Raw genomic sequence first — 56,519 nt, 5'->3', positions numbered from 1 at the left:
CCTGCGTGCCTGCCAGTGGTTCGCCGCGCGCCAGGACTGGCCGGCGGCCATCGAGCACGCGCTGGAGGCCAGCCAGCCCGAAGTGGCCGTCAGCCTGCTGCAGCACTACGGCGTGCGCGAGCTGTTCATCGGGCGCAACGCCGCCTTGCTGCTGCGTCTGCACGCCGACGTGGGCGAAGACCTGCTGCGAATCTCGCCGCATTCCCTGCGGCTGCTGGCCGGCGCCCTGCTGTTCGCCGGGCGCCTGGATGAAGCGGCGCGCTGCATCGCCGAGCAGGGTCGCTTCCTGCCCCAGCCGGATGCCCGCCAACAGCGGCGCCTGGTGGCTTACTGGCAGGCGCAACACGGCCTGCTGGCGCACTTCCAGGGTGACGGGCCCAATGCCCGGCTGCACCTGGGTGAAGCCCTGGTCGGCCTTGATGAGGACGCCTGGGACCAGCGGCTGATCTGCTATTCCGCGCTCACCCAGCAGGCCCTGCTGGCTGGCGAACTGGACCAGGCCCAGTCCCTGAACCGCGAGGCCCTGGTGCTGGCACGCAGCCAGGGCTGTCTGCTGCTGGAAGCCTTCCTCGAACTCGACCACGCCCAGTTGCTGGAGCACCGGGGCGCGCTGCTGCGGGCCGATGCCGTGCTGGAGCGGGCGCAGACCTTTCTCATGGGGCAGGCGCTGGACGCCAGCCCGCTGCTGGGCCGCATCGCCTTGCGCCGGGGCCGCCTGGCCCTGCGCCAGGGCCAGGAGAACGCGGCCCGCCAGCACTACCAGTCCGGCCTGCGCGAGGCCCGTGCCTGCGAGGACTACCGGGCCCTCTACGGCTACCTCGGCCTGGCCGTGCTGGATGCCAACCAGCGCGCCTTCGACCAGGCCTTCGACCGCCTGCGCGAGGCCGAGCGCCTCATGCAGTTGCGGCACATTCCCGAGCGGGTCTACCGCGCCGTGTTGCTGCAGGTGAGCAGCAGGCTGCTGCTCATGCAGGGCCGCGCCGGCCAGGCCCGCCATGCCTTGCTGCGGGTGCTGCGGCACTTCCGGGGCGAACACGCCGTGCAGGCGCCGCCGGCGACCCTCGACCTGATCCCGCGCATCGAATGGCAACTGGCCCTGGCCGAGTTGTACGAAGGTGAAGTGTTCAACGCCCGGCAGCGGCTGCTCGGGCAGTTGCAGAAGGCGCGGGAGAAGGGGCTCCAGGCCCTGGAGGTGGAAGTCCACCTGGCCCTGGCGGAAACCGAATACCTCAGCGGCGAGGCCGGCACCGCCGCTGCCGTGTTGCGCAACGCCCTGGCCCTCGCCAGCCAGTTGAACCTGCAACAACCGGTGCGCGAACTGCGCCTGCGCCAGCCGGAGATGCTGCGTGAACTGGGGGTGGAGGAGGGCGAAGCATTGGACGAGGACAGCGGCCCGCTGAGCCCCCGCGAGCTGGAAGTGCTGGGGCTGATCGCCCAGGGCAGTTCCAACCAGGAAATCGCCGAGCGCCTGTTCATCTCCCTGCACACGGTGAAGACCCACGCCCGGCGCATCAACGGCAAGCTCGGGGTCAAGCGGCGTACCCAGGCGGTGGCCCACGCCAAGGCGCTGGGCCTGATGTAGCGGTCAGTGCAGCGGCGGCGGGGCACCCAGTTGTTCCAGGCGGCGGCTGAGCAGCAGCCGCTGGGTCGCGTCTTCGCACAGCAGCAGCGCCCGCTCCAGGTCGTAGCGTTCGGCCTGGGGGCACTCCAACTGCTTGTAGATGTCGGCCCGCGCCAGGTGGTCGATCAGGTTGGCCGGGCCCAGTTCCAGCACCCGCTCCGCATCCTTCAGCGCCTCCTCCACCTGCTCGGCCTGCAAATGCAGCAGGCGCAGGTTGCGGGACAGCCGCTGCAGTTGCTCCAGCGCCGAACAGGGGCGCATGTGCTCGGCCAGCAGCTCGGCTTTCGGCCCCAGGGTGCGCAGCAGCAGCTCGCGGCAATCCCGAGGGTAGAGGCGGCGGCCGGTGCACGGGTCCAGCAGGTGGTCGGCGGCGGGCACCCGCACCAGGAAGTGGCCGGGGAAATTCACCCCCGCCAGGGGAATCTCCAGGCGCGCCGCCAGTGCCTGGGCCACCAGGGCCAGCGACAGGGGCTGGCCCCGGCGCCGCACCAGCACCTGGTCGAGCAGCGCGGCGCGTGGCTGCAGCGGCTGGTCGTCTTCCTCGCAGAAGCCCAGCTCCGCCATCCGCCGCAGCAGCGGTTGCGCCAGGTCCGCCGGCGGCGCTTCGGGCAGCCCGGCGGCCACCTCCCGCAGCAGGTGGTCGAACACCCGCAGGGCGTCGGCCGGTGCCCGGCTCGGGTCATGCTCGGCGGCGATCCACAGGGCCGCCTCCAGCAGCGCCGGCGGGGTTTTCTGCACACAGTCCAGGCAGTGTTGTCGCGGGGTCATCGGGGCTCTCCGTGTCGCCTCTGCGGTTTGTAGCCGGACCGTCCGCCTTCGTCCAGTGGGTCGGCGGCCGGGTTCCGGTGGGCGGCCTATACTCCCTGGCAACCTCAGCAAGGGGCCCGCCATGTTCAACCAGATGGAAGGCGCTCGGCTCGAAGCGCTCCACCTCGCCCAGGACCCGGTCACCGGCCTGCGCGCGATCATCGCCATTCACGACACCCGCCTGGGGCCGGCCCTCGGCGGCTGCCGCTACCTCGCCTACCCCGACGACGACAGCGCGTTGCGCGACGCCATCCGCCTGGCCCAGGGCATGAGCTACAAGGCCGCACTGGCCGGGCTGCCCCACGGCGGCGGCAAGGCCGTGATCCTGCGGCCTGCCCACGTGCCCGATCGCGCTGCGCTGTTCGAAGCCTTCGGGCGCATGGTGGAGAGCCTCGGCGGTCGCTACATCACCGCCGTGGACAGCGGCACCTCCAGCCTCGACATGGACTGCGTCGCCCTGCACACCCGCCACGTCACCAGCACCCAGGCCGACGGCGACCCCTCGCCCTGCACCGCCCTGGGGGTGTTCGCCGGCATCCGCGCCAGTGCCCTGGCACGCCTGGGCAGCGACGACCTGGAGGGCCTGCGCATCGCCGTGCAGGGGCTCGGCAACGTCGGCTACGCCCTTGCCGAGCAACTGGCCGCAGCCGGCGCCGAGCTGCTGGTCAGCGACCTCGACCCCGGCCGCGTGCAACTGGCGGTGGAGCAGTTGGGCGCCCACCCGGTGGCCAGCGAAGCGCTGCTCACCACCCCCTGCGACATCCTCGCGCCCTGTGGCCTGGGCGGTGTGCTCAATACCCAGAGCGCCCCCCAGTTGCGCTGCGCCGTGGTGGCCGGGGCGGCGAACAACCAGTTGGCCAGCCCCGACATCGCCGACCTGCTGGAAGCGCGCGGCATCCTCTACGCGCCCGACTACGTGATCAATTCCGGAGGCCTGATCCACGTTGCCCTGCGTCACCGGGGCGACGACATGCCGGCCATCACCGCGCACCTGGCGCGGATCAGCCAGCGCCTGACCGACATCTACGCCCACGCCCAGGCCGACAAGCGCTCACCCGCGCGGGTCGCCGATGCGTTGGCCGAGCGCCTGCTCTACGGCTGAGCGGCGCCCACGCGGCCCGGCCGGGATCCAGACCGGGCCAGGTTCGGCGCCATGAGCGCCGTCATCCCTGCGCACCCACAAGGTGAGGAGGCGACATGCACACACGGATCGACCTGCCCCATACCCGCTACCTGGCGGCCGACGGGAGCCCCGTCGGCGACCTGCCGCCCTGGGCGGATGACTTCAACCTGCTGGCCCGGCTCTACCGGCGCATGCTGCTCACCCGCCTGTTCGACCAGAAGGCCGTGGCCCTGCAACGCACCGGCCGCATCGGCACCTACGCGCCCACCCTCGGGCAGGAGGCCATCGGCGTCGGCATCGGCGCGCGCATGCAGCCCGAGGACGTGCTGGTGCCCTACTACCGCGACACCGCCGTGCAACTGATGCGCGGCGTCGCCATGGAGGAAATCCTCCTCTACTGGGGCGGTGACGAGCGCGGCAGCGCCTACGCCGAGCCCGCCGCCGGGCAGGACTTCCCGCTCTGCGTGCCCATCGCCACCCAGGCCCTGCACGCCTGCGGGGTGGCCACCGCCTTCAAGATCCGTGGCGAGCACCGTGTCGCCGTCACCACCTGCGGCGACGGCGCCACCAGCAAGGGCGACTTCCTCGAAGCACTCAACGTCGCCGGCGCCTGGCAGTTGCCGGTGGTCTTCGTGGTCAACAACAACCAGTGGGCCATCTCCGTGCCCCGGCGCATCCAGTGCGGCGCGCCGACCCTGGCGCAGAAGGCCCTGGGCGCCGGCTTCCACGGCGAACAGGTGGACGGCAACGACATCCTCGCCGTCTACGACCGGGTCGGTGCAGCCATCGAACGCGCCCGCCAGGGCAAGGGGCCGACCCTGGTGGAATGCCTCAGCTACCGCCTGGGTGACCACACCACCGCCGACGACGCCACCCGCTACCGCAGCGCCGAGGAGGTGCACCAGGCCTGGGAAGAGGAGCCCATCAAGCGCCTGCGCGCCTACCTCGCCGCCAGCGGCGTATGGGACGAAGCCCGCGAGCAGGCGCTCATCACCGACTGCCAGCGCGAGGTGCAGGCCGCAGTGGAGCGCTTCGAGCACGCCGGCCACGAAGGCCCCGAAGCCGTGCTGGATCACGTCTATGCCCGCTGGCCGGCAGCCCTGGCCGACCAGCGCGACCTGGTGCTGGAGCGTGCCGCGCGCCGCGAGGAGAACCGCCATGACTGACACCCCCAAGCGCAGCCTGCTGGAAGCGGTGAACCTGGCCCTGCACCGCGCCATGGGCGAAGACGAGAACGTGGTGGTGCTGGGCGAGGACGTCGGCGTCAACGGCGGCGTGTTCCGCGCCACCCTCGGACTGCGCGATGCCTACGGTTTCAAGCGCGTCATCGACACGCCCCTGGCGGAAACCATGATCGCCGGGCTCAGCGTCGGCATGGCCGCCCAGGGCCTCAAACCGGTGATGGAGATCCAGTTCCTCGGCTTCATCTACGCCGCCATGGAGCACCTGGTGTCCCACGCCAGCCGCCTGCGCAACCGCACCCGTGGGCGCCTGTCCTGCCCACTGGTGGTGCGCAGCCCCATGGGCGCCGGCATCCGCGCGCCGGAGCACCACAGCGAAAGCACCGAGGCACTGTTCGCCCACCTGCCCGGCGTGCGCGTGGTGATCCCCTCGTCGCCGGCCCGCGCCTACGGCCTGCTGCTGGCCGCCATCGACGACCCGGACCCGGTGATCTTCCTCGAACCCACCCGGCTCTACCGGATGAACCCGCAACCCCTGGTGGACGACGGCCGGCGCCTGCCGCTGGACCGCTGCTTCACCCTGCGCGAGGGCAGCGACCTGACCCTGGTGACCTGGGGCGCCAGCGTGCTGGAAACCCTGGAGGCCGCCCGGCAACTGGAGGCGCGCGGCATCAGCGCCGAGGTGATCGACGTCGCCTGCGTCAAACCGCTGGACCTGGAGACCCTCGAAGCCTCGGTGCGCAAGACCGGCCGCTGCATCATCGTCCACGAGGCGCCGCGCAGTTGCGGGGTCGGCGCCGAGATCGCCGCCAGCCTCTACGAGCGTGTTATCACCGACCTGCAGGCCCCCATCCTGCGGGTCACCGCACCGGACATCCCGCCGCCGCTCTACCGACAGGAATCCCTCTACATCCCCGGTCCCGACGACATCCTCGCCGCGTGCGAGCACGTCCTCGACCCCGCCTGAGGAGACGACCATGAACTACTTCAAGCTGCCCGACCTCGGCGAAGGCCTGCAGGATGCCGAAATCGTCGAATGGCACATCAAGCCCGGCGACCGCGTGCACGCCGACCAACTGGTGGTCTCGGTGGAGACCGCCAAGGCCCTGGTGGACATCCCCGCCCCGCGCGACGGCGTGGTCGCCAAGCTGTTCGGCCAGGAGGGCGACATCCTCCACGTCGGCGAACCGCTGCTGGCTTACGAAGGCGCGGACCAGGACGCCGGCACCGTGGTCGGTCGCCTCGACGGCGGCGGCGAAAGCCATGCCGACCAGTTCTTCATCGGTGCCGCACCCTCCACCCAGGAACACCTCGCCCCCCGCGCCACCCCGGCCGTGCGCCAACTGGCCCGGCAACTGGGGGTGGAGCTGGTCGGCCTCGCCGGCAGCGGCGCCGACGGGCTGATCACCCGCGCTGACGTGGAGGCCGCCGCCCAGCATGCCCGCGACCGTTTCGGCGGCGACCGGCTGCGCGGCGTGCGCCGCAGCATGGCGATCAACATGGCGCGCTCCCACGCCGAGGTGGTGCCGGTGACCCTCTACGGCGACGCCGACCTGCACCGCTGGGCCCAGGCCCGCGACCCGCTGATCCGCATCGCCCAGGCCATCGCCGAAGCCTGCCGCGCCGAGCCGATCCTCAACAGTTGGTTCGACGGCCGCATGCTCGCCATCCGCCAGCACGAGCAACTGGACCTCGGCATCGCCGTGGACACCCCCGACGGGCTCTTCGTCCCCGTGCTGCGCAAGGTCGGCGAGCGCAGCGCCGAGGACCTGCGCGACGGCATCGCGCGGCTGCGCGCCGACGTCCAGGCACGCTCCATTCCTCCCCAGGAAATGATGGGCGCCACCCTCACCCTGTCCAACTTCGGCACCCTGTTCGGGCGTTACGCCAACCCGGTGGTGGTGCCGCCCCAGGTGGCCATCATCGGCGCCGGCGGCATCCGTGACGAAGTGGTGGCCTGGGAGGGCCAGCCGGCGGTCCATCCGGTGCTGCCGCTGTCGATCACCTTCGACCACCGAGCCGTCACCGGCGGCGAGGCGGCGCGCTTCTTCAAGGCCCTGGTGCAGGCGCTGGAACGGCCCTGATCGACCTTTGCGGGCCCCGTTATACGGGGCCTGCAGAGGTTTTCCACAGGGTGCCCTGGCGACCCTCGTGTCCCTGTTGCTCCCCATCCCCCGGGCGCTTGCGTCGGGTGGTGCGGAACGCCTGTCGGTCGACCATCAACAGCCATTCACAGTGGCTGGCGCTGGGCTATAACTCCCTATGCCCTGAGTCAACTATTCCTTTGCTTCGGAGAAGCCATGGACGTGCACGCTTCAGCTGTTCCGTTCGACCCGACGTCTTCCCTGCCCCAGGCCCGGTTGCATGCTGCGGACCAGTTGATGACCCGGCTGGAGCTTTCGGCCGATGGGCAGGTGCTGGACGCCAACCCCCGCTTCCTGGCCATGCTGGGTTATGAACTGGCCGACCTCCAGGGCCAGCACCACCGCATCCTGCTGCCCCCGGAAGACGCCGGTGCCCCTGCCTACGAGGCGTTCTGGGCGGACCTGCGCAAAGGCCAGGCCTGGGAGGGAGAGTTCCACTACCGCGACAGCCAGGGGCGCGATGTCTGGCTGCGCGGTGGCTGTTGCCCGTTGCTGGATGCCGAAGGGCACACCCAGCGCATCATCGAATACGCCATCGACCTGACCGAGCAGAAGCACCTCACCGCCAACTTCCAGGGCCAGCTCGATGCGCTGAGCCGGGTGATGGGCAAGGTGGAGTTCGCCCTGGACGGGACCATCCTCGACGCCAACCCGCGCTTCCTGGAAACGGTTGGTTACTCGTTGGAGGAGCTGAAGGGCCAGCACCACAGCCGCCTGGTGGACCCGGACTATGCCCAGTCCGCCGACTACCGCACCTTCTGGGACACCCTGCGGCGCGGCGAATACCTGGCCGGCGAGTTCTGCCGGGTGGCGAAGGACGGGCACGAAGTGTGGATCCAGGGCTCCTACAACCCGGTGCTGGACCTGGACCGCAAGCCCTGCAAGATCGTCAAGTTCGCCACCGACATCACCGCCCAGGTGGAGCAGAACCGCCAGCTCAAGCAGGCGATGGAGGAGGCCGAGGAGGCCGCCCGGGTGCGCGAGGAACTGCACAAGTCACTGCAGGAGATGTCCACCCCGGTCACCCCCATCTGGGACGGCATCCTCCTTCTGCCGCTGGTGGGCATCATCGACTCCATGCGCACCGCCGACGTGATGAACAAGTCGCTGACCAAGATCGCCGAGACCCGTGCCCGGGTGTTCGTGCTGGACATCGCCGGCGTCGCCACGGTGGACACCGGGGTCGCCAACCAACTGATCAAGATCACCAAGGCCACCCAGTTCATGGGCTGCGAGGCGATCATCTCCGGGGTGTCCCCGGCCATCGCCCGGACCATGGTGGAGCTGGGCGTCTCGGTGGGTGACATCCGCACCACCGCCACCCTGCGCGACGCCTTCGAAATCGCACTGAAGCGAGTCGGTTCCGCGCTCTAGGAGGCGGTCATGGAGTGGGAAAGCAACGACCTGGGCATCGCCGACGTCGCCGAGTGCATCGTCGTCAGCATGCGCCCGGACCTGGGCGACGAGGGTATGCAGCGGCTCACTCAGGTGCTGTCCCAGCGGCTGCTCACGGGGCGTCAGCACGCCGTGCTGCTGGACTTCTCGGCAGTCACCCTGCTGGATCACCACGAGTTCCGCGAGGTGCGCAAGCTGGCGGATGTGTGCCGCCTGCTCGGTGCCATCTGCCTGCTGGTGGGGTTGAACCCCGGCATCGCCGCGTTCCTCGCACTGGCCGACGCCGAACCCGGCCCGTTGCGCTGCTTCCTCGACATGGACACTGCGCTGGCCAATGCGCGCGACCGCCGTGAGGAGCCCTAGCATCATGCCCCACGAGCCGGAGGCCCGAGAGGTCCGCTATTCGCTGCGCCACGAAGTCGACCTGCACCTGGCAGTGATGTCCGTGCGCCGCCTGCCCTTTCTTGCCGGCCTGCCCGAGGTGGATCGCGCGATGCTTTCCACCGTGGTCTCCGAACTGGGCAGCAACATCCTCAAGTACGGCGTGAGGGGCGAGGTCACGTTGTCGCTGCACCAGGCCGAGGGGCGCCCCTGCATCGACATCGTCGCCTGCGACCAGGGCCCCGGCATCGCCGATGTGGCGCAGGCCGTGCAGGACCACTACAGCACCTCGGGCACCCTCGGGCTGGGGCTGCCCGGCGTCCGGCGGATGATGTCCGAACTGTCCATCAGCCTGCCGCCGGAGGGCGGCACCCGGGTGCAGGCACGCAAATGGCTGGGGCCGGCGCCGACGTCAGCGCGGCTGTCCGTGCCGAAGGCCGAGGCCGGCGGCCAGGGGCTGCGGCTGGCCTGGGCCAGCGAGAACCGCCCCTGCCAACCTGAGCGGGTTTCCGGCGACCTGGCCTTCGTCCGCCCGGTGCCGGGCGGGGTGCTGCTGGTGCTGATCGACGTGAGCGGTCATGGCACCTCGGCCCATCAACTGGCCCAGGCCCTGGAGGCGGTGTTGCAGCAGACACTGGAGCAGGAGCCGGCCCGCCTGCTGCAGGTGCTGCACCAGCATTGCATCGGCACCCGTGGCGCGGCAGCGGGGGTGGCGCTGGTCAACGGCGAGCGCGGCGAACTGAGCTACGCCGGCATCGGCAACACCCGCATCTGCCTGCGCGGGCGTGAAGCCTGGCGTGGCGTCTCCCGCGATGGGGTGCTCGGCGAGCGCTTTCCCACGCCCCTGCTGCAGCACCAGCCACTCGCCCCGGGAGACGTGGTGATGCTGTATTCCGACGGCATCAGCGAATCGCTCAATCTGCGCGACGGCCTGCTCGACCTGGGCGCCGATCCCGCCGTCCTGGCGCACCAGGTCATCACCCACAGCGGCCGCAGCACCGACGATGCGAGCTGCATCGTGCTGCGGGTGCACGCAGGCGAGGGCGGCTAGATGCGGCAGGCGATCGGCGACATCACCCTCAGCGGCCCCGGCGCTGCGCTGGCCGCCCGGCGCAAGGTAGCGCGGGTGCTCGAATGCATCGACACGACCGCCACCTTCATGGTTCCGCTGGCGAACACCACCTCCGAGCTGGTGCGCCAACTGGCTGCGTATCTTCCTGCCCTGCGCCTGCAGGTCTGGCTCGACGCAAAGCGCCGGGAGCTGCTGCTGGACCTGTCGGCGGACCAGCCGCTGCAGTATCACCTGCCCGAGGCGGTGTACGGGGGCGTCCGCCTGGACGTCCTGGCGGAGAACAACCTGGCCCTGTGCTGCCGCCTGCCCCGCTGGCCCGATGCCGAGCTGCAGCAGCGTATGCGCCAGCAGTTCGCCGAACCGACCCGGGACGAGCTGTTCGCCCTGATGCAGGCCAAGAATCGCGAGCTGGAGGAAGCCTACGTGCTGGCGGAGAGCGCCACCCACGCCAAGAGCGACTTCCTCGCCAACATGAGCCACGAGATCCGCACGCCGATGAACGCCATCCTCGGCATGGCCCACCTTGCGCTGCAGACCGAACTGGACCCGCAGCAGTTCGACTACCTCAGCAAGATCCAGCGCTCGGCCCAGCACCTGTTGGGGATCATCAACGACATCCTCGACTTCTCGAAGATCGAGGCCGGCAAGCTGGACCTGGAGCGCATCGAGTTCGACCTCGACCATGTGCTGGAGAACCTCGCCACCCTGGTGGGGGAGAAGGCCGAAGCCAAGGGCATCGAGCTGCTCTTCGAGATCGATCACCGCCTGGACACCCTGCTGCTGGGCGACCCGCTGCGTCTGGGGCAGATCCTGATCAACTACGCCAACAACGCGGTCAAGTTCACCGAACAGGGTGAGATCCTGGTCAAGATCAGTTGCCTGGAGACCTGGCCGGACGAAACCCTGCTGCACTTCTCCGTGCAGGACAGTGGCATCGGCATGAGCCCGGAGCAGCAGCAGTGGCTGTTCCAGTCCTTCCAGCAGGCCGACACCTCCATCACCCGCAAGTACGGCGGCACCGGGCTCGGCCTGGCCATCTCGCGGCGGTTGGCCGAGCTGATGGGCGGCGAGGTGGGGGTGCAGAGCGAGCTGGGCCACGGCAGCACCTTCTGGTTCACCGCCCGGTTCGGTAGGGGGCAGCGGCGTGCCCGTTATCTGCCGAGCCTGGACCTGCGCGGCCGGCGCATGCTGGTGGTGGACGACAGCGCCAGCGCCCGCAACATTCTCGCCACCCTGCTCGGCAGCATGACCTTCGTCGTGGACACCGCCGAGTCGGGCCAGCAGGCGCTGAACATGATCGCCGCTGCCGAACAGGCCGGGCGGCCCTACGCTGTGGTGCTGCTGGACTGGCGCATGCCGGGGCTGGATGGCATCGAAACCGGGCGCCGGCTGATCGCACGCGGGATGACAAGCCGGCCCTATCGCATCATGGTCACCGGCCATGGCCGCGAGGAGGTGTTCCGCCAGGCCGAGGGCGCCGGGTTCGACCGGGTGCTGGTCAAGCCGGTGTGTGCTTCTGTGCTGTTCGACACCCTCATCGGCCTGTTCGGCCAGCAGGCGACGGCGTTGCCCACCCGTAGCAGCGGGCCGCCGGTGCCTCAGTGCTTCGACGGCGCGCGGGTCCTCCTGGCCGAAGACAACGAGTTGAACCAGCAGGTGGCCAGGGAGCTGCTGCGCCTGGTGGGCATCGAGGTGGCGGTGGCGGACAACGGCGCCATCGCCGTGGACCTGGCTGCCCAGGAACCCTTCGACCTGATCCTGATGGACATGCAGATGCCGGTCATGGATGGGCTGGCCGCGACCCGCTGCCTGCGCGAGCGCGAACAGGACGGTGGGCGCATTCCGATCCTGGCGATGACCGCCAACGCCATGGCCGGCGACCGCGAGCGCTGCCTGGCCGCCGGCATGGACGACCACATCGCCAAGCCCATCGACCCCGAGAAGCTGTACGCCGCCCTGCTGCGCTGGCTGCCCGCCTTCGCCCACCAGGCCGAGCCGCCGAGCGAGACAGTGGCCCCGGTCCCGGCCTCGCCGGAACATGGGCTGGAGCCACTGCAGGCGCTGGGCCTGAACGCCGAGGTGGCGCTGCAGCGCCTGATGCACAACTGGCAGTGGTACGAAGACCTGCTGCGCAGCTTCGCCCGCCAGGGCAGCCAGCCCATGCAGAACCTGGTCGCCGCCCTGCAGGCCGGCCAGCGGGAGGAGGCGCACCGCCACGCCCACACCCTCAAGGGCATCGCCGCCACCCTGGGGGCCGAATCGCTACGGGCGCTTTCGGCCCGGCTCGAAAGTGCCCTGGCGGGCCAGGAGGAACTCGGCGGCCTGCTGCCCTTGGCCGAGGAGGGCGTGCAGGAGCAGCAGCGCCTGGCCGACGGGTTGCAGGCGCTCCTGCCGCCTGAGGCAACCGCCCCGCCCAGCGAGGCGCTGCCCGATATGCCCGGCCTGCTGGCCCGCCTGATGGCGCTGCTGGCCGAGGACGATGCCGATGCCGTGGCCCTGTTCCAGCAGCACCGGCCGTCGCTCGACGCCGCCCTGGGCGAAGCCGCGTCGGCCATCTCGGAGGCGATGACGCAGTTCCGCTTCCCCGATGCCCTGGCGCATCTGCATGAAGTCCGGGCCGCCCGGCCCGATCTGTTCAAAACGGAGTGAGGTGCTCTCGATGCTCAATCTCATGGATCCCGACAGCAAACCCACCCTGCTGGTGGTCGACGACACACCGGAGAACCTCTCGCTGCTCAGCGCCCTGCTGTCACCCCACTACCGGGTCAAGGTCGCCATCAATGGCCAGCGCGCCCTGGACATCCTCGCGTCGGGCACTCGCGTGGACCTCATCCTCCTCGACGTGGTGATGCCTGACATGGATGGCTACCAGGTGATGCAGACGCTGCAGGACATGCCCCAGGCACGCGGCGTGCCGGTGATCTTCCTCACTGCCCAGGTGGAGGAAAGCGCCGAGGCCCATGGGCTCGCCCTGGGCGCCGTGGACTACATCCACAAGCCCATCACCCCCGCCATCGTCCTCGCCCGGGTGCGCAACCACCTGGAGCTGAAGGCCGCGCGGGACCTGCTGTACAACCAGAACGCCTACCTCGAACAGGAAGTGGAGCGGCGCACCCGCGAGAACGAACTGATCCAGAACATCACCATCCACTCCCTCGCGTCCCTCGCCGAAACCCGCGACAACGAGACCGGCAACCACATCCTGCGCACCCAGCACTACGTGAAGCTGCTGGCAGAGGAACTGTCCGATCACCCGCGCTTCCAGGACGAGCTCACGCCCAAGACCATCGAACTGCTGTTCAAGTCCGCTCCCCTGCACGACATCGGCAAGGTCGGCGTGCCGGACCGGATTCTGCTCAAGCCCGGCAAGCTGGAGCCGGAAGAGTTCGCCCAGATGAAGAGCCACCCGGTCCTCGGCAAGGAAGCCATCGTCCACGCCGAGGACGCCCTGGGCGTGGAAGTGGAGTTCCTGCGCCTGGCCAAGGAGATTGCCTGCTACCACCACGAGAAGTGGGACGGCAGCGGTTACCCCCATGGCCTTGTTGGCGATGAGATTCCCCTGTCCGCCCGGCTGATGGCCCTGGCCGATGTGTACGACGCGCTCATCAGCAAGCGCTGCTACAAGGCCGCCATGCCCCATGACGAAGTCGTGCCGATCATCCTCGCGGGGCGGGGCAACCACTTCGACCCGGACATCACCGACGCCTTCGCCCGCATCCACCCCCAGTTCCAGGAGATCGCCCGGCGCTTCCATGACGACTAGGCCAGCGGCATGCCCGTAGCCCGGGCTTCAGCCCGGGAAGACCGAACGGTACGGGTCTCCCCGTGGGAGAGAATCCAATTGCGATCAGGCCCGGCGCCCGGGCTTTCGCGGTTGAAACCGCTCCCACAAGAAGCGCTATGCCTCTAACCCAGATGCACCAGGCTCGGCATGTCTTCCAATGGCACCCAGAGCTCGCCCTGCCAGTTCAGCATCACCACCCGCGTGCCCTGCCACCTCAGCAGCACCCGGCGTGGCGCGTTGCCGTCCGCCGCGTGGGCGTCGCGCAACGTAGGGATCACCTCGCGATTCAGCCAGCGCTCCAGGTGGGCGTTCTCCGGATGGCCGAAGCGCACCAGCGCCTTGTACAGGCCGGCTTCGCTGATCACATCCACCGGCTCTTCAAGGCTGCTGGAACAGGCAAGGAATACGCGCCGCGCATGGTCGCTGCCCACGCGGCGGTGCAAGGTCTGCGGATGCTGCATGCCCAGGAGACGGGCGAAATCCACCGCGACGAACCAGGGCTGGTTGTCCAGCATCAGCGCACGCAGCGGGCGGTTATGGCGGAGGAAGGTCAGGGCGGGATATGCATCGTGCATCGTGAAGCTCCATCTCTGGGGAAAGGAGCCGCCACTCTGTTTCGTCAATGTAAGGGTGGCGGACCACGTGGGGTTGACGAACCGGCGAGATGTAGACCGGCAGACCTTTCGGTCTCCCCACGCAGTCCGCCATAGAGCGATGTGAAAGTAATGGGCAAACGCATACTTCCACATGTGCCAGGGGCACGATGCGCCATCTCTTCAGGCCGTCAACGCCTGGTCACGGGATTGACCGCGACCGCCGGAGGATAGGGAGGGGGTATTGAGCGAACAATCGGCCCGCCTCGGGCATTGTCCTTTCCCGCTGTGGGAAAACGCCTCAAGTCGACCCGTATCGCCGAGCCGCCACTGCACACCATCCCGTAGGGTGGGCTTTAGCCCACGCGGTGCTCGGCAACTGCAAGGTGATTGCCAGGGCGAGGAAGCCGAAGAGAAAACCGGGGACGTAGAGGCGGGCAAGCAGGAATCGCATGGCGGAAGCTCCTTGGACGAGGGGCTTCCAGCGTGGCGGCAGGCGGTCACCGGGGCTTGAACAAACGGCGCAAGGTGCCGGCGCGAAATAAAAAAAGCCCGCCGGGGCAGCGGGCTCGGTGCAGGACGGGCATCGCCTGCAAGCGGGGGAATCGGTCACTGCGCCTCGGCGGACTCCAGTTCGGCCAGGGCGTCGGGTTGGTTCTTGAAGGCGCGGGCGAAGATGTCGCGGTTGCGGGCCATGTAGATGCCGAGGTCTTCGACCTGCTGCTCGCTGAGGGAGGGCACGGCCTTGTGCAGCACGCCGGCCAGGGACTCGGCCAGCTCCAGCATCTTGTCGTAACGATCCGCTTCGGCCTTATCCATGAACAGGCGCTCCGGATCGCGGCTGCTGCGGTACACCACTTCGACGGCCATTCATCACCTCTCACCTTTGCAAGCGTCAATATGGGAATACTGTATGCGCGTACAGTATTTGGGGCGTTACCTTTCGTCAACGATTTCTTTTCATAGCCCAGCCTTCGGCTTCGTGCTTGTCGACCTGCGACATCCTGTCCCGTGGCGCAACGTCGCACCTTGGCATCTCATCCGCTGCCGTGGCCTCGCTCGTGCATGGACGAATCGTCATGCACAGGTGCCACGCTAGGCCAACCAGACGTACCGGGGAGTAAAGACGTGAAGATCAAATGGGCGGAAACCTTGCGGGAGAACATGCACGGGCTGGCCGAGTCGCTGGGCAACCTGCTGGTGGAGGCGTTCCACTACCTGGCGCTGTTCGCCATCGGCGGGATCACCGCCTGGGCGGCGGTGGTGGCGTTCCTGGGGATGGTGGAGAAGGGGCACATCACGGTGGATGACATCCTGCTGCTGTTCATCTACCTGGAGCTGGGGGCGATGGTGGGGATCTACTTCAAGACCAACCACATGCCGGTGCGTTTCCTGATCTACGTGGCCATCACGGCGCTGACGCGCCTGCTGATCTCCGACGTTTCGCACCACAACCGGCCGGACGAGAGCCTGGTGTACGTCTGCGGTGCGATCCTGCTGCTGGCGCTGTCGATCCTGGTGGTGCGCTACGCCTCGTCGCGCTTCCCGGCGGTGGCCAGCGAAACCACCCACCCGCGCCGCAAGTTGCTGGATTCGCGGACCGTGGACGACGAGTCCTGACCTCAGTAACCCGCCCCCAGGCTGCTGCTGCCGGTGCCGCCCACCGGTGAGTGGGCCTGTGCTGGCAGGGGCTTGCCGCTGGTCATGGCGGTGAGCATTTCGCTGACGTTGCCGCCTTTTTCGATGGCGATGCCGAAGCGGATGCTCTCGATCACCCGCGCAAGGCGCTTCGGGTCGTTGCGCTGGGCGGGGCTGATCATCCGCCGTGCCACCACGCCCTTGTCGTCGGCGAGGGTCAGCATGATGTTGCCGTCGAGCCGTTCCAGGCTGAGGTTGACCCGGTAATCGGCCTGGAAGGCGTCGGTCAGGATCTGGAAGGGGTTGTACATGGTGAGCCACCTGGTTGATGCACTGGATCGATTGACTGGGGTGGCCGTTGCAAAGTTCGAACCGATTGGACGAATGGAACGTCGGTTTCGCCCCGCCTGCCGCAAACGGCAAACCTCGGGTCGCGCGGCCCGGCGGCACTTGCGCTGGGGAAGGGCGGCGTGACAGCATTCGCAACTGCAATTATTTCGCATTTGCGTTGGACGCCCGCCGAGGCCAGCCGTGTCGCTGCAACCTACCTCCCCCATCACCGAGCTCTATCGCGGTCATCACAGTTGGCTGCTGGGCTGGCTGCGGCAACGCCTCGGCTGTCCGCACAACGCCGCCGACCTGGCCCAGGACACCTTCGTGCGGGTGCTGCAACAGCGCGAGCCCCGCGAGGTCCGTGAACCGCGCGCGTTCCTCGCCACCATCGCCCGGGGCCTGCTGGTGGACCATTACCGCCGCGCCAGCCTGGAGCGCGCCTACCTGGAGGCACTGGCCAGCCTGCCCGAGCATGAGGCGCCTTCGCCCGAGTCCCGCGAGCTGATCCTGGAAACCCTGCTGGAGATCGACCGCCTGCTGGATGGCCTCAAGCCCCGCGTGCGCGAAGCCTTCCTGCTGTCCCAGCTCGATGGCCTGACCTACCCGCAGATCGCCGCGCGCCTGGGGCTGTCGGTGAGTTCCATCCAGCAGTACATGACCCAGGCCCTGACCCATTGCTACAAGGCGGTCTATTCATGAGCGCACTCGACCCCCAGGTGGTGGAGCAGGCCATCGCCTGGCGCGTGCGCCTGGCTTCCGGTACCTGTGCGGCCGAAGCCTTCACGGCCTGCCAGCAGTGGCGGAGCGCGCATCCCGAGCATGAGCTGGCCTGGCAGCGGCTGGAGGCCCTGGGTGGGCGCTTCGCCGGCATCCCCGCAGCCCTCGGCCACGCCGCGCTGGAGGGCGCCCGGCATGACCCGCAGCGCCGTCGGGCGCTCAAGGCCCTGGCGATCCTGCTGGCCGCTGGTGGCGCCGGCGTGCTGGGCGTGCAGGGGCCGTCCGCCTTCCAGCCCTGGCTGGCCAACCTGCGCACCGGCACCGGCGAGCGCCGTTCCGTGGGCCTGCCGGATGGTGGCCGGCTGCACCTGAACGCCGGCAGCGCCGTGGACATCGACTACGACGCCGACCGTCGCCTGCTGCGCCTGTACCAGGGCGAGATCCTCGTCGAGACCGCCACCGACCCCTCCCGCCGTCCGTTCCTGGTGGATACCGGCGCCGGCCTGCTGCGGGCCCTGGGCACCCGGTTCCTGGTGCGCCAGCGGCCGGACCGCATCCAGCTCGCCGTATACGCCGGCGCGGTCGAAGTCAGCCCCCGCGAAGGCGCTGCCCGGGTCCTGAAGGCGGGCTGGCAGAGCCAGTTCGACGCCCACGGCATGGCCGATCCCCAACGTGCCGAGGCGGACCGCGCCGGTTGGCTGGACGGCGTACTGGTGGCCAGCGACATGCGCCTGGACGAGTTCGTCGCCGAATTCGACCGCCAGCGCCACGGCGTGCTGCGCTGCGACCCGGCGGTGGCCGGGTTGCGCATCTCCGGGGTGTTTCCCCTGGACGACAGCGAGCGTGCCCTGGCTGCCGTGGCCCGCACCTTGCCGGTCCAGGTGGTGTACCGCACCCGCTGGTGGGTGACCCTGGCCCCTGCCAGCGCCTGAGTGCCTGGCTGGCTGAAAATAATTCTCATGAAGTTCTGCAGGTTTTCCGAACTCGTTCGGCCTCCCTTCGCATCCCCATTCTTCATGGCTTCGAAGGACCCAACATGGCCGTTCAACGTTCCCCGGAATCCCTTGCCCGCGCCGTGCGCGCGGCCCTGCTCAGCCTCAGCCTGCCGCTGGCGGCATTGCCCACCCTGGCGCTCGCTGCCCCGGTCGCCCAGGAGTACCGGGTCCCCGCCGGTTCGCTGGACAGCGCCCTCAATGCCTTCGCCCGCCAGGCCGGCGTACTGCTGAGCTTCGATCCGGCGCTGACCGCAGGCCGGCGCAGTTCTGGCCTGCAGGGGCGCTATCCGGTGGAGCAGGGCTTCGCCCAACTGCTGGCTGGCTCCGGCCTGCGTGCCCACCAGATGGCCGATGGCGGCTATCGCCTGGAGCCGGCCCCGTCCGGCGACGGGCAACTGGAGCTGGACAGCCTGAACATCACCGGCAGCCCGGTGGGCGACACCGCCGTCGGCCCGGTGGGCGGCTATGTGGCCAAACGCACCCGCAGCGGCACCAAGACCGACGCCTCGATCCTCGAAACCCCACAGTCCATCACCGTGATCAGCCGCGAGCAGATGCAGGCCCGCGGCGTCGCCACGGTGGAGGAGGCCCTGCGCTACAGCCCCAGCGTCAGCACCCCCTACGGCTACGACCCGCGCTACGACTGGATGAGCCTGCGCGGCTTCGACGCCAAGGGCTCCACCTACCGTGATGGCCTGATGCTCAACCGCAGCACCTACGGCCTGGCCCGCCCGGACGCCTACCTGCTGGAGCGCGTGGAAGTGCTGCGCGGCCCGGCTTCGGTGCTCTATGGCCAGAGCGAGCCCGGCGGCATCGTCAACCTGGTGAGCAAGCGCGCCCCGGACACCCCGCTGCACGAAGTGCGCGTGCGCGCCGGCAGTGATGACCTGGGCGAACTGGCCGGGGATTTCGGCGGCCCCCTCGATGACCAGGGCCAACTGCTCTACCGCGTCACCTTCCTCGGCAATGACGCCAATGGCCAGGTGGACAAGACCGGCAACCAGCGCCAGGCCCTGGCCCCGACCCTCACCTGGCGCCCCAGCGACGACACCGAGCTGACGCTGTTCGGCATGTACCAGAAGGACGAGGGCGACTTCGCCTTCAGCCGTCGCTTCTCCCCGGTGCTGATGAGCGCCTTCCGCCTGCCGGCCAACCGCGACGACGACTTCTACGAGGGGGAACCGGGCTTCAACCGCTTCTACCGCGCCTACACCTCCTTCGGCTACGAGCTGTCCCACCGCCTGAACGACAGTTGGACCCTGCGGCAGAACCTGCGCTACGAGCGGATGAACTTCGACTACCGCTACCTCAACACCAGCGGCGTCTCCTTCGCCGGCACCACCCTGTCGCGCACCGCCAACGACAAGGACGAGCAGTTCGACGGCTGGACGGTGGACAACCAGGCCCAGGTGAACTTCGACACCGGCCCGCTGGCCCATACCCTGCTGATGGGCCTGGACTGGCGCCGCGTCTCGGCCCACGAGATCAGCCGCTTCGGCAGCGCCCCCAGCCTGAACCTGCTCAACCCGGTGTATGGCCAGACGGTGCCGTGGCCGGCCAAGGATGCCGACAACGACATCACCCGGCGCCAGACCGGTTTCTACGCCCAGGACCAGATCGCCTTCGACGACCACTGGCACCTGCTGCTGGGGGGGCGCTACGACCTCGCCCGCAGCGAGACCGAGAGCCACCTCAACGGCTCGCGCACCAGCCGTGACGACGAAGCCTTCACAGGCCGTGTCGGCCTGGTCTACGTCGCCGACAACGGCCTGGCGCCCTATGTCAGCTACAGCGAATCCTTCAACCCCAGCACCTCCAGCGACCCGCTCAGCGGCCGGCCCTTCGACCCGGAAACCGGCAAGCAGTACGAGGTGGGCATCAAGTTCCAGCCCCAGGGCGCCCGCAGCTTCGTCAGCCTGGCGCTGTTCGACATCACCAAGCAGAACGTCGTCAGCACCAACCCCAACAACCCCAACGAGCGTCGCCAGGTCGGCGAGGTGCGCAGCAAGGGCCTGGAGATCGAGGCCCTGGCCAACCTGGCCGACGGCCTCGACCTGACCGCCAGCTACAGCCGCACCAATGCGCGCATCCAGAAGAGCGTCAACGCCTGGGAAGAGGGCGCGCGCCTGCAATTCGTGCCTCGCGAGCAGGCCGGCCTGTGGCTGGACTACACCCTCCAGGGCGGCCCCCTGGCGGGCTTCGGCGTCGGGGGTGGCGCACGCTACATCGGCGAGACCTCCTTCACCGGGCAGAACCCCTTCTTCGGGCTGTACGGCCCCCGCGTGCTCGAAGTGGAAACCGGTGGCTACACCCTGTTCGACGCCAGCATCCACTACCAGCTCGACGGCCTGCGCCTGGCCCTCAACGCCAGCAACCTCGCGGACAAGGAGTACGCCAGCTCCTGCGACGCCCAGGCCTGCTACTACGGCTACGGTCGCACCCTGACCGCCAGCGCCACCTACAACTGGTAACCCCATGAAAGGAACGACGTGAGCAACGCCACCCCCTCCACGCGCCGGGCCGTCGCCTCGCGCGTGCTGGCGGCAGTGGTCGGTGGATATGCGGTGGCCTACCTGGCCACCGCCTTCCTTACCGTCCACCTGCCGCTGGCCCGTGCCGACCGTGTCACCTTCGCCAGCCTGGGCTGCTTCGCGGTGTACACGGCGGCGATCCTCTATGCCTTTGGTGCCCGCTCGGCCTGGCGTGCCTGGCTGGTGCTGGCGGGTCTGGCCCTGCTGCTGGCCCTCGCGGCCTACCTGCCCGGTGACTACGGAGTGCGTCCATGAGCCTGCGACAATCCATGGCCGGCCTGCACACCTGGGGCGGCCTGCTGCCGTCCTGGCTGCTGTTCGTCATCCTCTTCGGCGGCAGCCTCGCCTGCTTCGACAAGGAGCTGGAGCGCTGGATGCGCCCCACCCTGCAGGTGCCGGGCGAACAGGCGCTCTCCCTCGACCGGGTGCGCGAACTGCTGCTGGCCCAGGCCCCTGATGCCCATGCCATCTGGATGCGCCCGCCGAGCGAGCGCGAGCCGTTCTGGTGGGCCGGCTACGAGCCGGCGGACGAAAGCGAGATCCGCCGCTTCGCCCTCGACCCGGCCACGGGCGAGGTGCTGCCGGACACCCTCGGCGGTCGCTTCTGGTTCACCCTGCACTACGACCTCCACGCCGGCATGGTCGGGCTGTACATCGTCGGCCTGGCCGGCCTGTTCATGCTGGTGGCGCTGGTCAGCGGCGTCATCATCCACCGGCGCTTCTTCAAGGACTTCTTCACCCTGCGGCCCAAGGCCAACGGCCAGCGCGCCTGGCTCGACGCCCACAACCTGTTCGGCGTGCTCGGGCTGCCGTTCCACCTGCTGATCGCCTACACCGGGCTGGTCATCTTCGTCGTCTACTACATGCCGGCCGGTATCCAGCGCGCCTATGGCGGCGACGCCAAGGCCTTCTTCGGTGACGTGCTGGGCCGCTACGAACGCGAAGCGGTGCAGCGCCCCGCCCCGCCGCCGGTATCCCTCGATGGCCTGCTGGCGGATGCGCGACAGCGCTGGGGCGGCGGCGAGCCGGGCTGGATCAGCGTCCACCACCCTGCTGACGAGGCCGCCGTGGTGGACATCCGCCGCAGCGATGCACGGCGGGTGGCGGGCTTCCAGTGGACCCTCTCCTACGACGCCGGCAGCGGCGAGCTGCTGCACGAGCAGAAGCCCTACCTGGCGGGTTATCGCAGCTACACCTGGCTCAGCAACCTGCACATGGCCCAGTTCGGCGGGCAGATCGTCCGCGCCCTGTACCTGCTGCTGGGGCTGATGGGCTGCGCCATGGTGGTGGGCGGCCTGCAGGTGTGGCTGGCCAAGCGCGAGGCACGCGGCAGCCGGGGCATCGGCCTGGTGCGCGCGCTGAACGGTGCGGTGATCGGCGGCCTGCCCATCGCCAGCCTGGCGCTGCTCTGCGGCAATCGCCTGATTCCTGCCGACCTGGCCGAGCGTGCCAGCGCGGAAGCCTGCGTCTTCGTCGGTGCCTGGCTGCTGGTAGCGGCCTGGGCGGTGCTGCGACGCAACAGCGGCCGGGTGGCGCGCGACCTGCTCGCCGTCTTCGCCCTGCTGGCCCTCGGGCTGCCGCTGCTCAATGCCTTCACCGGTGACCAGGCCAGCCTGCTGGCCAGCGTCGGCCGTGGCGACTGGGCGCTGGCGGGGATCGACCTGAGCCTGCTCGGCTGCGGGCTGCTCTGCGCGGCGCTGGCCTGGCGCCGCTCGCAACCCCGTGCCGTGCCCGCCCCCAGCGTGCGCCGCCAACTGGCAGAGGAGGGCGCCTGATGCTGCTGCTCGGATTCGCGTTCTGCTACCTGGCCATGACGGCGCTGAGCCTGGCCATGGCCCGCCACCACAAGGCGCTGTTCCAGGGGACGCTGTCCCAGGCACGGGCGCGCCTGCTGCGCGGCGTCGCGGTGCTCGCTTTCGGCGTCGGCCTGGCGTTGGCCGTGAGCGACCAGGGTGGCGAAATCGGCACCATCCTCTGGCTCTGCCAGGTGATGCTCGCCGGCCTGCTGGTGGTGGCCCTGCTGGCCTGGCGGGGTCGTTGGGTGCTGCCGGCAGCCGTCCTGCTGCCGTTGGGGAGTGGGGTGCTGGCGCTGCTTTGATGGGTGGGCCTGCGGCCCGCCGGGCGACTGAAGTCGCCCCTGCAGTGATGGCGCGGTGGGCAGATGCTTGGCCCACGCAGAGGTTGTCGCTGCGCGGGGGGATGGCGCTCTTTCCATCCACCAACGGTGTGGTCGGCGGCTCCGGCGGTGGGCTGAAGCAGAACGCCGCCCGGCCCACCCTACCGCCCCGTTACGGCTTTCCCCGGGGTGGTTTCAACCGCGATGGCGTTTGCAGCCGTAGCCCGGACTTCATTCCGGGGTTGCCGGGGGTCCGCTCCCGGGCTGAAGCCCGGGCTACGGTGCTGTGTGGCCGGCGGCTCCGGCGGTGAGCTGAAGCGGAACGCCGCCCGGCCCACCCTGCGGCCCCGGTACGGCTTTCCCCGGGGCGGTTTCAACCGCGAAATCTCCGTGCCACATCCATCGCGAATGAATCCGCCACGCCCGGCACATCGCGTCCCTGGGCGTAGGGAGGATGGCGCTCTTTCCATCCACCAAGGGCGTTCGCCGTGAGCCCACAGGGTGGGCCGATGAAGCGCGGTCCACCCTGTGCACCGAGGGGTGATGTAGCCCGGGCTTCAGCCCGGGGACGGGGCCAGGCGGCTCAGAACTCGATGCTGTAGCTCAGGCTGTAGGTGCGGCCACGGCCGTGGTAGTCGAACAGGTCGGCGGTGGCGGCGGTGCCGTAGAACACCTGTGCGCGCTGGCCCCAGACGGTGGTGTAGTCCTTGTCCAGCAGGTTCTGGATGCCGAAGTTCAGCGTGCCCACCGGCAGGGCCTGGCTGCCCAGCAGATCGAAGGTGGTGTAGCCGTCGATCCTGTGGTCGTTGCCGTCGAAGGTGCCATTGGCCAGGACGTTGCCGTCGTCGCTGAGGTTGAAGCTGCGCACGGCCTGCAGGCGCAGGCTGGTTTCGCCGTTCTGCCAGCCGGCGAAGGCGGTGAGCTTGGACGGGCTGGCGGCGGTGACGTCCTGCTTCTGCCAACGGTCCGCGATCTTCTGCTGGGAGCGGATGGCCAGGGCGCTGGCGCCGATCTGCCAGTTGTCGTCCAGCCAGTAGGTGGCCTGGCCTTCGAGGCCGTAGTTGCGCTTCTTGTTGCTCAGTTGCTCCACCAGCAGGGTGCTGCGGTTGTAGGTGATGCTCTTGTCCGACCAGGCGTAGAAGGCCGCCAGTTGGGCGTCCAGGCCATCGGCGTAATGGCGCCAGCCGAGTTCCACCTGCTTGGTCTTGATGCCGTCCAGGGCGGAGTCCTCGACGTTGACGTGGCGGCCCAGGCTCCAGTGGTTGCCCACCCGGGTGTAGCTGCCCTGGCCGTAGTACTTGGCCGGGTCGGGCAACTCGAAGCCCTCGGAGTAGTTGGCCCAGACCTGCTGCGCCTTGCTCAGCTTGTAGACGGCGCCGGCGTTGTAGAGGTCCACCTGGTAGTCCTTGGAACCGCCGGGCACGGCGTCGGCGCTGGTGCCGTTGCCCTTGCTGATCTGCACCTGCTGGGCGGCGGCGACGAAGGAGCCGACGTCGTTGCCGATGCGCTGGTGGCGCACGCCGGCGGACAGGGTCAGGTCGTCGGTGGCCTTCCAGCTGGCCTGGGCGAACAGCGACTTGCTGTCGGTGTCGATGCCCGGGTAGCGGCCGACGCGGGCGTACTCGTCGGCCACCAGCCCGCCGGTGTTGGCGGCGGTGTTGAGGTTGAACAGCGCCTGGTCGGAATCGAAGCTCTCCCACTCGAAGTCGGCGCCGTAGGTCAGGCTGACGCGGTCCCATTCCTTGACCAGCACGGACTTGAGGCCGAAGTAGTCGGTGTCCTGCTGCGAGGCGGAGTAGTAGGAGCGGTTGGTGTCGATGGCGCCGTTGGTGAAGGTGATGGAGGGGTAGGGCTGGAAGGCCATCTCCTCGCTGCGGTAGTAGGCCTGCAGGTAGAAGTCGTGGCCCAGCACCTCCGGCACGTGCCAGGTGGCGTTGAACTGCTGGCGCTCGGTGTGCGGTTCGCGGTCGAAGCTGGCGCCGCCTTCCACTTCGAAGGGCGTCTGGCCGCGCAGGCCCTGGAAGTTGCGCCCCAGGTTCACGCCCTTCTTGCCGTCGTAGCCGGAGTCGTACCACTGCATGCCCAGGTTCAGGGTCTGGCCGTTGGCGAAGGCGAAGTCCAGGCTGCCCATCACGTCCACCGCCTGGTTGTACTGCAGGTCGGTCTGGGTGATGTCGAGCATCACCTGGTCGCCGTTGCCGTCGTAGGCGGCGCCGTTCTTCTGGTAGGCCACCGAGACGCGGCCCTTGACCCGCTCGCTGCCGCCGCTGACCGACTGGGCCACGCGCCAGTCGTGGTCCTGGTGGGTCTCGAAGCCGCTGCGCACGCCGATTTCGCTGGTGAAGCGCGCCTCGCCCGCCTCGGCGCGCTTGGTGACGATGTTGATGATGCCGCCGGTGGCGCCGCCGCCGTACACGGCACTGGCGCCGGAGAGCACTTCGATGCGCTCGATGTTGAACGGGTCGATGGAGTCGAACTGGCGGCTGATGCCCCGGGAGCTGTTCAGCGACACGCCGTCGATCATCACCAGGGCGCTGCGGCCGCGCATGTTCTGGCCGTAGTTGGTGCGGCCCTGGGGGCCGATGTCCAGGCCCGGGATCAGTTGCCCGAGGGCTTCCTTGAGGGGCACGCCGCCCTTGGTCTGCTCCTGCAACTGGTGGCTGTCGATCACCCACACCGTGCCCGGCAGCTCGCTGATGCTCACCGGCGCGCGGGAGCCGATCACCACCTGGCGGTCGATCTCCAGGGCCAGGCTGTCGTCGGCATTGCGCAGGCTGAAGCCACCGTCGCCGGCTTCGGCGCGCAGGCCGCTGCCGGCGAGCAGGTGGTCGAGGCCCTCGGCCACGCCGAACTCGCCCTTCAGGCCCTGGGTGCTGCGGCCCTGGGTCATTTCCGGGCTGAAGGCCAGCAGCACGCCGGCTTCGCGGCCGAAGCGGTTGAGCGCGGGCTCCAGGGCGCCGGCCGGGATGTCGAAGGCCTGGCGCTGGTCGGCACCGATCACCGCATCCTGGGCGCTGGCGACGGCGGGCATCCCGGTGGCGGCCAGGCTCAGGCCCAGCAGCAGCGGTTGCAGGGCGCGGGCCAGGGGCGTGCGGGTGAAGCGGCGGAGGGTCGGGTCGGCGTTCATGGTGGCACTCGTCGAGAGAGGGAAAGGGGGTTCTGCCTTCCCTGTCACGCGAGGCCGGGAAAAAGGTTCAGGTCGGTGGAAATTTTTTCACAGGGCCGATGCGCGGCTCAGGAGGCGGCCCTGGGGTGCACGCTGATCCAGTAGCGGGTGACGCTGCGCACCTCCACCGGCAGGGTGCGCGGCAGCAGGGCGAGGATGCGGTCGGTGTGGTCCAGCGGGTAGGTGCCGGACAGGCGCAGGTCGGCGATGGCCGGGTCGCAGCCGATGCGCCCGTGGCGGTAGCGGCCGAGTTCGGCGAGGAAGTCGCCCAGGCGCATGGCACTGGCCACCAGCATGCCGTTGATCCAGGCCACGCTGTTCTCGTCCACCGCCTGGGCCGCCCCGCTGCCACGGGCGTCCAGGTCCAGGCGCTGGCCGGGATGCAACGCCAGGCGCTGGCCGTGGCTGAACACCTGGGCATCGCCGGCGAACAGGCTGACCTGGCTGCGGCTGTCCTGCAGGCGCACGGCGAGGCGACCGCCGTTGAGCAGGACCAGCCCCTGGGGCGTTTCCACCCGCAGCGGGCGAGCTTCGTCCACCGCGTCCACCAGCATCTCGCCCTGGTGCAGGTGCAGCAGGCGCTGGCGGGCGTCGAAGCGGATGTCCAGCGCGCTGTCGGTGTTCAGCGACAGGGTCGAGCCATCGTCCAGGGTCAGGTTGCGCCGCTCGCCCACGGCGGTGCTCTGGTCGGCGCGCAGGGCCAGTAGCGGCTCGCTGTCCCGCACCGCCAGGGCGCCGCCACCGGCGATCACCAGCAGGGTGAGCAGCTTCAGGGCGTCGCGACGGCCGCGCGAGGTGGGGGCATCCAGGGCGGCAAGGGCAGTGGGCGTGTTCAACCCGCGCAGGCCCTGGTTGACCGACTCGATGCGCTGCCAGGCGCGCTCGTGCTCCGGGTCGGCGGCGCGCCAGCGTTGCCAGTCCTCCTCGCGCTGGCGCGACGGCGTGCCGTCCTGCAGCTCCACCAGCCACTGCACGGCCTGGGCGGCGACGGCGGGGGCGATGCGTGGCTCGCCGCTCTTGCGCAGGGCCATCAGAGGCACTCCGCGAAGTAGCAGCGCTCGGCGGCCTTGGCCATGTAGCGCTTGACGCTGGAGAGGGAGAGGCCGAGCTGTTCGGCGATCTCGGCGTAGGTGCAGCCGTCCACCTGGGCCAGCAGGAAGACCTTCTTGGCTTGGGGCGGCAGGCCGTCGAGCAGGCGGTCCAGCTCCACCAGGGTCTCCAGGATGATGGCGCGGGCCTCCTCGCTGGGGGCCTCGTCCTCCGGCAGCGCGGCGAGGGCCAGCAGGTAGGCGCGCTCGATGTCCTGGCGGCGGTAGTGGTTGGCCAGCACGCGCTTGGCGAGGGTGGTGAGGAAGGCCCGGGGTTCGAGGATGCGGTGCGCCTCGCGCCCCAGCAGCACCTTGAGGAAGGTGTCCTGGGCCAGGTCGGCGGCACTCTGCGGGCAGCCGAGCTTGCGCTGCAGCCAGTGCCGGAGCCAGCCGTTGTGGTCCCTGTAGAGCTTGTGCAACGCCTGCTCGGGGGCTGCCGGGCTGTGGGTCAAGGAGGGCTCCGGGAAGGTTCGGAAAGGGATTAAATAGGAATGCTTCGCATTCTATTTGTGCCGAGGGGCCTTGCGCAATGCGCGGGGTCATCGGCGGTAAACCCCATCCTTCCAGAGGGTGTCGCGGAGCCTGCGTGGGAGCGGTTTCAACCGCGATGGCGCTTGCAGTCGTAGCCCGGACTTCAGTCCGGGTTGCCGGGGGGCCGGTCCCGGGCTGAAGCCCGGGCTACGGTGCTTTTCACGTCCACCGGCGGCGTTTACCCATCACACCGATGGTGGACCGGTGAAGCGTGGTCCACCCCTTGCACGGCAAGGGCTGTGGTGCCGGCCGTCGAGTTTTTTCGCGAATGAATTCGCGTCCACCGGGCCTGTTCCGCCGGTGTATTGCGCTATGTGTGGGAGCGGTTTCAATCGCGATGGAGTATGCAGCCGTAGCCCGGACTTCAGTCCGGGTTGCCGGGGGGCCGCTCCCGGGCTGAAGCCCGGGCTACGGTGCTTTTCACGTCCACCGGCGGCGTTTACCCATCACACCGATGGTGGACCGGTGAAGCGTGGTCCACCCTACGCACGGCAAGGGCTGCGGTGCCGGCCGTCGAGTTTTTTCGCGAATGAATTCGCGTCCACCGGGCCTGTTCCGCCGGTGTATTGCGCGTGTGTGGGAGCGGTTTCAACCGCGATGGCGCTTGCCGTTGTAGCCCGGACTTCAGTCCGGGGTTGCCGGGGAGCCGGTCCCGGGCTGAAGCCCGGGCTACGGGGATTCAGCTCATGGCCGCGCGGTATTCGCCCGGTGTGCCGCCGAGCGCGCGGCGGAAGCGGTTGCTGAAGTGGCTGGCGCTGGAGAAGCCGCAGGCGAGGGCGACCTCGCCCAGGGGCAGGGTGGTGTGGGCCAGCAGGTGGCGGGCGTGGGCCAGGCGGCGGGCGAGGACGTACTGGTGCGGCGGCAGGCCGAAGCTTTCGCGGAACATCCGCGCGAAGTGGTACTCCGAGAGCGCCGAGAAGGCCGCCAGTTCGCCCAGGCTCAACGGCTCGGCGAGGTGTTCCTCGATGTAGGCCATCAGCCGCTTGCGCAGGGCCGGGGCAAGGCCGCCCTTGAGCTGCGGGCCCTGGCGCAGCCCCACCTGGGTGAGCAGGGCGTGGTTGAGCATCTCGTGGGCGAGGCTGGTGGTGAGCAGGCGTTCGCCCGGTTCGTGCCAGTCCAGTTGGACCAGGCGCTGGAAGCGCATGACCTGCTCGGGGTCGTCGAGGAAGGTCGCTTCGCGCATCTCCAGCTCGCGGGGTTCGCGGTCCAGCAGGGTGACGGCGGCGTGGGCGAACTGCTCCGGCGGGATGTACAGGTGGGCGAGGCGGATCTCGCCGTTGACCACCCAGGACGAGTCGTGCCCCGCCGGCATGACGCACAGCTTGCCTGGGGCGCCTTTGGTGTCGGGGCGCTCGCGGCGGAAGGTGCCGGTGCCGCCGGCCAGGTAGCAGGACAGGGTGTGGTGGCTCGGCCCTTCGTAGTCGCGGGCGTCGTGGTGGTTGCTCCACTGCGCGGCGGCCAGGCCGTCGCCCAGCTCGGTGCAACGCTCCAGGCGGGCGTTGGGCGAACTGGCCATCGACTGGAAAACCTGATGCTGCAGCAGTGGCGACATGGACATAGCCTCCGTGGGACGAACGCCATGCTAGCGCGGGCGTGGCGTGCGAGGCAGCGGGGCGCGGTGGATAAGCGCAAGTTTTTGCAAGCCCGCCGACGGGCTGCGCGGGAGACTGACCCCTCGACGCACCGCCCGGAAGACCGCCATGAACCTCTCGCTGTACCTGCTCACCGTGCTCATCTGGGGCACCACCTGGATCGCCATCAAGCTGCAGATGGGCGAGGTGGCCATCCCCGTGTCCATCGCCTACCGCTTCGCCCTGGCCGCCGGGGGGCTGTTCGCCATCCTGTTGCTCAGCCGCCGCCTGCAGAAGCTCGACGGCCGCGCGCAGATGATCTGTCTGGCCCAGGGGCTTTGCCTGTTCTGCGTCAACTTCATGTGCTTCTACAGCGCCAGCCAGTGGATCCCCAGCGGGCTGATCGCCGTGGTGTTCTCCACCGCCACCTTGTGGAACGCGCTGAATGCGCGGGTGTTCTTCGGCCAGCGCATCGCCGCCAACGTGCTGGCCGGCGGTGCCTTGGGCCTGGCCGGGCTGGCGCTGCTGTTCTGGCCCGAGCTGGCCGGCCACCAGGCCAGCCGCGAAACCTGGCTGGGCCTCGGCCTGGCGCTGCTGGGCACGCTGTGCTTCTCCGCCGGCAACATGCTCTCCAGCCTGCAGCAGAAGGCCGGCTACCGGCCGCTGACCACCAACGCCTGGGGCATGTTCTACGGCGCCTCGCTGCTGGCCCTGTGGTGCCTGGCCAGCGGCACGCCCTTCGCCATGGAATGGAACACTCGCTATGTCGGCTCGCTGCTGTACCTGGCGATCCCCGGCTCGGTGATCGGCTTCACCGCCTACCTGACCCTGGTGGGGCGCATGGGGCCGGAGCGCGCGGCCTACTGCACGGTGCTGTTCCCGGTGGTGGCGCTGAACATCTCGGCCTTCGCCGAAGGCTATGCCTGGACCGCCCCGGCGCTGCTCGGCCTGGTGCTGGTGATGGCCGGCAACCTGCTGGTGTTCCGCAAGCCGAAAGCGCCGGTGGCCGCCGCGCCCCTGGGGAGCCGCGCATGAGCCAGCGCGTGGTCCGCAGCCGCGACTTCACCGCCGAGCGTGCCTGGGGCGCGCTGGACATCGCCAACCTCGACGGCACCACGGTGCGCCTGCACTGGACCGACCAGCCGTACATCTGGCACGTCAACGACGGCAGCGAAGTCTTCGTGGTGCTCGATGGCGAGGTGGAGATGCGCTACCGCGAGGGGGGCGAGGAACATGCGGTGCTGCTGGGCGTGGGCGACCTGTTCCATGCCGGCCCCGGTTGTGAGCACGTGGCCCACCCCCGTGGGGTGGCGCGCATTCTGGTGGTGGAGCGCGAGGGCAGCGTCTAGCGGCGCAGCGCCCGTGCCAGCACACCGGGTGTGTAGCCGTAGGCGCGGGTGAAATGGCGGTTGAGGTGGCTCTGGTCGGCGAAGCCGCAAGCCAGTGCCGCCTGCACCGGTGCTTCCCCCGCCAGCAGTTGGCGGTGGGCCTTCTGCAACTGGCGTTGCAGGCGATAGGCGTGGGGCGGCAGGGCGGTGACGGCCTTGAAGGCGCGCAGGAAGTGATGGGGGCTGACGCCGGCATCCCGCGCCAGCTCGCCGAGGCTGACCCCTTCCTCCGGCGCTTCGTCCAGGCGCTGGATGGCCCGGGCCACGGCGCCCGTGGGCAGGCGCGGCGGGGCGCCGCGACGTGCCTCCAGCAGCGCCCCCAGCACCTGCAGCAGCTCCTGCTCGGCCACCTCCCACCAGGGCTCGTCGGCCGGCCCGGTGAGGGCCGCGTGCAAGGTGAGGAAGGCCTGCCGCGTGGCGCTGCAGGGCAGCACCGGGTGGGCCAGCTCGACGCCGGGGCTCTGGTCGAGCAGCCCGGCCGCGCGGGCGATCAGGGCGCTGTCGAAATACAGCATGCGCCAACTGCGCGGGCCGTCCGCCACGGGGCGGCCGTCGTGCACTTCGTTGGGGTTCACCGAGATCAGGCTGCCCGGTTCGGCGCGCACCTCGCCGCGGCCGCTGGCGGAGTCCTGGGCGCCGTGGAGGATGACGCCGATGCCGAAGCCGTCGTGGCTGTGACGGCCGAAGGCGCGCCGCGAGGTGGCTTCCACGGCCAGCACGCCGGCCAGGCGGCTGGGCTGGATGTCGAAGGCTTCGGTGTGCGTCCCGCCGGCCATGTGCGGCTCCCCGGTCGTGTGCGAGGCCGCAGTATAGCCAGGGTGGGCACGGGCCCCGGCAGATCAATTTCGTTCAAGAATCGAGGCGGCGGATGGGCCTGAATGGGGCCTCGCAATCCAGCGAGAGGCTATTCGGGAGGTCGGGGTGTCGAGACGTGCGCAAGGCTATCTGCTGCTGTCACTGGCGATGATGACGGTGGGCACCACGGTCATCGCTTCCAAGGTCCTGGCGGGCAGCGTGCCGCCGTTCCAGGCCACGGCACTGCGCTTCGCCCTGGCCCTGCCGGTGCTGCTGTGGCTGCTGCGGCGCCAGGGTGCAGCGTGGCCGCGCCTGGGGGCGGGGGACCGCGTGTTGCTGGTGCTCCAGGCCGCCGCCGGCAGCGTGGGCTACACGGTGCTGCTGGTGATGGGCCTGGCCCACCTGCCGGCGGCGGATGCGGGGGTGATCATCGGCACCTTGCCGGCGGTGTCCGCACTGTTCTCGGTGCTGGTGCTGGGGGAGCGGCCGGGGCTGCGGCAGGTGGTCAGCGTGGCATTGGCGACCCTGGGGGTGATGGCGGTGGCCTGGAAGGCCAGCGGGCCGAGCAGCGGGTTCGGGATGCTCTGCGTGTTCGGTGCGGTGCTGTGCGAGAGCGCGTTCATCCTGCTCAACAAGCGCATGCGCCAGCCGCTGGGCGCGGTGCAGCAGGCGACGGCCATGGTCCTCCTTGGGCTGCTGGTGTCGGCGCCGGCGGCCTTGCTGGAGGGGCCGCTGGCCTGGCCTGCGCCGGCATCCCTGGGGGCGCTGGCGTGGTACGCCTGGGTGCCGACGGCGGCGGGTTTCCTGCTCTGGTATGCCGGCTCGTCGCGGGTCAGCGGCGGGGAGGCGGCCACTTTCACGGCGGTGGCCCCGCTCACAGCAGTGGCGCTGGCGGCCGTGTTGCTGGGGGAGCCGCTGGGGCTGTCCCAGGGGCTGGGTATTGGGGCGGTGGTCCTGGCGATCCTGGTGCTCGCCATGCCGTCACGCAGCACGGCCAGCCGCTAGCCCTCCGTGCTGCCAGTTCCGTAGCCCGGGCTTCAGCCCGGGAGCGGTGCCGGGTGTTCCCGGACTGAAGTCCGGGCTACGGTCGGGTGCTGGTCTTGCCATTGCCCGGCATGGCCAGCCGCTGGCCGCTGGCTTTGTCGGCCTTCTTCGCTTCGCACGGGCTCATTGCCGCGCCGGTGTCTTCGAGTTCCGTAGCCCGGGCTTCAGCCCGGGAGCGGTGCCGGGTGTTCCCGGACTGAAGTCCGGGCTACGGTCGGGTGCTGGTCTTGCCATTGCCCGGTACGGCCAGCCGCTGGCTGCTGGCTTTGTCGACCTTTTTCGCTTCGCACGGGCTCATTGCCGGGCGGGTGTCTTCGAGCCGATCAGGGCCTTAGGATGCGGTGAGCTCGGCGAACCGCATCACTGATTGGGATGCATGAGACCCCAGCGGCTTCCATTCGCGTGCCCAGGAATCTCGAAGCCCTTCGCCCGGAGCCGGTCACGATGGGCTTCGCACAGCTCAGCCCATCCTGCGGACGGAGCGGGGCCGTAGGATGCGGTGAGCTTGGCGAACCGCATCGCGGTGATGAGGACCGAGCGAGGCGCAACGCGGGTCAGCGGCGGTGCAGGAGGACGAGGCCGGCGAGGACGGGGTAGCAGAGGTAGTGCAGGACGAACAGGGCGATGGCCATGGGGCCGGGGGCGTTCTGCAGGGTCATCATGCCCAGCAGGCCGAGGTAGAGCACGCCGAGCAGGGCGCCGTAGCCGAGGACGATGCGCCAGGCTTCGCCCCGGGTCGGCGGGCGCTTGTGCAGCAGGCGGAAGGCGAGGGCGATGAGCAGGGCGGTGGCGCCGGCGATCACCAGGGTGGCCAGCAGCCCGCCGAGGTGCACCAGGCTGCGCAGGGCGAGGTTGAGCAGCATGGCCAGGGCCACGCCGCCGATCACGATGTAGCGCAGGGCCAGCGGGCGGGGCGCGTTCATGAGCGTTCCAGGGCCACGTTGAGGCCGAAGCGCTTCTTCAGCACCGCTTCCAGCAGGCCCTTGGGCACCAGGCTGGCCAGCAGCGGCAGGGCGCGGCTGCCGTTGCCCAGGCGCAGCAGGCGCGGGCGCGGGTGGCGCTGGATGGCGTTGAACAGGTCGCGGGCGAATTCGGTGGCGGGGGTGGGGTTGTCCTGGGAGGCGCGGGCCCGGGCGCGGATGCCCTCGCGCAGTGGCCACCAGGGCGAGCCTTCGGCGATCAGCGATTCGGCTTCGCGGCTGGCGTTGGCGCCGAAGCTGGAGGCAATGGCGCCGGGCTGCACTTCCATGACGTCGATGCCGAAGGGCGCCAGTTCCAGGCGCAGGGCGTCGGAGAGGGCGTGCACGGCGGCCTTGGAGGCGCAGTAGGCGCCGGCGAAGGGGGTGACCAGCACGCCGGAGACGCTGCCGATGTTGACCACCAGGCCACGGCTGGCGCGCAGCACGGGGAAGCAGGCACGGGTGAGGCCGACCAGGGAGAACACGTTGGTTTCGAACTGCCGGCGCAGGCCTTCGGTGCCGCCGTCCAGCAATGGGCCCATGGCGCCGTAGCCGGCGTTGTTGATGAGCACGTCGAGCCGCCCCGTTTCCTGCTGCAGGCGTTCACCCAGGCGCGCCACGGCGGCTTCGTCGTTGACGTCCAGTTGCACGCCGGTGAAGCCGGCGACGTTCAGGGCGTCCACGTCGTTGGCCTTGCGGGCGCAGGCCCAGACGTTGTAGCCGGCGGCCTTGAAGGCGTCGGCCAGGGCCCTGCCGATGCCGCTGGAGCAGCCGGTGATGAGGGCGACGGGTTGGCTCATTGCGAGTGTCCTTGTTGGTCTTGTTGTGATGGAACGTCGGTCAGTCGGCGAATCTGCCATGCAATCGTTCGGCGCGGAACTCCAGCGTGTCGGCGCGGTAGCCACGGCGCAGCGTCGGCAGCGCCAGGCAGTCCTGCCAGTCGGCACCGGCCTGCAGGCGCGGCGGGCCGAGGCTGCGCTCGGCCTCGTAGGGGGATTCGGCGAGGTTGAGGTCGTCGCCCGGGCGGTAGGCCTGCACGATCCAGGCGAGGTCCAGCAGGGTGCTGTTGCTGCCGTTGTGCACGCTGATCTTCAGCGGGCGGTCGGCGGGGCACTGGTCGGGCTGGTAGGTGAGGCGGACCTCGAGGCGGGCCAGTTGTTCGTTCACCTGGCGCTCTTCCCACAGCACCCAGGCGGCCATGAGGCCGATGACCAGCACCGCGGCCAGGGAGATGGGCAGCGCCTTGGTCGGGTGGCGGATGACCAGGATCAGCCAGGCGAAAAGGAGGATGGCGCCGATGAGCATGGGAAGGGCCCGTGACGGAAAGGCTGCAATGCTAGCGCAAACCGTGGGCCGGCAGGGGTAAAAGGCACGGGGCCGTTGGCCATTCCTGGCTCGGGCCCCGTGAGGCGGTGCGTGCGGCGGCACCTGCTGGCACAGGCGCCGGGAGCCTCCCGATGGGGGAGGGAGGCTCCGGGGTCGGCCCTTCAGCGCGCGGTGGTCACCTGGCTGAGGCGCACGCCGTTTTCACTGCGGCCGTAGACGTCTTCCAGGCGTTCGATGTCGTCCTCGCCCAGGTAGCTGCCGGACTGCACTTCGATGATCTCCAGGGGGATCTTGCCGGGGTTGCTCAGGCGGTGCACCGAGGTCATGGGGATGTAGGTCGACTGGTTCTCGGTGAGCAGGAAGGTCTTGTCATCACAGGTCACCTCGGCGGTGCCGGAGACGACGATCCAGTGCTCGGCACGGTGGTGGTGCATCTGCAGCGAGAGCTGGGCGCCGGGCTTGACGGTGATGTGCTTGACCTGGAAGCGGCCGCCCATGTCCACCGAGTCGTAGGAGCCCCAGGGGCGGTAAACGGCACAGTGGTTCTGGGTTTCCGTGCGGCCCTGGGCGTCGAGGTCGTTGACCAGCTTCTTGACGTCCTGCACGCGGTCGCGGTGGGCGATCATCATGGCGTCCTTGGTCTCGACCACGACGATGTCGTCCAGGCCGATCACCGACACCAGCTTGCCGTTGCCGTGCACCAGGCAGTTGCGGCTGTCGTGTACCACCACGTCGCCCTTGGTGACGTTGCCCTGAGGGTCCTTGTCGTGGACTTCCCAGATGGAGCTCCAACTGCCGACGTCGCTCCAGCCGGCGCAGAGCGGCACCACGCAGGCGCGGGCGGTCTTCTCCATCACCGCGTAGTCGATGGAGTTGTCCGGGCAGCAGGCGAAGGTGGCGGCGTCGATGGTGACGGTGGTGCCTTCGCGCTGGCTGCGTTCCAGGGCCAGCAGGCAGGTGTCGTAGATGTCCACGTCGTGGTGCTTGAGCTCGTCGAGGAAGCGGCTGGCGCGGAACAGGAACATGCCGCTGTTCCAGAAGTAGTCACCGGCCTCGACGTACTGCTGGGCGCGCTCGGCGTCGGGCTTCTCGACGAACCGGGCGACCCGGCTGATGCCCTCGGGCAGCTCGCCGCCGGCCTGGCCACGGATGTAGCCGTAGCCGGTCTCGGGGCGCAGCGCCGGCACGCCGAACAGCACCATCTCGCCCTTCTCGGCGGCGAGGGTGGCCAGGGTCAGGGCCTGCTGGAAGGCACGCTGGTCTTCCAGCACGTGGTCGGCGGGCATCACCAGCATCAGCTCGTCGCGGCCCTCGGCCAGCAGCTGCATGGCGGCGATGGCGACGGCGGGCGCGGTGTTGCGGCCGAAGGGTTCGAGCAGCATGGCCTGCGGGGTGACGCCGATGGCGTCGAGCTGCTCCTGGACGATGAAGCGATGGTCCTTGTTGGCCACCAGCACCGGGGCCTGCATGCCGTCGAAGGCCAGGCGCTGGAGGGTCTGCTGGAACAGGGTCTTCTCACCGGTCAGGGCGAGGAACTGCTTGGGGTACTGCTTGCGCGAAAGGGGCCAGAGCCGGGAGCCGCTACCGCCAGAAAGGATTACAGGGATCATGGTGTTTCTCCTGGGAACATTGATTAGTTGCTCATCACATCGATCACTGGTTTCTGTCTTGTAGTCCCACTGTCTCGTGCGGCGGGTACGAAGCGTGGTCCGGGGCCTGGGCCCCGGGCGGGGCGGATCAGGACTCGGCGGGGCGCTTGACCCAGACCGGGGAGAGCTTGCCACCGCTGCCGGTGACGTAGAGGCAGACCACCTCGCCGCGCTGCAGGGAGACCGGCTTGAGGTCGCTGACCTTGCGGTTGCCGTCGAACAGGGCCAGGCCCACCTTCACCGGGTTGATCTCGCGCTCGCCACGGCCCTGGGGCGCGACGTCCGCGACCACGGCGGTCTTGCCGTCGGCGGTCTTCAGGGTGAGCTTGGCGTCGGAGAGGTTCTGCACCCGCAGCAGGGCCTTCTGCTTGTTCTTGAAGGCCGGCTCTTCCACCAGCCTGGGCTCGGCGCCCGGCTGGCTGACCAGGGTGTAGTAGCGGTCGGACTCCAGTTTCACCGGGACGCTGGCGCTGCCCACCTGGGCGTTGTAGTTGCCGGCGGGCAGGAACTTGAAGTCGCTGGAGCCCAGCGGGGCGACGTCGTTCAGGGCGGCGTTGCCGACGCTGACGTCCAGTTCGCTGGCGCCGGCGTTGTAGGCGCGGACGAAGGCCGACCCCTTGGGGGCCTGCGGGCCGTAGAGGCCACCTTCGTCAGCCAGGGCGGAAAAGGCGCTGACGCCCAGGGCCAGGGCGCAGGCATACGACGTCCAGGTGCGTTGCTTCTGTCGGTTCATGGTGTTTCCTCCTTTGGTGCAGTGCGCATGGCGCTTGGGACCCGAAGGCCCGTTCGTTAATGGGTGGTGGCGACGCGCTCGCCGGGGGCGCCCTTGCGCAGCTGGGCGATCCACTGCGGGTCGAACTCGCTCAGGTCGTTGGGCATGGGCAGGTAGCGCTCGGGGAATTCCCAGATCACCAGCTCGGGGGCTGCGTCCTTCAGCTCGTCGCTCTTGAGGTACTTGAGCATCGGCAGGATCGGGCCGTGGCCGTCCTCGGCGTGGTTCACCAGGTCGCGCTGCAGGGACTGGCGCAGGGCGCCGGCGAAGTTCCAGTTGGGGTTGGCGCTGTAGCTGGTGCCCACCAGGGCCACCGGTACGTGGCTGTCGCCGAACAGGTCGCCGGATTCTTCCTCGGCTGCGGCGCGGGTTTCGCGCTTCTGCAGGGTGTCCGGGGCGGGCATCAGGTCGGCGAACAGCGGGTCGAGCGGCAGGAAGCGGGTCAGGTCGCCCTTGTAGTCCTCGTTCTTCACCGCTTCGGTGACGAAGGCCTGGTCGCTGCCGGAGAGGCTGACGCGCTCGCGCACCACCTGGCCCAGGCGCTGGGCCACCACTTCGGCGCCCTGGGGCGTCCAGTGGGTGTCGGTGCGCAGGAACACCTGGCCGTTGTCCTTGGCCTGTTCCAGCGGGCCGAGCAGGTCCGGGGCGATGATCCCGGCCTTGCGCACGGCGCCACGGAAGTGGGCGTAGAGGTCCCGGCGCAGGGCGGTGGGGCGGGCCTGGCCGACGTGCTCGGGGTAGAGCCGCGACTTGGACGGGACGATGGCCAGCACCAGCTTGATGCCCCGGCTGTCCAGTTCGTCGCGCACGCCCTGGATCAGCGCCAGGTTGTCGCGCAGGTGGCGCTCGCCGTCGGCCACCGGGTCGAACTCCTCGTCGGAGAACAGCCAGCCGTCCTGGCCGATCACCACGCCCTGGCGGCCTTCACCGAACAGGCCGTAGTCCACCAGGGCCCAGAGGTTGGTGCCGATCTGCTTGATGGGGAATTCGTCGTCGTAGTGCTTCTCGAAGGCATGGGCCAGCTTGCCGTTGAGCACGGTGGTTTCCCTGGCGACGCTGAAGCCGACGATGCCGCGCATGGACCACAGGCTCAGGGCCAGCAGCATGGCGGCGAAGGCGACGATGTAGAGGGTGTTTGCAGGTCTGCTCATGTGTGCGCTCCCTTCAGAACTGGAAGTAGAGGAAGGGGGAGAAGCTCTGCGCCGAGAGTTTCAGGATCGACGCGGCGAACAGCAGCAGCAGGGCGACACGGGTGGCCAGCACCGGCAGCTGGGTCATCCAGGTCTGTTGCCAGACCAGGGCGCCGCTGGGGGAGTAGGCGATGGCGGCCGGGTCGTCGGCGGCGGCCTGCGGGCTGCGCGGCTGGGCGGTGGCCGGGCCGTTGGCGTCGATGTGTTCGTCGGCACGGGCCTTGGGCGCGCCGGTCAGCGGCTTGGCGTGGAACTGGCGGATGCCGAACCAGGCCAGCACGGCATAGGCGAGCACCAGGGTGGCGATCTGCAGGCTGGTGAGCTGGGCGCGGTTGAGTTCGGACAGGCCCAGTTCGCCGAAGCTGAACATGGCGGCGTACATGCGCCAGGCGACGTCGAGGTTCTCGGCGCGGAAGATCACCCAGCCGATCACCACCAGCAGGAAGGCGAAGGCCCAGCGCAGCGGGTTGATCACCTTCGGCGCGGCGTCCACGCCCAGGGCGCGTTCGATGGCCAGCCAGGCGCCGTGCCAGGCGCCCCAGATGATGTAGGTGAAGTTGGCGCCGTGCCACAGGCCGCCCAGCAACATGGTGAGGAACAGATTGCGGTAGGTCTGGAAGGTGGTGCCGCGGTTGCCGCCCAGGCTGATGTACAGGTAGTCCCGCAGCCAGGTGGAGAGGCTGATGTGCCAGCGCCGCCAGAACTCGGTGATGGACTGGCTGATGTAGGGCTGGTTGAAGTTCTCCATGAAGCGGAAGCCCATCATCAGGCCCAGGCCGATGGCCATGTCGCTGTAGCCGGAAAAGTCGAAGTACAACTGCGCGGTGTAGGCCAGGGCGCCGAGCCAGGCGTCGCCCGTGGTGGGGTCGGAGAGGGCGAAGCAGTGGTCGGCGATGGGCGCGATGCTGTCGGCGATGAAGACCTTCTTGATGAAGCCCTGCATGAACCGGGTGCAGCCCTCGGCGAACTTGTCGAGGGTGTGGGTGCGGTGGTTGAACTGGTCCACCAGGTCGCGGAAGCGCAGCACGGGGCCGGCGATCAGGTGCGGGAAGATCGCCACGAAGGCGGCGAAGTCCACCAGGTTGCGGGTGGCCGGGGTGTCGCCCCGGTACACGTCGATGATGTAGCTGATGGATTCGAAGATGTAGAACGAGATCCCGATCGGCAACAGGATGTGGGTGATGACGAAGGGCTCCAGGCCGAACTGTGTGAAGATCGCGTTGAAGGTCTCCACGCCGAAGTTGGCGTACTTGAAATAGCCCAGCACGCACAGGTCCACCGCGACGCCGAGCAGCAGCCAGCGCTGCGCGGGCTTGGTGCGCACCCCGGCGGCGCCGATGCGCAGGCCGATCCAGTAGTTGAACACCGTGACGGCGGCGAACAGCGCCAGGAAGTCGATCCGCCACCAGGCGTAGAACACGTAGCTGGCGATGAGCAGGAGCAGGTTTCGATAGCGCGTCCCGACCAGGTAGTACAAGCCGAGGAAGATCGGCAGGAACAGGAACAGGAACACGTTGGAAGAAAAGACCATCCGAGTCTCTCCACTTGTACGTAACTTTCTGGGTCGCCGCCGGACCTCCGGCCCGGTGTGCGATCCGCCAGTCCCTCCCCAGGGTGTGGCGTTCAAATCCTTGCGCCGCCGCGTCTGCTGCGCGGTCGGTTGGTTCTTTCAGGCGCCTCCCCCGGGTGGGGGAGGGCACCGGATCAGCTGCCGCCCTCCTTCTTCGGGTGGAACACCTGGGTGATGTCGCCCCCCAGGCGGAAGGTCTTGTAGGGGGCCATGGAGTCCTTCCAGCGCAGGGTCTCGGGCTTGCAGCCGTAGAGGGCGCACCAGGGTTCGAGCCAGGCGAACTTGGCGCGCTTCTCCAGGTCCTCCATGTCCTGGTCCTTGCCGGTCCTGTCGTCGAAGGGTTCCTGGTCATCCACCCCGGCGATGACCTTTTCGCCGAGGCGGCGCAGGGCACCGTCGTTCTCGTTGCGCAGGTCCACGCCGTTGGCCTGGGCGAAGGCGGCGATCATGGCCAGCGGCGGCAGGCTGTAGTTGTGGTAGGCCAGGGCACGCTGCTCGCGCTTGAGTTCGTTGGGCAGGAAGCCGTCCTTGTCCACCTGGCTGGCGGCGACGCGGAACTGGGCGACGGACCAGTCGAAGAGGTCGCGGCGGTTGGTGGCGACGGCGGTGGCCATCACCGACCAGGCGGCCCAGTAGGCGTGGTTGTTGATCTTCTTCAGCGGCAGGCCGCTCCAGTCGTGCACCGTCTGGTCGGCCAGGCGCGAGAACCAGGATTCGATCTGCTGGCTCTGCCGGGTGTAGCCGGCCAGCGGGTGGGAGTTGGAGAACTTCAGCCGCAGGTAGGCCGAGGACAGGCTGCCCAGGGCCCATTTGCGGATGGACTTGCCGGTGTGGTTGTACTCGGTGCTCTGCAGGGCGTTGGCCTGGGCCCAACTGCCCATCCACTGCAGGGCGCATTCCAGTTGCGCGCGTTGCCCTTCGCGCATGTACGCCATGACCATCTTGTTGACCCCGCGCTCCATGCGGGTGATGTCGGCGGTGCTGTCGCGGAAGGCCCGTTCGGCCGTGGGGTTGAGGGTGGCGCGGGCGCGGTTGGAGCCCTCGTACTTGCTGCGGAACTCCAGCTTGCCGGTGTAGGGCGGCGGCGGGGCTTCGCAGCTTTCGGCCTTGCGCGCGTCGACGTCCACCGGGGTGTAGTAGCCCGGGGGGGGCACCAGGTCGCCGGCGTGGGCGAGGGGGCCGAGCAGGGCGCCGCCGAACAGGCAGGGGGCGAGCAACCGGAGTCGGGGTTTCATGATGACCTCCTTCCTCACTCGGCCTTGGCCGCGAGGTGTTCGCCCGAGTGGCCCGGGCGCTTGCACAGGGTCACGTCGACGCTGAGGTTCTCAGGCATCTCTTCGGGGCTGTGGATTTCCAGGGCGAGGACGTTGAGGTCCCGCCAGTCGGGGTCGTTGCGCAGTTCGAAGGCGTAGCGGCCGCCGGTGTCGACGCGGTCGCTCTGTTCGATCTTGAAGTTCTCGCGGCGGCCGTTGAGGTACCAGACGGTGGCCTTGGACTCGTGCACGGTCGGGTCGCTGAAGGTCAGGTCCACCTGGTAGTCGCCGCCACGGATGTCCTTGATCGGCTGGTTCTGGCCGTTGACGAAGACTTCGTTGGCGCCGGGCTTCATGCGCACCTTGCGCTGCATCACCGCCGGCTGGCCCTGGCAGCCGTTGTTCACCAGCGGCAGGGCCTGGCGGTAGAAGCTCTTCTGCGCCATGTCGTAGTGGGTGGCGAACTCCCAGATGATGATCTTCGGCGGGTGCTCGTGGAATTCCGCGCTGCTCATGTACTGCAGCAGGGCGCTGTCGAAGCCGCCGCCGCTGACCGCCATGTTGAGCACTTCGGCACCGCTGTGCTGCTGCAGGAAGCCGGCGAAGTTGTAGGCCGGGCCGCTGTTGCTGGTGCCCACCAGGACGATCTGCGGGTTGGATTCGTCGCCGAACAGGGCGTCGCCGCTGGCCCCCTCGCCCGAGGCTTCGGTTTCGTAGCGGTCGACGTACTGGGTGGCGTAGGTGGTGCCGCAGAGCTGGCCGGCGGTCTTGTGCAGGGTGCCGGCCTTGGGCAGCAGGCCGACGACCTTGCTGTCGAAAGTCTTTTTGGGGATCTCGTCGAAGCCGGGCATCCGCTTCAGCGTCTCGGCCACCAGTCTGGCGGTGCGGTCGGCGCCGGCCGGGGTCCAGTGGTGGTCGGCCTTGAAGTAGTAGTCGGTGTCCACGCCCTGCTCGTCGAACAGCGGCGAGAGGTCGGTGACCCAGATGCCGGTCTTGCGGAAGTCGTCCACGGCCTTGAGGTAGTTCTTCTTCGCCAGGTCGTAGTCGAAGCGGGCCTTCTCCGCTTCGGTGAGCTGTTCGCGGTTCACCAGGCCACGGGTCGGCTGGTAGACCACCATCAGCTCGACGCCCTTGGCCTTGAGTGCATCGCGCAGGCGCTTGAACTCGCTGTAGCCGAAGGCGCTGGTGCCGAAGTCGGTGCGCAAGTCGTAGCGGGTGCGGAACAGCCAGTCGCCACGGCCCTGGACCAGGGCGGTGAAGAAGCTCAGGTATTTGGTGGTGTACACGCTCGGGTCCTGGGCGACGGCGCACAGGGGGCCGGTACGCTGCACGCTGTATTCGGGCGCGGCCCAGGCCCCCTGGGACGCGGCCAGCAGGGCGGCGGCGAGGGTGGAGGGGGCGAGCCATTTCATGGGGTGTCTGTGCATGGTGGTGTGTGCCTCAATCCTGGAGTTCGGCCTGGCTTTCGACGGGGTCGATGAGCACCGCTTTGTTGCGGCGCACCATCAGGTCGAGGATTTCCTCCTGTTTCTCGCCCAGTACGCCGGCGAAGCTGATGCCGGTGGATTTGCTCGGGGCGAGCATTTCCACGCGGTACAGCTCCACGGAGAGGGGGGAGTCGATGGACAGGGGCGAGGAGCCGTTACCGGCGAGCTTGCCGCCGACCACGATCATCGAGACCTTGGTGTCGAAGGGGTCCAGCTCGATGTCGCGGTCGGTGTTGGACAGGTCCTTGATGTGCCCGTAGACGCCGGTCAGGCCGTTGGCCATGGACAGGTTCTCGTACAGGCGGATGTTCACGCTGTTGCGCAGGCGGATGCCGTGGCGCTGGTTGCCGACGATCCGGTTGCCCCACAGCAGGTTGTTGGAGCTCTCGTAGAGGGTGATGCCGTCGGAATGGTTCTGGTAGACCTCGTTGTAGGCCACCAGGTTGTTCACCGAGTTGCGGTCGATGACGATGCCCGAGAGTTTGTTGTCGTAGGTCTTGTTGTTGATGATCCAACTGTCGTCCACCTCGCGGGAGATGATGATGCCGTGCTTCTTCCGGGTGCCGTGGACGGTGTTTTCGGCGATGACCAGACCGTGGGAACGGTCGTGGGGGTCGATGCCGTAGACGATGTTGTCGCGGTAGGTGTTGCCCTTGATGACCACGTCGCGGGCTTCGTAGCAGTAGAAGCCGTACCAGTGGTCGACGAACTCCGAGTTCAGCAGCCAGCCGGTGGGTTCCGGGCGCTTGAGGCGCGCGTGCATGCCGGGGGTGTACTGGGTGATGGCGACGCCATAGGACTTGGAGTTGTCGTAGCCCAGGCTGGTGACGGTGCTGTCGGCGATGTACAGCTCGCTGCCGCCCCAGGAGACCAGGAACGGGCGGAACTCCGAGGGCGTGCGGAACCAGGCCGGGGTGTCGTCCTGCTCGCGCCAGGCCGTCAGCCTGGTGCCGGTGATGAACAGCTTGCCGTCGTTGACCAGGAATGCGCCGCGCTCCTGGGACAGGCGGAAATCATGGGTCTCTTCGCCGATGCGCAGGCTGGCGCCCTGGGCCACCACGACTGGCAAGCGGGCGATGTAGACGCCCGGTGCGGTTTCGGCGAACTGGCTGTCGGGCAGGGCCCTGGCCAGGTCGGCCGGGGTGACGAAGCCGCCTTCGATGAAGATCGCCTGGGGCATGCCGCGTTGGCGGCTGACCCAGTCGCGCATGCGCTCGTTGCCGCCGATGAAGTCCTTCAGGGCGTCCTGCTGGAGCATGCGCCGGACCACCACCTTGCCGGCGGTGCGGCGGTCCACCTTGGCTTCGATGGCTTGGCGGGTGTAGCCGGAGAGGTCGGGCAGCTCGGGCGGGTCCAGGTGCAACTGGTCCACCGGGGCGCTGGTGACGGTGTAGTTCTTGGTTTCCTTGAGGCCCTTGGCCGGCTCGGCCGCGTGCACCCACGGGGTGCTGGCCAGCAGCACGCCGAGCACCAGGCCGCTGAGCGGCCGGGGGGTTGCGAGAAGGTGGGGCATGGCTGTTCTCCCTGGGCTCGCTGGCATCAGAAGCGCCAGATGAAGTCGACGAAGGCGCGGTGCATGAGCGAGTCGGTGCCGCTGCCGTAGGCATCGCCCGGCTTGAACACGCCACCACGCAGGCGTACCAGGGCGGAGGCGTCGTCCAGGTGCTCGGCCATCCCGGCGGGCAGCAGGCCCTGGCGGAAGTAGCGGGTCACCACCAGGTCGACTTCCTGGCCGATGTCCTTCTCGCCGTCTTCCAGCGGGGCGGTGATGCCGGCCTGGCCGACGTCCTGGTTGTCGTCCACGCGCCAGAAGCGGTGGTAGACGAGGCTGGCGTCGTAGTCGTCGTGCAACTGCCAGGAGGCGAAGGCGGTGGCCACCTGCAGGTTGCTCAGCTCGCCACGGAAGGCTTCGCCGAAGCGGTGCATGCGGGCTTCGGTGCCGGTGAAGCTGGAGCGGTTGCTCTCCATGCCGGTCTGGCGGAACTGGCGGGAGCGGTCGTCGTCTCCGCCGCCGCTGCCACGGGCGTAGGCGCCGCCGACCTTCCATTGCTCGGAGAGGTTCCAGCGCAGGCCGAGGTCGACGCCCCAGGCGTTGACGTCGACGTTGCGCGAGCCGCTGGCGAGGCGCTGGTCGCCGATCACGCTCTGAGTCAGTTCGTCGGTGTCGCCGGTGAGCCAGGTGGCCTGGGCCCAGTAGTTCAGCGGGGCGGTGGAGCGCCGGTCGAAGAAGCCGCCGTCGGCGTTGATGCCGACCCAGGTGAGGTCGCCGGTGTAGCGCTTGTCCAGGGGCTCCACCACGTCGCCGGCGTCGGGCAGGCTGCCGGTGTCGCGGCTGTGGTGGAGCTTGAGGCCGACCCAGTGGCCCGGTGTCCACTGGGTGGCGATGTCGCCGAAGACGTGCTGGCGGTCCTTGTCTTCGGGGGCCAGTTCGTCGAGGTCGGTGCGGTATTCGCTGAAGCGTTCGGCGACGCCGACATGGGCGGTCAGCAGGGTGGTGTCGAAGCTCCAGCGCAGGGCTTCGATGTGGGTGTCCCACCAGGTGCCTTCGGCGCTGCGCACGCGCTGGCGGCCGAAGCGCAGGTGTTCGCCGGGGTAGGCGGTGAGGCCGCCGTAGTCGACCCAGAATTCGCGCAGGGCGAGGTAGCTCTTGTCCGGCTGGCGGCCGTCGTCGCGGGCGCCCTGTTCGCCGTCGGTGTCGCTGGATTGCAGGGTGTCGGTCTCGACGATGTCGGTGGCGCTGACGGCCTGGCCCATGGCGAAGGCGCTCCAGTCACCCCGTTCGGCGTAGACCCAGGGGCGCAGGTCGATACCCACGCCGCTGACGTCGCCGCCCTTCTGGGTGCCGAGGTCGCGGTCGTCCTCGGACTGGGCGGTGATCTTGATGTCGAGGCCGACGTTCTTGTCGCTCATCTGCACGGCGAAGGCGCTGCTGGTGGACAGAAGCGTGAGGCCCAGGCCGAGGCTGGCGGTCGTCCAGAGGTTGAATGTCATGTCGGTTCCTTCAAGGGGTCTGCATGGCCTGCATCTGCGTGGTGTCCTGCAGGGCGACGCCGCGGAACTGGCGCTCCTCGCGCAGGCGCTGTTCGGCGCGGGCGCGGTCGGTGGGGCTCAGTTGCTGTTCCACGCCCTGCGCCAGCTCGATGGCCTGCGGGGTGTTCTTGGGCAGGGCCAGTTGGCTGAAGACGTAGGCGTTGACCAGGTCGGGGCGGATGCCCTTGCCCTGGGCGAACAGTTGGCCGAGGGCGTAGTCGGCGTTGATCTGGCCGTTGCGGGCGGCGCTCAGCAGGTGGTCCAGGGCCTTGTCCGGGTCGATGTCGCCCAGGTAGCCACGGATGTAGATCTGCCCCAGCAGGTAGTTGGCGGTGGGCTCGGTGGCGGAGGCTTTGAGCAGGTGGCGTTCGGCTTTCACCGGGTCCAGGGGGACCAGCTTGCCTTCGTAGTAGAGGCGGCCGAGCAGCAGTTCGGCGCGCGGCTGGGCGGCTTCGCGGCCGTGGTCGAGGTAGTTCATCATCGTGTCGATGTCGCCCAGGCCGGGGTATTCGTAGAGCAGCTTGGCGAGGCTGACCCAGGCCGGCGGGTAGGCCGGGGCGATGCGTTCGAGCATGTCCTGGGACTGGCCTTCGTCAGGCTTGCCCAGCTCGGCGTCGGCCAGCACCTGGGCCACCGAGTCGACACGCTGGGCGGGCAGGGTGCCGGCGGCGTAGCGGGCCATGACCTGCTCCACCAGGGCCTGGCGCGCGTCGCCCTTGCCCTGCTTGCTGTAGACGGTGGCCAGTTCGACGTAGCAGGCGTCGGCCTGCTGCAGGTTGCGGGTGCAGATGTCCTCGATCTCGGTCAGGTGCTGGTCGTAGGTGCCCTGGGTCCGGTAGTAGAGGATCTGCGCCAGTTCGGCCTGGGGCTGACCCTCGGCGCGCCACTGTGCGATGCGCTGTTGCACGTTCACGCCGGGGAAGTCCTGGGGGAAGGTGAGGTAGAGCATCACCAGGGGCAGCAGGCTGTTGGGCTCGCCGGCCTTGTAGGCGTCTTCCAGCAGCCGGGCGGCTTCCTGGCGTTCGGCCGGGGTGCTGTCGGGCTTGCGCGCCAGCAGCTTGCCGAGGCGGGCCTTGGCGCGCGGCGACTGGTCCATGGCCTGGCGGTAGGTCTGCTCGGCCTGGCGCATCTGCTCCGGGTCGCCACTGCCCACCTGCAGGTCGGCGAGGCCGACCTGGGCGTTGACGTAGCCGAGCTCGGCGAGCTGGCGGAAGTTGCGCTCGGCGGTGGCGGTGTCGCCGCGCTTGAGCGCTTCGCTGGCCAGCCGCTGGTCGGGCAGGCCGGCGCAGCCGGCCAGCGCGACGGCGACGCCGAGCAGCAGGGTGCGGGAGGGAAGGGTCGCCACGGGTGTCCTCCTCAGAAGCCGGCCGCCAGGGCGCGGTGGATCATCCAGTCGAAGGAGGGGCCGCGGTCGATGCTGACTTCGACGGGCTGCCCGGCGAGCTTGCTGTCCAGTACCTGGTCGGGCTGGATGACGACGCGGATGTCGGAGGACAGGCCGCTGTCGATCAGGCTGGAGCTGATGATCTTGCCGTGGCGCGGGGTGTCTTCGCCGGCCACCTGGAAGGTGACGCTGGCGCCGGGCTTGGCCTGGGCGAAGTTGCGGTAGGGGAAGCGGGCGCTGACGGTGGCTTCGAAGTCCTGGGGGACCAGTTCGAAGATCACGTCGCCCTTGCCGGCGAACTGGCCGTCGGCGACCAGTTGGCGGGCGACCTTGCAGTTGCAGGGGCTGGTGAGGGTGCCCTTCATCTGCTTGCCGAACAGTTCCTCGACGTTGGCGGGGGCAAGCTGGTCGTCGGTCAGGTGGCCCCTGAGCATCTCCAGCATGGTGGAGGAGAAGGAGGCGATCGGGGCGCCCTTCTGCACCACGGTGCCTTCGCCGCCGATCAGGCTCTGCACGGTGCCTTCGCGGGGCATGGTGATCTGCATGGCGGGCACGGCGACCATGCCGGATTCGGCGTGGGTGACGAAGTACAGGCCATACAGGGATTTGAAGATGAAGCCGAAGGCGGCCAGGCCGACGAGGAACAGGCCGGCACTGAAGGTGACGGCGCGCAGACGGCCGAGCAGGTCCATGCCACCGCCGCTGCCGTTCTTGCGCGGCTTGGTGAAGTTCTCGCGCTGCAGGGTGTTGAGGATGTCGCCGGCGCTGACCACTTCGCCCGAGAGGTGGGCGCTGATCAGGTAGCGCAGGGTGGCGATGTCACGCGGCTTGAGGTTGTGGAACTGGCAGCCGGCGCGCTCCTGCTGGGGGTCGAGGAAGCGCACCTGGAATTCGACGTCCAGGCCGAGGCTGAGGTTGTCCACCTGGAACTGCATGCGGCCCTGGTGGTAGTCGCCCACCTGGACCTTCTGCCCCGGTTCCACCTGGAAGGCGAACCCGCCGGCGGAGAGGTCGAGCAGGCGGTGCTCGACACGCTCCTTGCCCACCAGGTAGCGCACCTTGGCGGGGAGCTTGACCCGGGCGTGCTGGCGCTGGGCTTCGGATTCGTGCACCACATTGACGTTGACGGCTGTATTCATGGTCTGGATTTCCTATCGGGTTCGGTCACACGAACGCCATCAGCGTGGCAATGAAGACGCTGCTGGCGGTGAAGGTCATGGCACGGGAAGACCAGGTGTTGAACCAGCGGGTGAAGCTGGCCAGGTCCCGGTTGAGCTTGGTGTTCTGGCGCGTCCAGGACTGCTGGTCCAGGCGGAAGAAGACGTAGATCTTCACCAGCGCGCCGACGATCTGGTTGTAATAGAGGATCAGCGGGTAGGCCGGTCCTATGGGGTGCCCGGTGACGCTGAGCAGCAGGGTGAGGATGAGGCGGGTGAGGCCGATCCACAGCAGGTACACGAGCAGGTAGGCGATGCTGTACTTGAGGCTGGCGATCACCGCGACGGCCAGGCCCAGCAGGCAGGTCCACATGGACACGCGCTGGTCGCTGAGCACCAGGGTGGTGAACCAGCCGAGGCGACGTGGGCCGAGGGCCAGGGCGCGGGTGTTCTGCCGCAGGTTGTTGCCGTACCAGCGGAACATCAGCTTGCGGCTGGCTTTGATGAAGCTCTTCTCCGGCGGGTGCTCGACGGTGTTGATGGCGGCGTCCGGCACGTAGAAGGTGTCGTAGCCCAGGCGCATCAGGCTGTACCAACTGGACTTGTCGTCACCGGTGAGGAACTGGAAGCGGCCCAGGCGCCAGTGGTCGAGGTGGTCGCTCTCCACGTCGGCGATGAAACCGGGGTCGGTGACCACCCTGGCGCGGAACACCGACATGCGCCCGGTCATGGTCAGCACGCGTTTGGAGAGCGCCATGGAGCACATGTTGAGGTGGCGCTGGGCGAAGCGCAGCTTGTGCCATTCGCTCATCAGGTAGCTGCCGCGCACCTCGCAGAACTCGTTGGTGGTGAGGCCGCCGACGTTGGGGAAGTACTTGAACCAGGGCACGGTCTTCTTCACCACGCCCTGGGTGAGCACGGTGTCGCCGTCCACCACGGCGACCACGGCGTCGTCGTCGGGCAGTTGCCGGGAGATGGCGCGGAAGCCGTAGGCCAGGCCGTCGCGCTTGCCGGTGCCGGGGATGCGCACGAAGTCCAGCTTGACGCGCTCCGGCGGGGCCAGGCGGTTCCACTGGTTCTTGATCAGCAGCTCGTCGGAGAGTTCGACGATGGAGCAGACCACGGTGGTGGGGTAGCCGCAGTCGATGGCTTCCTGGATCACCGAGCGGTAGACCATGGCGGTGGTCAGGGCGTCGATGCGGAAGCTGGTGACCAGCAGGTAGACGTGGGAGGGGGCGGCCGCTGCGCCGAGCTTGCGCACCTGGCGGCGCTGCCAGGGGTAGACGACGTAGAGGAACAGGGTGCCGCGCAGGAAGTGCAGGGCGCCCATGGAATAGCGCCAGATGCCGACCACGCCGATGAGCAGCAGGAAGTGCTTGGACTCGGGGTCGAACACCGAGCGGGGCAGCGCCAGCGCGAGCAGCATCAGGCCCGTCAGGAAGAACAGCCAGCCGGCTGCCTCGGTGAGGCTTCGCTTGAGCTTGTCCATTGATTCATCCATTCCTTCGTGAACGCTGGACGGACCTCGGGCGTGGGCGCTGCTTGTCATTGTTTCGCTCGCCCAAGGTGCGTCATCGCGTTGCGCTGAAGCGGTCGCGGTTACCAGCAGATGCCTTCGGCGTTGCCGTGGCTGGCCTTGGGCATGAAGCCCACCAGGTCGATCACGTGCTTGCCTTCGGGGGCGCGCTGGGCAAGGGGGGCGAAGAGCTCGTCGCGGTTGCCCAGGACGATCACCTCGGCGTTGTCGACGACGCCGTCGAAGTCACTGTCGAGCAGGGACGAGACGTGGGGGATCTTCGATTCGATGTAGTCCTTGTTGGCGCCGTGGACGCGGGCGTATTCGACGTTGCGGTCGTAGATGCGCAGGTCGAAGCCCTTGCCGATGAGCATCTCGGCCAGCTCCACCAGGGGGCTCTCGCGCAGGTCGTCGGTGCCGGCCTTGAACGACAGGCCGAGCAGGGCAACCTTGCGCTTGTCCTGGGCGGCGATGATGTCGAAGGCCTTCTGCACCTGGGCCGAGTTGCTGCGCATCAGCGAGCCGATCAGCGGGGCGTCGACGTCCAGGGAGCTGGCGCGGTAGCTGAGGGCGCGCACGTCCTTGGGCAGGCAGGAGCCGCCGAAGGCGAAGCCGGGGCGCATGTAGTACTTGGAGAGGTTGAGCTTGTGGTCCTGACAGACCACGTCCATCACTTCGCGGCCATCGACCCCGACGGCCTTGGCGATGTTGCCGATCTCGTTGGCGAAGGTGACCTTGGCGGCGTGCCAGACGTTGCAGGTGTACTTGATCATCTCGGCGACCTCGATGTCCTTGCGGATGATCGGGGCGTCCAGTTCGCGGTAGAGGGTTTCCAGCAGGTCGCCGGAGGCGGTGTCCAGTTCGCCGATGACGGTCATGGGCGGGAAGTCGTAGTCCTTGATGGCGGTGCTTTCGCGCAGGAACTCGGGGTTCACCGCGACGCCGAAGTCGACGCCGGCCTGCTTGCCGGAGCAGTCCTCGATGATCGGGATCACCACGTTCTTCACGGTGCCCGGCAGGACGGTGCTGCGGACCACGACGGTGTGGCGCTCGGCCTTGTCGCGCAGGGCGAAGCCGATCTCGCGGCAGACGCCTTCGATGTATTCCAGGCCCAGATCGCCGTTCTTCTTGCTCGGGGTGCCGACGCAGATGAAGGACATGTCGGTATCGCGCACGGCGGCGGCGACATCGGTGGTGCCGCGCAGGCGGTTGGTTTTCAGGCCCTGTTGCAGCAGCTCTTCCAGGCCCGGTTCGACGATGGGGGATTTGCCTTTGTTGATCAGGTCGATCTTGGTGCTGGAAACATCCACGCCGACAACTTCATGACCACGAGCGGACAGGCAACCGGCACACACTGCACCGACGTAGCCCAAACCAAAGATGCTGATACGCATCGCTATCACCTCATTCCATTAAGTACGTGTTAATAAGTGGCTTATTGGCCACGGCCGTTTCTGCAGTTGTCACCAAACAGCAACTTTCCACTGCGTGCAGGCATGACGGATACCGGGCACCGAAACTGCGGGTACCTGAAGCGGAGCCTGTAATGACGCTGGCTCCAGAGAGTCCTGGACTGATCACCTCAACGGCTCTGGCCCCTGGTTTTTATGTCACTCGTCGAGAATGGCGTTGCACTCCTTGTTCAAGTGGAACTTTCCGTTACGCATGACTACCCCCTCGGAGTGTTCCGATAGCGGGGGCAGTTTTCATAATCAGTAAGAAGCGGAAATATGAAGAATTATGTATCGCGGTTTATGAGTGTGGGGCCAGTTGGATAGTTCCGGTCATTCGTCAATATTTTGCGGTGTTTCACTTTTTCGATAAGCGGTAAGTTTGGCATCACGGTGATGGCAAATTATGTTTATTTAAAGTTTATGGGGAAGTTCAAACTTTCAAATGCCGGGCGTGGCGCGGGTTTGCGCTGTAATGGCCGGTGTAGAGGGCGGCAGTGGAGTTGGGATTTACCCGATGAGGGTGAGCGTTTGTTATTGCACGGTGATATCAAACTTCGCCGGTGAGCGATGAAGTTTTAAGTGCATTGGGCGGAATGGTTATAAGACCTTTCATCGGGTCGGGGGTGTAAGCGGGGGAGGCAAGTGGCCCCTCCAGGGAGGAGGGGCGAGGGGGCGGGTCAGTCCTGCGGGGTGTCGCGCAGGAACACCAGCTTGTTCTCGCTGGAGGCTTCGGCGGCGAAGCGGTAGCCCTGGTAGTCGAAGTCCTTCAGGCCCTGCGGGTCGGTGAGGCGCTCCTTGATCACGTAGCGGGCCATCAGGCCACGGGCCTTCTTGGCGTAGAAGCTGATGATCTTGTACTGGCCGTTCTTCAGGTCCTTGAATTCGGTGTCGATGATGCGGGCGTCCAGCACCTTGCGCTTCACGGCGCTGAAGTATTCGTTGGAGGCCAGGTTGAGCAGGACGTTGTCGCCCTGTTCGGCCAGGGCTTCGTTGAGCCAGGTGCTGATGCGTTCGCCCCAGAAGGCGTAGAGGTCCTTGCCCCGGGCGTTGGCCAGCTTGGTGCCCATTTCCAGGCGATAGGGCTGCATCAGGTCCAGCGGGCGCAGCAGGCCGTAGAGGCCGGAGAGCATGCGCAGGTGGCGCTGGGCGAAGTCGAAGTCGCTGTCCTCGAAGCTTTCGGCGTCGAGGCCGGTGTAGACGTCACCCTTGAAGGCGAGCAGGGCCTGCTTGGCGTTCTCCGGGGTGAAGTCGGGGTGCCAGCTTCCGTAGCGCGCGGCGTTGAGGCCGGCGAGCTTGTCGGACAGGTGCATCAGTTGGGCGATGTCGGCCGGGGCCAGGGTGCGCAGTTGCTGGATCAGCTCCTGGGCGTGGTCCAGGTGGCGGGGTTGGGTGTAGCGGTCGGTGACCGGTGGGGTTTCGTAGTCCAGGGTCTTGGCGGGCGAAATCACCATCAGCATCGGCTTGTCTCCTTCGGCAATGGCGCGATTGTAGGGACTTGCCCGGGCAGGCTCCACCTATCGCCCCGATTGAGTGGACAGGGGCCATGCCCCGCGTCACACACCGGGCCGGGAGGCTGCGCTATAGTGCGCTCCCCCGCGGCCCTGGCCGCCCATTCCCCGACTGACAAGGAGGTCGTTGTGAAGACCCTCTCGCGTATCGCACTTTCCCTGCTGTTCGCTTCCGGTGCCGTGGTGGCTCAGGCCGCGCCGGTATCCATCGAGGTGCTGAGCGCCGTGGTGAAGGACGAGAAGATCGCCGGCGCCGAGGTGCTGCTGCAGAAGAACGGTGCCCAGACGGTGAACGGCCGTACCGACGCCCAGGGCCGCGTGACCCTGGACAGCAGCTTCGCCGATGACCCGGACAGCCTGGTGATCGTGAAGAAGGATGGTTACTCCAACCTCGTCGCCAAGTGCCCGTGCACCGGCATGACCTATGCCATCAGCCCGGTGATGAAGGACCTGGACGGCTTGCGCATCGTGCTGAGCTGGGGCGAGAAGCCGGAGGACCTGGACTCCCACATCGCCTACCCGGGCAACCACATCTACTTCGCCGAGAAGGAAGGCACCGACGCCGACCTGGACGTGGACGACACCGACAGCTACGGCCCGGAGACCATCACCCTGCACAAGAAGCGCTACGGCGAGACCTACGTCTACGCGGTGCATGACTTCACCAACAGGGACAACCCGTCCTCCAAGGCACTGGCGGGCAGCCAGGCGAAGGTGTTCGTCTACGTCGGCCAGTCCCTGGTGCGCACCTATTACGTGCCCAAGGACCAGCGCGGCAACCTGTGGAAGGTGTTTCGCATCACCGCGTCCGGCGACTTCCAGGACATCAACGCCCTGGAGGGCAGCCAGGCGAAGGACGCGGCCTACGTGCTGGGCGACATCGAGCCGCTGCTCAACGAGGGCCGCAGCGTGGCCGCGCAGGCGGCTTCCCAGGCTGCCCAGGGTGATGCCAAGGCGCTGAACCGCAAGGGCGAGGCGGCCTACCATGAAGGCAAGCTGGACCTGGCCATCGACCTCTACCGCCAGGCCATCGAGCTGGATGCCAACTACGGCCAGGCCTACAGCAACCTCGGCCTGGCCTACCAGAAGGCCAACCGCACCGCCGAGGCCATCTGGGCCAACCGCAAGGCCATCGCCCTGGCCACTGGCGCCAACGCGGCCACCGTGCGCGCCAGCTCCTACTACAACATCGCCCGCATCTACGAGGCGGCTGAGCAGTACGACGATGCCCTGCGCCACTACCACCTGGCCAAGGAGCAGAAGGCGAACCCGGTGTACGACAAGGCGATCCAACGGGTTCAGGACCGCCACTGATCCCGCCCTGCTGACAGCGCGCCCCTTCGGGGGCGCGTTCGTTTCCGCTGCCGTGAACGGAGAACGCCATGTTCCGTACCCTCGCTTTCGGTGCCGCACTGCTCGGTGCCACCTTCGCCCAGGCCGCCGGCCCCAGCCGCATCGCCCTGATCGACCGTTCCACCTGGCCCGCTGCGCTGGATTCGCCAGCGGCCTTCGATGACGCCTCCCGGGGCGAGATCCTGGTCTTCGCCCAGACCCTGCTGCAGAGCGAGGGGCTGGACGCCGCCGCCTGGCAGCAGCGCCTGGGCCTGAAGGCGGTGGACCTGGACGGCATCGCCACGGTGCGCAAGCGCTTCTGGGCGCGCCTGGCGGAGAACTACCGGCTGGCCAGCCAGGGCTGCAACGCCACGCGGCCGTTCTGTGAGCCGGCAGCCGACGAGGCGGCCTTGCGCGAGCGCGCCCGGCGCTTCGAGGTGGCGCCGGATTCGCCGTTCTTCGCCTGGTCCGAGGCCAGCCGAGGCTTCCACCTGCGCTACCTGGACGAGCAGATGCGCCTGGCGGCGCTGTTCCCGCGCATCAGCAGCGAGATCGGTCTGTTCTCCGAGCGGGAGCGCAATGGCGACGAGCTGAAGGACCGGCAGTTCCTGCTCACCTTCGACGATGGCCCGACGCCCCGTGACGGCCTCAGCGATCGCCTCACCACCTGGCTGCGTGAGCAGCACATGAGTGCGACCTTCTACGTGCTGGGACAGGGGTTCCAGACCCGCCTGGGCAAGACCTCGCCGGAGGCGATGCGCCAACTCTATGCCGGCCAGTGCGTCGGGCTGCACGGCTGGGAGCACAAGTCCCACAGCAGTTGGGCGCAGTGGCAGGACTCGGTGGTGCGGGTGCGCGACCTGGTGGCCCGCACGCTGCCGGACAACGCCGTGCCGCTGTTCCGCCCGCCCTATGGCCAGCGTCGTGCCGACAGCGGAGCGTTCTTCGCCGCCCAGGGGCTGACGGTGGCGTTGTGGAACATCGATTCGCAGGACTGGAACGCCCGCATCAGCGGCGACGAGGCGGCGCAGCGGGTACTGAACCTGATGCTGCTGTGGCGCCGGGGCGTGGTGCTGTTCCATGACATCCACCCGAAGGCGCTGGCGGCGCTGCCTTGGCTGAAGGACCGGACGGCTCTGGCGGGTGTGGACTGGATGCCGTGCAACACCTACCGCTGAAGGGGCGGGGCAGCACGGGCAGGGGGGACTTCGGACTTTAGCGACGCTCCTGCCCGGCGCCAAGGGTTATTCGTCGAAGGATAAAAAAAGGGTTTTGCCGACCAAAAAGTTCTTTTTTCTGTCATCTCTCTTGGGTTATTAACGAATCAGACCGCCGAATCCTGAGCAGGGTGGCGGCCCCAGGCCCTCATCCTTCTCATGGCGTCCCTGGCTCCCGGCATGACCCGGACAGGCAGGGCGGCAGTCCTTCCTCGGCGGAGCGCCGTACCGGCATTCCGTCGCCCGGACCGACAAGAAGGTGACCGAGTATGGATGACCACGGACGCGCCCGCCCCACCGCTCCAACCCTCTATGCCCTCGATACCAACGTTCTGATCCACGATCCCAACGCCCTCCTCAACTTCGAAGAACACCACGTTGCCATCCCCATGACGGTGCTGGAGGAACTGGACAAGCTCAAGAGTGGCAAGCAGGGCGTGGCCGCCGAATGCCGGCAGGCCATTCGCCTCATCGACAAGATCCTCGGTGGCGCGACCCCCGAGCAGGTGGAGCACGGCGTACCGATCCAGCGCGAGAAGAGCGGCCCCTGCGGCTTCCTCTCGATCCTCATGAGCAAGAGCGCAGCCCCCATCACCTGGCTGCCGGACAACCTCAACGACAACCGCATCATCAATCAGTTGGTGGAGCTGAAGACCCGCCGGCCCGGCCTGTCCGTGGTGCTGGTCACCAAGGACATCAACATGCGCCTGAAGGCGCGTGCCTGTGGCATCGATGCCGAGGACTACCACACCGACCAGTTGGTGGACGACGTCTCCCTGCTGTCCCGTGGCTACCACGACATGCCCGGGTCCTTCTGGGAGCGCGTCAGCAAGGTGGAGACCCGCCAGGACCATGGCCGCACCTGGCACCGGGTGCAGCTCACCGACAACCTGCCGGCGGTGCACGTCAACGAGTTCATCGTTGACGAGCAGGGCTTCGTCGGCTGGATCAAGGGCATCCAGGGCACCGAGCTGACCATCCTCGACCTGCACCAGGAGCCGCTGCTGCACCAGGAAGCCTGGGGCCTGCGCCCGCGTGATGTGTACCAGGCGCTGGCGCTGTACGCGCTGCTGGACCCGGACATCCACCTGGTCAACCTCTCCGGCGCTGCCGGCTCGGGCAAGACCATCCTGGCGCTGGCCGCTGCCATCGAGCAGACCATGGTGACCAAACGCTACCGGCGCATCATCGCCACCCGCAGCGTGCAGGGGCTGGACCAGGAGATCGGCTTCCTGCCCGGCACCGAGGCCGAGAAGATGGAGCCCTGGCTGGGCGCCATCACCGACAACCTCGAAGCCCTGCACATGGATGACGAGAGCACCCACGGCAGCGTGGACTACATCCTCAGCAAGGTGCCGCTGCAGTTCAAATCGCTGAACTACATCCGCGGGCGCAGCTTCCAGCAGAGCCTGATCATCATCGACGAGTGCCAGAACCTCACCCCGCACCAGATGAAGACCATCATCACCCGCGCCGGCACCGGCTCGAAGGTGATCTGCCTGGGCAACCTCGCGCAGATCGACACCCCCTACCTGTCGGCCCCCAGCTCGGGCCTGACCTACCTGACCGAACGCTTCAAGGACTTCCCCCACGGCGTTCACATCACCCTCCAGGGCGTCCCGCGTTCGGTGCTCGCCGAATACGCCGAAGCCCACATGTAGCCGCCGTCGCCGCCGGGCGCTCACCCGCCCGGCGGCGAAA

48 protein-coding genes are annotated in these 56,519 nt (G+C 68.3%); 23 read left to right on the top strand and 25 right to left on the bottom strand.

The window, feature by feature from the left end; all coding sequences use genetic code 11:
• The coding region (locus A9G05_RS02210) for a LuxR C-terminal-related transcriptional regulator (protein WP_069559424.1) at nt 1–1,582 on the top strand (1,582 nt) is incomplete at its 5' end.
• A gap of 3 nt (nt 1,583–1,585) precedes the next feature.
• Here A9G05_RS02210 and A9G05_RS02205 read toward each other — a convergent pair.
• Nucleotides 1,586–2,389, bottom strand: coding sequence for a SirB1 family protein (locus A9G05_RS02205; RefSeq protein ID WP_069559423.1), 804 nt, complete (start codon nt 2,387–2,389; stop codon nt 1,586–1,588).
• A 121-nt stretch (nt 2,390–2,510) separates the two neighbouring features.
• Between A9G05_RS02205 and A9G05_RS02200 the strand changes: the two genes are divergently transcribed.
• The 9 genes from A9G05_RS02200 (at nt 2,511) to A9G05_RS02160 (ending at nt 13,487) form a co-directional block, all read left to right on the top strand.
• On the top strand, nt 2,511–3,530 hold the full coding sequence (locus tag A9G05_RS02200; RefSeq protein WP_069559422.1) for a Glu/Leu/Phe/Val dehydrogenase dimerization domain-containing protein: 1,020 nt from the start codon (nt 2,511–2,513) through the stop codon (nt 3,528–3,530).
• Nucleotides 3,531–3,625: 95 nt separating this feature from the next.
• A complete protein-coding gene (gene pdhA, locus A9G05_RS02195) occupies nt 3,626–4,717 on the top strand; it encodes a pyruvate dehydrogenase (acetyl-transferring) E1 component subunit alpha (protein ID WP_069559421.1) in 1,092 nt (363 codons plus the stop codon).
• Nucleotides 4,710–5,699, top strand: coding sequence for an alpha-ketoacid dehydrogenase subunit beta (locus A9G05_RS02190; protein ID WP_069559420.1), 990 nt, complete (start codon nt 4,710–4,712; stop codon nt 5,697–5,699). The genes pdhA and A9G05_RS02190 overlap by 8 nt, the downstream gene beginning before the upstream one ends.
• Nucleotides 5,700–5,709: 10 nt before the next feature.
• Nucleotides 5,710–6,816, top strand: a complete 1,107-nt coding sequence (locus A9G05_RS02185) for a dihydrolipoamide acetyltransferase family protein (RefSeq protein WP_069559419.1) — start codon at nt 5,710–5,712, stop codon at nt 6,814–6,816.
• 216 nt (nt 6,817–7,032) lie between these two features.
• Nucleotides 7,033–8,250, top strand: coding sequence for a PAS domain-containing protein (locus A9G05_RS02180; protein ID WP_069559418.1), 1,218 nt, complete (start codon nt 7,033–7,035; stop codon nt 8,248–8,250).
• Nucleotides 8,251–8,259: 9 nt separating this feature from the next.
• On the top strand, nt 8,260–8,634 hold the full coding sequence (locus A9G05_RS02175) for an anti-anti-sigma factor (RefSeq protein ID WP_069559417.1): 375 nt from the start codon (nt 8,260–8,262) through the stop codon (nt 8,632–8,634).
• 4 nt (nt 8,635–8,638) lie between these two features.
• The gene (locus tag A9G05_RS02170) at nt 8,639–9,703 is read left to right on the top strand and encodes a SpoIIE family protein phosphatase (protein ID WP_069559416.1); all 1,065 of its coding nucleotides are present in this window, start codon (nt 8,639–8,641) and stop codon (nt 9,701–9,703) included.
• Nucleotides 9,704–12,373 carry a response regulator gene (locus A9G05_RS02165; RefSeq protein WP_069559415.1) on the top strand — a complete coding sequence of 890 codons (2,670 nt, stop codon included), beginning with the start codon at nt 9,704–9,706 and terminating at the stop codon, nt 12,371–12,373.
• Between the two features lie 10 nt (nt 12,374–12,383).
• Entirely contained in the window at nt 12,384–13,487 is a 1,104-nt protein-coding gene (locus tag A9G05_RS02160) for an HD-GYP domain-containing protein (protein WP_069559414.1), read from the top strand.
• A 143-nt stretch (nt 13,488–13,630) separates the two neighbouring features.
• On the opposite strand, the gene A9G05_RS02155 is transcribed toward A9G05_RS02160, so the two are convergent.
• Both A9G05_RS02155 and A9G05_RS02150 read right to left on the bottom strand, forming a co-directional pair.
• A complete protein-coding gene (locus tag A9G05_RS02155; protein WP_044404412.1) occupies nt 13,631–14,083 on the bottom strand; it encodes a BRO family protein in 453 nt (150 codons plus the stop codon).
• A gap of 627 nt (nt 14,084–14,710) precedes the next feature.
• The gene (locus A9G05_RS02150; RefSeq protein ID WP_069559413.1) at nt 14,711–14,971 is read right to left on the bottom strand and encodes a YebG family protein; all 261 of its coding nucleotides are present in this window, start codon (nt 14,969–14,971) and stop codon (nt 14,711–14,713) included.
• Nucleotides 14,972–15,229: 258 nt separating this feature from the next.
• On the opposite strand from A9G05_RS02150, the gene A9G05_RS02145 reads away from it, so the two are divergent.
• Nucleotides 15,230–15,721: a phosphate-starvation-inducible protein PsiE gene (locus tag A9G05_RS02145; protein WP_069559412.1), complete on the top strand. Its 492-nt coding sequence runs from the start codon at nt 15,230–15,232 to the stop codon at nt 15,719–15,721.
• 2 nt (nt 15,722–15,723) lie between these two features.
• Here the strand turns inward: A9G05_RS02145 and A9G05_RS02140 are convergent, their stop codons facing one another.
• Nucleotides 15,724–16,050, bottom strand: a complete 327-nt coding sequence (locus A9G05_RS02140) for a DUF3509 domain-containing protein (RefSeq protein ID WP_069559411.1) — start codon at nt 16,048–16,050, stop codon at nt 15,724–15,726.
• Nucleotides 16,051–16,276: 226 nt separating this feature from the next.
• Here A9G05_RS02140 and A9G05_RS02135 point away from each other — a divergent pair, with 226 nt between their 5' ends.
• The 6 genes from A9G05_RS02135 (at nt 16,277) to A9G05_RS02110 (ending at nt 22,413) form a co-directional block, all read left to right on the top strand.
• Nucleotides 16,277–16,771 carry a sigma-70 family RNA polymerase sigma factor gene (locus tag A9G05_RS02135; protein ID WP_069559428.1) on the top strand — a complete coding sequence of 165 codons (495 nt, stop codon included), beginning with the start codon at nt 16,277–16,279 and terminating at the stop codon, nt 16,769–16,771.
• Nucleotides 16,768–17,721, top strand: a complete 954-nt coding sequence (locus tag A9G05_RS02130) for a FecR domain-containing protein (protein ID WP_069559410.1) — start codon at nt 16,768–16,770, stop codon at nt 17,719–17,721. The genes A9G05_RS02135 and A9G05_RS02130 overlap by 4 nt, the downstream gene beginning before the upstream one ends.
• Before the next feature lie 104 nt (nt 17,722–17,825).
• Nucleotides 17,826–20,255, top strand: a complete 2,430-nt coding sequence (locus tag A9G05_RS02125) for a TonB-dependent siderophore receptor (protein ID WP_069559409.1) — start codon at nt 17,826–17,828, stop codon at nt 20,253–20,255.
• An 18-nt stretch (nt 20,256–20,273) separates the two neighbouring features.
• Entirely contained in the window at nt 20,274–20,570 is a 297-nt protein-coding gene (locus A9G05_RS02120; RefSeq protein WP_069559408.1) for a DUF3649 domain-containing protein, read from the top strand.
• Nucleotides 20,567–22,090 carry a PepSY domain-containing protein gene (locus tag A9G05_RS02115; protein WP_069559407.1) on the top strand — a complete coding sequence of 508 codons (1,524 nt, stop codon included), beginning with the start codon at nt 20,567–20,569 and terminating at the stop codon, nt 22,088–22,090. Before A9G05_RS02120 ends, A9G05_RS02115 begins: the two co-directional genes overlap by 4 nt.
• Nucleotides 22,090–22,413, top strand: a complete 324-nt coding sequence (locus A9G05_RS02110; protein WP_069559406.1) for a DUF3325 domain-containing protein — start codon at nt 22,090–22,092, stop codon at nt 22,411–22,413. The genes A9G05_RS02115 and A9G05_RS02110 overlap by 1 nt, the downstream gene beginning before the upstream one ends.
• Nucleotides 22,414–23,014: 601 nt before the next feature.
• Here the strand turns inward: A9G05_RS02110 and A9G05_RS02105 are convergent.
• From A9G05_RS02105 to A9G05_RS02090, 4 genes are all read right to left on the bottom strand, one after another.
• On the bottom strand, nt 23,015–25,558 hold the full coding sequence (locus A9G05_RS02105) for a TonB-dependent receptor (RefSeq protein ID WP_256548222.1): 2,544 nt from the start codon (nt 25,556–25,558) through the stop codon (nt 23,015–23,017).
• A 107-nt stretch (nt 25,559–25,665) separates the two neighbouring features.
• The gene (locus tag A9G05_RS02100; RefSeq protein ID WP_069559405.1) at nt 25,666–26,628 is read right to left on the bottom strand and encodes a FecR domain-containing protein; all 963 of its coding nucleotides are present in this window, start codon (nt 26,626–26,628) and stop codon (nt 25,666–25,668) included.
• The gene (locus A9G05_RS02095; protein WP_069559404.1) at nt 26,628–27,137 is read right to left on the bottom strand and encodes a sigma-70 family RNA polymerase sigma factor; all 510 of its coding nucleotides are present in this window, start codon (nt 27,135–27,137) and stop codon (nt 26,628–26,630) included. Before A9G05_RS02095 ends, A9G05_RS02100 begins: the two co-directional genes overlap by 1 nt.
• Nucleotides 27,138–27,895: 758 nt before the next feature.
• Nucleotides 27,896–28,768: a helix-turn-helix domain-containing protein gene (locus A9G05_RS02090; protein WP_069559403.1), complete on the bottom strand. Its 873-nt coding sequence runs from the start codon at nt 28,766–28,768 to the stop codon at nt 27,896–27,898.
• Between the two features lie 148 nt (nt 28,769–28,916).
• Here A9G05_RS02090 and A9G05_RS02085 point away from each other — a divergent pair, with 148 nt between their 5' ends.
• Nucleotides 28,917–29,822 carry a DMT family transporter gene (locus tag A9G05_RS02085; protein WP_069559402.1) on the top strand — a complete coding sequence of 302 codons (906 nt, stop codon included), beginning with the start codon at nt 28,917–28,919 and terminating at the stop codon, nt 29,820–29,822.
• On the top strand, nt 29,819–30,136 hold the full coding sequence (locus A9G05_RS02080) for a cupin (RefSeq protein ID WP_069559401.1): 318 nt from the start codon (nt 29,819–29,821) through the stop codon (nt 30,134–30,136). The genes A9G05_RS02085 and A9G05_RS02080 overlap by 4 nt, the downstream gene beginning before the upstream one ends.
• Here A9G05_RS02080 and A9G05_RS02075 read toward each other — a convergent pair.
• A complete protein-coding gene (locus A9G05_RS02075) occupies nt 30,133–30,951 on the bottom strand; it encodes an AraC family transcriptional regulator (RefSeq protein ID WP_069559400.1) in 819 nt (272 codons plus the stop codon). The genes A9G05_RS02080 and A9G05_RS02075 overlap by 4 nt on opposite strands.
• A gap of 145 nt (nt 30,952–31,096) precedes the next feature.
• On the opposite strand from A9G05_RS02075, the gene A9G05_RS02070 reads away from it, so the two are divergent.
• On the top strand, nt 31,097–31,975 hold the full coding sequence (locus tag A9G05_RS02070; protein WP_069559399.1) for a DMT family transporter: 879 nt from the start codon (nt 31,097–31,099) through the stop codon (nt 31,973–31,975).
• Between the two features lie 593 nt (nt 31,976–32,568).
• Here A9G05_RS02070 and A9G05_RS02065 read toward each other — a convergent pair.
• The 16 genes from A9G05_RS02065 to yaaA all read right to left on the bottom strand — a co-directional run bounded on the left by A9G05_RS02065 (nt 32,569) and on the right by yaaA (nt 52,218).
• Nucleotides 32,569–32,937, bottom strand: coding sequence for a hypothetical protein (locus A9G05_RS02065; RefSeq protein WP_069559398.1), 369 nt, complete (start codon nt 32,935–32,937; stop codon nt 32,569–32,571).
• Nucleotides 32,934–33,773, bottom strand: a complete 840-nt coding sequence (locus A9G05_RS02060) for an SDR family oxidoreductase (RefSeq protein ID WP_069559397.1) — start codon at nt 33,771–33,773, stop codon at nt 32,934–32,936. The genes A9G05_RS02065 and A9G05_RS02060 overlap by 4 nt, the downstream gene beginning before the upstream one ends.
• A gap of 40 nt (nt 33,774–33,813) precedes the next feature.
• Complete coding sequence (locus A9G05_RS02055; RefSeq protein ID WP_069559396.1) at nt 33,814–34,278, bottom strand: multidrug transporter; 465 nt, start codon at nt 34,276–34,278, stop codon at nt 33,814–33,816.
• A 182-nt stretch (nt 34,279–34,460) separates the two neighbouring features.
• Nucleotides 34,461–35,909 (bottom strand): mannose-1-phosphate guanylyltransferase/mannose-6-phosphate isomerase, encoded by a 1,449-nt coding sequence (locus A9G05_RS02050; protein ID WP_069559395.1) that lies wholly within the window; start codon nt 35,907–35,909, stop codon nt 34,461–34,463.
• Between the two features lie 127 nt (nt 35,910–36,036).
• On the bottom strand, nt 36,037–36,681 hold the full coding sequence (locus A9G05_RS02045) for an alginate O-acetyltransferase AlgF (protein WP_069559394.1): 645 nt from the start codon (nt 36,679–36,681) through the stop codon (nt 36,037–36,039).
• 56 nt (nt 36,682–36,737) lie between these two features.
• A complete protein-coding gene (locus tag A9G05_RS02040; RefSeq protein WP_069559393.1) occupies nt 36,738–37,871 on the bottom strand; it encodes an alginate O-acetyltransferase in 1,134 nt (377 codons plus the stop codon).
• A gap of 13 nt (nt 37,872–37,884) precedes the next feature.
• Nucleotides 37,885–39,441, bottom strand: coding sequence for an MBOAT family protein (locus tag A9G05_RS02035; RefSeq protein WP_069559392.1), 1,557 nt, complete (start codon nt 39,439–39,441; stop codon nt 37,885–37,887).
• A 173-nt stretch (nt 39,442–39,614) separates the two neighbouring features.
• Complete coding sequence (locus A9G05_RS02030) at nt 39,615–40,715, bottom strand: mannuronate-specific alginate lyase (RefSeq protein WP_069559391.1); 1,101 nt, start codon at nt 40,713–40,715, stop codon at nt 39,615–39,617.
• Between the two features lie 14 nt (nt 40,716–40,729).
• Complete coding sequence (locus tag A9G05_RS02025; RefSeq protein ID WP_139131055.1) at nt 40,730–42,145, bottom strand: alginate O-acetyltransferase; 1,416 nt, start codon at nt 42,143–42,145, stop codon at nt 40,730–40,732.
• A 28-nt stretch (nt 42,146–42,173) separates the two neighbouring features.
• Complete coding sequence (gene algG / locus A9G05_RS02020) at nt 42,174–43,733, bottom strand: mannuronan 5-epimerase AlgG (RefSeq protein WP_069559389.1); 1,560 nt, start codon at nt 43,731–43,733, stop codon at nt 42,174–42,176.
• 26 nt (nt 43,734–43,759) lie between these two features.
• Nucleotides 43,760–45,211 (bottom strand): alginate export family protein, encoded by a 1,452-nt coding sequence (locus A9G05_RS02015; RefSeq protein ID WP_069559388.1) that lies wholly within the window; start codon nt 45,209–45,211, stop codon nt 43,760–43,762.
• Between the two features lie 10 nt (nt 45,212–45,221).
• Entirely contained in the window at nt 45,222–46,595 is a 1,374-nt protein-coding gene (algK, locus tag A9G05_RS02010) for an alginate biosynthesis TPR repeat lipoprotein AlgK (protein ID WP_069559387.1), read from the bottom strand.
• Between the two features lie 11 nt (nt 46,596–46,606).
• Complete coding sequence (locus tag A9G05_RS02005; protein ID WP_069559386.1) at nt 46,607–47,773, bottom strand: alginate biosynthesis protein Alg44; 1,167 nt, start codon at nt 47,771–47,773, stop codon at nt 46,607–46,609.
• Nucleotides 47,774–47,798: 25 nt separating this feature from the next.
• Nucleotides 47,799–49,280 carry a mannuronan synthase gene (gene alg8 / locus A9G05_RS02000; protein WP_069559385.1) on the bottom strand — a complete coding sequence of 494 codons (1,482 nt, stop codon included), beginning with the start codon at nt 49,278–49,280 and terminating at the stop codon, nt 47,799–47,801.
• Between the two features lie 110 nt (nt 49,281–49,390).
• Complete coding sequence (gene algD, locus A9G05_RS01995; protein WP_069559384.1) at nt 49,391–50,701, bottom strand: GDP-mannose 6-dehydrogenase; 1,311 nt, start codon at nt 50,699–50,701, stop codon at nt 49,391–49,393.
• 737 nt (nt 50,702–51,438) lie between these two features.
• The gene (gene yaaA, locus A9G05_RS01990) at nt 51,439–52,218 is read right to left on the bottom strand and encodes a peroxide stress protein YaaA (protein ID WP_069559383.1); all 780 of its coding nucleotides are present in this window, start codon (nt 52,216–52,218) and stop codon (nt 51,439–51,441) included.
• A gap of 180 nt (nt 52,219–52,398) precedes the next feature.
• On the opposite strand from yaaA, the gene A9G05_RS01985 reads away from it, so the two are divergent.
• From A9G05_RS01985 to A9G05_RS01975, 3 genes are all read left to right on the top strand, one after another.
• The gene (locus A9G05_RS01985; RefSeq protein WP_069559382.1) at nt 52,399–53,583 is read left to right on the top strand and encodes a tetratricopeptide repeat protein; all 1,185 of its coding nucleotides are present in this window, start codon (nt 52,399–52,401) and stop codon (nt 53,581–53,583) included.
• A gap of 68 nt (nt 53,584–53,651) precedes the next feature.
• Nucleotides 53,652–54,779: a polysaccharide deacetylase family protein gene (locus A9G05_RS01980; RefSeq protein WP_069559381.1), complete on the top strand. Its 1,128-nt coding sequence runs from the start codon at nt 53,652–53,654 to the stop codon at nt 54,777–54,779.
• A 308-nt stretch (nt 54,780–55,087) separates the two neighbouring features.
• The gene (locus tag A9G05_RS01975) at nt 55,088–56,479 is read left to right on the top strand and encodes a PhoH family protein (protein ID WP_069559380.1); all 1,392 of its coding nucleotides are present in this window, start codon (nt 55,088–55,090) and stop codon (nt 56,477–56,479) included.
• Nucleotides 56,480–56,519 lie beyond the last annotated feature (40 nt).

Source organism: Pseudomonas sp. ENNP23, from assembly GCF_001728945.1.
Lineage (GTDB): Bacteria > Pseudomonadota > Gammaproteobacteria > Pseudomonadales > Pseudomonadaceae > Metapseudomonas > Metapseudomonas otitidis.
Note: the sequence above shows the minus strand (reverse complement) of the source record. Positions and strands in the feature narration are given on the sequence as shown.

Coding starts and splice junctions, on each gene's coding strand:
- A9G05_RS02075 (WP_069559400.1), bottom strand. CDS start 30,951: ATGGCCGGCGGGACGCACACCGAAGCCTTCGACATCCAGCCCAGCCGC.
- A9G05_RS02160 (WP_069559414.1), top strand. CDS start 12,384: ATGCTCAATCTCATGGATCCCGACAGCAAACCCACCCTGCTGGTGGTC.
- A9G05_RS02100 (WP_069559405.1), bottom strand. CDS start 26,628: ATGGCCCTGCGCAAGAGCGGCGAGCCACGCATCGCCCCCGCCGTCGCC.
- A9G05_RS02190 (WP_069559420.1), top strand. CDS start 4,710: ATGACTGACACCCCCAAGCGCAGCCTGCTGGAAGCGGTGAACCTGGCC.
- A9G05_RS02050 (WP_069559395.1), bottom strand. CDS start 35,909: ATGATCCCTGTAATCCTTTCTGGCGGTAGCGGCTCCCGGCTCTGGCCC.
- A9G05_RS02040 (WP_069559393.1), bottom strand. CDS start 37,871: ATGAGCAGACCTGCAAACACCCTCTACATCGTCGCCTTCGCCGCCATG.
- A9G05_RS02060 (WP_069559397.1), bottom strand. CDS start 33,773: ATGAGCCAACCCGTCGCCCTCATCACCGGCTGCTCCAGCGGCATCGGC.
- A9G05_RS02185 (WP_069559419.1), top strand. CDS start 5,710: ATGAACTACTTCAAGCTGCCCGACCTCGGCGAAGGCCTGCAGGATGCC.
- A9G05_RS02115 (WP_069559407.1), top strand. CDS start 20,567: ATGAGCCTGCGACAATCCATGGCCGGCCTGCACACCTGGGGCGGCCTG.
- A9G05_RS02175 (WP_069559417.1), top strand. CDS start 8,260: ATGGAGTGGGAAAGCAACGACCTGGGCATCGCCGACGTCGCCGAGTGC.
- A9G05_RS02150 (WP_069559413.1), bottom strand. CDS start 14,971: ATGGCCGTCGAAGTGGTGTACCGCAGCAGCCGCGATCCGGAGCGCCTG.
- A9G05_RS02085 (WP_069559402.1), top strand. CDS start 28,917: ATGAACCTCTCGCTGTACCTGCTCACCGTGCTCATCTGGGGCACCACC.
- A9G05_RS02080 (WP_069559401.1), top strand. CDS start 29,819: ATGAGCCAGCGCGTGGTCCGCAGCCGCGACTTCACCGCCGAGCGTGCC.
- algD (WP_069559384.1), bottom strand. CDS start 50,701: ATGCGTATCAGCATCTTTGGTTTGGGCTACGTCGGTGCAGTGTGTGCC.
- algG (WP_069559389.1), bottom strand. CDS start 43,733: ATGCCCCACCTTCTCGCAACCCCCCGGCCGCTCAGCGGCCTGGTGCTC.
- A9G05_RS02035 (WP_069559392.1), bottom strand. CDS start 39,441: ATGGTCTTTTCTTCCAACGTGTTCCTGTTCCTGTTCCTGCCGATCTTC.
- yaaA (WP_069559383.1), bottom strand. CDS start 52,218: ATGCTGATGGTGATTTCGCCCGCCAAGACCCTGGACTACGAAACCCCA.
- A9G05_RS02110 (WP_069559406.1), top strand. CDS start 22,090: ATGCTGCTGCTCGGATTCGCGTTCTGCTACCTGGCCATGACGGCGCTG.
- A9G05_RS01975 (WP_069559380.1), top strand. CDS start 55,088: ATGGATGACCACGGACGCGCCCGCCCCACCGCTCCAACCCTCTATGCC.
- A9G05_RS02045 (WP_069559394.1), bottom strand. CDS start 36,681: ATGAACCGACAGAAGCAACGCACCTGGACGTCGTATGCCTGCGCCCTG.
- A9G05_RS02090 (WP_069559403.1), bottom strand. CDS start 28,768: ATGTCGCCACTGCTGCAGCATCAGGTTTTCCAGTCGATGGCCAGTTCG.
- alg8 (WP_069559385.1), bottom strand. CDS start 49,280: ATGGACAAGCTCAAGCGAAGCCTCACCGAGGCAGCCGGCTGGCTGTTC.
- A9G05_RS02180 (WP_069559418.1), top strand. CDS start 7,033: ATGGACGTGCACGCTTCAGCTGTTCCGTTCGACCCGACGTCTTCCCTG.
- A9G05_RS02015 (WP_069559388.1), bottom strand. CDS start 45,211: ATGACATTCAACCTCTGGACGACCGCCAGCCTCGGCCTGGGCCTCACG.
- A9G05_RS02170 (WP_069559416.1), top strand. CDS start 8,639: ATGCCCCACGAGCCGGAGGCCCGAGAGGTCCGCTATTCGCTGCGCCAC.
- A9G05_RS02105 (WP_256548222.1), bottom strand. CDS start 25,558: ATGAACGCCGACCCGACCCTCCGCCGCTTCACCCGCACGCCCCTGGCC.
- A9G05_RS01980 (WP_069559381.1), top strand. CDS start 53,652: ATGTTCCGTACCCTCGCTTTCGGTGCCGCACTGCTCGGTGCCACCTTC.
- A9G05_RS02140 (WP_069559411.1), bottom strand. CDS start 16,050: ATGTACAACCCCTTCCAGATCCTGACCGACGCCTTCCAGGCCGATTAC.
- A9G05_RS02125 (WP_069559409.1), top strand. CDS start 17,826: ATGGCCGTTCAACGTTCCCCGGAATCCCTTGCCCGCGCCGTGCGCGCG.
- A9G05_RS02165 (WP_069559415.1), top strand. CDS start 9,704: ATGCGGCAGGCGATCGGCGACATCACCCTCAGCGGCCCCGGCGCTGCG.
- A9G05_RS02005 (WP_069559386.1), bottom strand. CDS start 47,773: ATGAATACAGCCGTCAACGTCAATGTGGTGCACGAATCCGAAGCCCAG.
- A9G05_RS02065 (WP_069559398.1), bottom strand. CDS start 32,937: ATGAACGCGCCCCGCCCGCTGGCCCTGCGCTACATCGTGATCGGCGGC.
- A9G05_RS02200 (WP_069559422.1), top strand. CDS start 2,511: ATGTTCAACCAGATGGAAGGCGCTCGGCTCGAAGCGCTCCACCTCGCC.
- A9G05_RS02025 (WP_139131055.1), bottom strand. CDS start 42,145: ATGAAATGGCTCGCCCCCTCCACCCTCGCCGCCGCCCTGCTGGCCGCG.
- A9G05_RS02205 (WP_069559423.1), bottom strand. CDS start 2,389: ATGACCCCGCGACAACACTGCCTGGACTGTGTGCAGAAAACCCCGCCG.
- A9G05_RS02055 (WP_069559396.1), bottom strand. CDS start 34,278: ATGCTCATCGGCGCCATCCTCCTTTTCGCCTGGCTGATCCTGGTCATC.
- pdhA (WP_069559421.1), top strand. CDS start 3,626: ATGCACACACGGATCGACCTGCCCCATACCCGCTACCTGGCGGCCGAC.
- A9G05_RS02130 (WP_069559410.1), top strand. CDS start 16,768: ATGAGCGCACTCGACCCCCAGGTGGTGGAGCAGGCCATCGCCTGGCGC.
- A9G05_RS02030 (WP_069559391.1), bottom strand. CDS start 40,715: ATGAAACCCCGACTCCGGTTGCTCGCCCCCTGCCTGTTCGGCGGCGCC.
- A9G05_RS02155 (WP_044404412.1), bottom strand. CDS start 14,083: ATGCACGATGCATATCCCGCCCTGACCTTCCTCCGCCATAACCGCCCG.